The sequence below is a fragment of the Sphingobacterium griseoflavum genome (assembly GCF_014653155.1).
GTDB classification, from domain to species: Bacteria; Bacteroidota; Bacteroidia; order Sphingobacteriales; family Sphingobacteriaceae; genus Sphingobacterium; species Sphingobacterium griseoflavum.
In genome coordinates this window covers 57,672-115,342 of the sequence record NZ_BNAF01000010.1, presented here as the reverse complement: position 1 = coordinate 115,342, position 57,671 = coordinate 57,672, and the positions used below count along the sequence as shown (strand labels likewise).

Genomic DNA, 57,671 nt, shown 5'->3' with positions numbered 1-57,671 from the left:
GAAAATACAAAATTAATAGAAGATATTTGGCCGACATTTTGCGGTGGATAACAAAAATGAAATTATGAAATGGCAAGGAGGCCGTAGAAGCGGAAATATAGAAGACAGGCGCGGCATGAGCGGCGGGAAGAAGTTTGCGTTCGGCGGAATTGGTGCTGTTGTGATTGTGATCATTAGCTTGTTTATGGGCGGTGATCCCACACAGATTCTTGAACAACTGCAGCAACAATCCGAGGTTAGCACATCGAATGAGCCTTACGAATCTTCCGAAGTAGAGGACAAGTTAATTAACTTCGCAGATGTTGTGCTTGCCAGTACGGAGGACGTGTGGGGGAATGTATTCCAAGCAGATTTGCGGCGCGACTATCCCAAACTTAGACTTGCGGTTTATAATGGAGCTGTCGAAACCGCAGGTTGTGGTGTTGGAAAGTCCAGCTTTGGCCCTTTTTATTGCCCCGCAGATCAACGAATCTATCTGGATCTTTCCTTCAACGAAGAGCTGCAACAGAAATATGGTGCCAAAGGAGAATTTGCACTGGCTTATGTGATTGCACATGAAGTGGGACATCATATTCAGCATGTGTTAGGGCTGCTCGACAAAACAAATGCCATGCGTGCGAAGTTAGACGAGCGTGCCTACAATAAAATTTCCGTCATGACGGAACTACAGGCTGACTTTTATGCTGGCGTGTGGGCTCATTATGCAGGTCAATATAGTGACGTAGAGCTCAACTACGATGATATCTTATCCGGCATGCAAGCCGCCGCGGCAGTCGGTGACGATCATTTGCAAGAACAGGCCTACGGTCGATCAAATCCAGAATCCTTCACACACGGCACGTCAGAACAACGGGCATATTGGTTCAAAAAAGGTTATGATACAGGTGATATCAATGCCGGAAATACGTTTGCAGATCCTAGTCTCCAATAAGAGAAACCGGGGGTGTCGAAATATCTTCCTCCATATCGCTACGCAGCTCTTGAAGGCGCTGCAGCAACCTATCAATCAAAAATCCTGATGCTAGGAACATCAGGATTTTTATCAAACTAATTAATAAATTATTATGAAATTACGAACTGCTATTCAAACGAAAAAGGATCGGTTTTAGTATGTGGTTACTAACGTCTTACTATAACGCAGGTGGTTAAATACCAGCGATATTAATCTTTGATATTCGTTTTCCATAGCATGTTTGCCATTTTTTTTCTTATAGGCTTGTCTATAAAACGCATTACGATATAGCCAAATGCTATCAATAGTAAAAAACCTACCGCGATGACGTAACTAACGGTGCCTTGATAAAAAGAAGGGCTTTGTAGGTACGCTCCAAAAGCCCAAATAACGCAATAGTGCGTCATGTACAAGGGGTAAGATAGATTTCCTAAAAAGCGGCATATCTTTTCTAAAGGATTGCTCAGCGATGCCCCGGCACCTAAAGCAATCAGAAAAGGGAAATACAGGATGACAACGATAGATTCGAAGAGCCAGTTAAACGTGTAAAAGGGCATGAAAAGTGCCGCTAGTAACAAGATCGTAAGTCCCACAAATCCTAAATTGTTTTTTATAATACAACGATTTCGGTAAAGTAAAAGACCTGCACAGAACGAATAGCCTAGTCTAATTCCACCTACTTCCCAGTTATCCTTACTCCATCCTCCCGAGAGGTTTCCGTAGCTATGGCTTAGGTAAAAGAGATAGATTGCAAAAGATACGGTGAGTATGAGAAGGATATTTTTCTTTATTTTGAAAAGGAATAGTGCATAGGCGACGTTGGCAATATATTCCCAAAAAAGTGTCCATGCAGGTGCGTTTAGACTAAAGAGGTTGAAGGCACGTTCCGGCAATACCGGATAGGGGATCAATAAAATGGATGAGGCAAAGAGCGTCAGAAGCTGAAGAAAGCTGTAATCTTCCCCTTTGGAAAATGGTGTAACAAGAAGTCCTACCAATCCTAATATGGAGCCTATCAGCACCAACGGGTGTAGGCGTATCAAACGCCCAATAAAGAATTTTTTTAATCCAATGTGCTTTATACGGTCATCGTAAGCATAGGCAATTACAAATCCGGATAGACAAAAAAAGAAGTCTACGGCGAGAAAGCCGTGTCCTACAAAGTTTTCCTTAAAATCGGTAATCAGCCACTCCATGAAGTGGAAGAGAACGATGACCATGGCGGCAATGCCACGCAAGCCATCCAGTATAAGGAAATGTTGCTTTTGTATTGTTAACGTTTCTGCTGACAAGCTTATCTAAATTTTAGTTCAATAAATCGAACACAAGATAAGACTTTACGCAGGAGATGCTTACTCGAATGTAAGGTTTATGCGTTTAAAACCTAATCCCTCTAACAATGGGCGAAAAACGTGCATAGCATTGTTCTTTGTCTGTAGCAATATGTCTGATTTGGCTACCTCTTTTTCTACCTGTCGTTCCGCGCTTTTAAAGGCTTCATCAACTAATGCTGCTTCCCGGAAGAAAGCCATCTTCGTATCGTAGACCCTTGAGCCTGAATGATCTATTTTTATGTAGCATATCTCTGGCGACGGAAGCTGTAGAGAAACGGAGTCTCCTTGAACCGAAATTTTATCAGGGTTTAATTTGGTAAGATCAATGCAACCAACTGCGTCAGCTTTCACAATAAGTAGAACGCTAGCATCCGGTAAGAAAGTGCTGATCGTTTTATGTTCTACCACGTCGCTTAATTTATATTTTACGAGCTCTAATTTGCCCATTGCCTCAATACGGTCCACCAATAGTTGATGACTAGTTTCTGAACGGGGACTTCCATCGTATTTTACCAACAACATCCACGCGATTGTTCCAAGGAGACCAACAATTAAAATGACAAATAAGAGCTTTTTCATAACGATGTCTTCAAAATAAATTTCAGCGCTTCAATACGTTTAGCGATATTCGCAAATTCTCAAATAAATCCCGATCCGCGATTGCTCCGTACATACCTGCCACCATACAACAATTTAAATCAGGTTTTGTTGTCATAATTAAAGCATCATTCACAAACAAAATTTTGTTAAAAGCAAATTTCTGCTTGATGCTCAGGCCTGCTGGATCGATCTGTACCCTTGCTGTATACGCTATTTATAAGATCTACAGATCCGAATCCAGATCCTTTTGTTGGATCTTTTGACTGAAGAAACGTAAGGCGGCATCCTTCAATGAAGTGGTGTCTAGTTTCCCATTAACCGTAAATTCGTCCAGCGTCGTATCGCAAAGAATCGAAATATCGATATTGAATGTTACTACTGGCGTTTTGTCTTCCTGGCTGACGATGGTGTCATTGATGTTTAGTTCCTGTATCTGCATAGCAATTCTTTTTTTAAGAACAGGGCTTACATGGAGATCGTTCAAATTAAAGTAAAAAAGCTAAGGATAGCGCGAAAGCGTGCGGTGAATGCAATAGGGTACTTGTTTTCTTTCCTTTGTATTCACGGTTTCCGACGCCGACTGTTTGGAAGCAATCATTACACAGCGGGCTCCTGTTGGCTTAAGCAATGGAAGCTGCCTAAGCCCCAAATAATATCAACCGAATCGATGCCAATTACTTTGCGTGTAGGAAAGCACGATTGTATGATATCCAAAGCACGTTGGTCATTTACGTCGTTAAAAGTAGGCACGACGACAACCTCGTTTGCAATATAAAAATTGGCATAGGAGGCGGGTAGGCGCGTGTCATCATAGATAACTGGTGATGGCATTGGGAGTTCGGTGATCTGTAAAGGACGGCCATCAGGTAGCCTTAATGTGCGCAACGTACGAAGGTTTTCTTGTAAAATTTCGTAATTGTCGTCGGTTGGATCATCTTCAACGACAGTAAGTACAGTGTCGTCACTAACAAAACGCGTGATATCATCGATGTGGCCGTCCGTATCATCGCCCACGATTCCGTCACCCAACCACAGTACTTGCTCTTGGCCATAGAACTCTTTGAGATATGTTTCTATTTGTTCTTTTGTCAAATGTGGGTTCCTGTTTTCGTTTAGTAAGCAAGCCGTGGTTGTCAGCACGGTTCCTTTTCCGTTGAACTCAACAGAGCCACCCTCCATGACGATATTTGGGTTGAACAACTTCAAACCAAACTCTGTTGCTATACGTGTAGGTACAACATCATCCAAATCATATGGCGGATATTTATCGCCCCAAGCATTGTAGCCCCAGTCCACAACAGCTTTTTCTTTTCTTTCTTGATGTAACAAAAAAGCGGGACCATGATCTCTACACCAAGCGTCATTAGTCGGGTTAAAATAAAACTCAACATTTTCTAGTCTTGCTTCCGCTTCTTCCAAATAGGATAGCGCAGATACCTTCATAGCCTCATCCAAGATGTTGATACGCACCTTTTGCCCCGCGGCGACAGCCGCTATGAATTTCGCATAGGGCGCATAGATGCTTTCAATTTTTCCGGGCCACGAAGCTTCTTTGTGTGGCCAACTTAGCCACATGGCTTCTTGTGGTGCCCATTCGGCCGGAAAGGAAAAGCCCAGTTTTTTTGGAGACTCTTCGAAATAGGTGCTATCGAAAGACTTTTTTTCTGACATAGTATAAAAATAAAGACCATTTCAATAGGGGTAAAGCACCTTATTGAAATGGTCATAAGTTATCATTGTTATTAATCTTCGTCTATAAATCTTTTAGTGATAGGCGCATAGGTCTCTATGCGGCGATCACGCAGGAACGGCCAGTGTTTGCGAAAGTAATCTGCCTGATTCAGATCCAATTCTATAACCTCGGTTTCTTCTTTGTCGTGGGAAGCAAGATACAATAATTTACCTTGTCCATTGGCGACGAAGCTACCTCCCCAAAACTTCATCGCTCCGTCTTGCTCGAATCCTACACGGTTGACAGAAACTACCGGCACACCGTTAGCTACCGCATGTGAGCGTTGTATGGTTTGCCAAGCATTGTACTGATCTTTATTCGTTTCTTCATCTTGATCGGTCGCCCAACCAATTGCCGTAGGGTAAAATAATATTTCAGCGCCCATTAATGCCGTAATGCGAGATGCCTCAGGATACCACTGATCCCAACAAATCAACACACCGATTTTGCCAAATTTGGTTTGGAACACCTTGTAGCCAAGATCGCCTGGCGTGAAGTAAAACTTCTCATAGAATGCCGGATCATCTGGTATGTGCATCTTGCGGTACTTTCCTAAGTAGCTACCGTCAGCATCCAAGATAGCGGTAGTATTATGGTACAATCCTTCGGTACGTTTCTCAAAGAGCGACGCGATAATAACAACGCCCAACTCCTTGGCCACGTCCGACAGCGCATCGGTTGATGGGCCGGGAATAGATTCTGCTAAGGCGAAGTTGTCGTAATCTTCTACGTCGCAAAAATATAAGGAAGTAAAGAGTTCCTGCAAACATACAATTTGTGCTCCTTTTTCGGCGGCTTCTCTAACCTTAAAAATCGCCTTGTCAAGATTTTCTTGTTTGTTTGCTGTACAGCTCATTTGCACCAAACCTACTTTAACGTTTCTCATGCCTTTATCCTCGTTTGTATAATGCTTAAAGTGCAAAGATACTATTATCCGAAGTAAAAACCGAAGTGCTAGGTAGCGTGAACGTAAAATTTCATATAGGAAGTAAGTATGCCAAAATCGTATTCAACAAAAAAATCCTGAAACGGGGAGTTTCAGGATTTTTCAAACTAACCAATTATAAACTAACCTATGAAGTATTTTTTTCTCGTGTTTATAGTAAAAACGCTACCACTTCATGATTCGTATATCTAAAGGTCTCCTTTAACAAATTTTAACGAAAGATCAAGCATTCAACCATTTCTCTTTCACAAGTAGCTGCCCGAAGTGTCTTTGGCTATGTTCCGCTGCATGAAAAAGCAAGCCAATAAGTGTTGTCGGGATGCGCTTCCTGCCAAGATAGCGCGCTTCACCGAGCTCGCTTACCGGCGTTGTAGCCAATTCCTGCAGCGCTTGTTCCATGCGTTCGCTCAGATCCTTTAGCAGGCATTTCTTATCTATTCCTGTTCGTTGCTTGCCTTCTCGTTTCAGATCATCAAATTGCAAGTCAGTGAGTCTTTCATTTCGCGCATAGGTGAACATGCGATCGATGACGCCCGTAATATGCTGTATATGAAACGCAATACATGCCGCACCGGCAGGGCTTTCCCATAGTTGTTCTTCCTTTACATTTTGCAGGATGCCTTGGATGTCCTCTTCAACCTGTAATAAGGCATGTGCTACGGGCTGAAGCAAAATAGGGATGTTGGGCAAAGGACCTCGCATCCACACTTCAGGCTGTTTTTGTTTTTTCATGGCTCAACGCAGTTAAGTTGGAGCGTCAGCATCTCGTATCATGCTGCGAATATCTGTACTCTTGCCTGCATAAATTATTTGGCGCCCGGCGGGCAATATTCTTTCAGGAAACGCGTGTAGATCAACCCCAGATGCTTCGATGTTCCTTCACCCTCGCTGATGGAATGGCTTCTGTTCGGATAGGACATCATTTGAAACGGGATGTTATATTTTATTAGTTCATTGATATATACTTCGGCGTTTTGATAGTGTACGTTATCATCACCGGTACCGTGAACCAGTAAAAGGTTGCCCTTTACATTTTTTGCGTAGCTAATAGCCGAACCATTTAAGAAATCCTCTTCATTTTCTTGAGGAAGTCCCATGTATCGTTCTTGGTAAATATTATCGTAGAGCAATTGATTGGTAACAGGCGCTATGGAAATTCCTGTTTTATAGATCTCTGGATATTGTCCCAACAGGTTAAGGGTAGAGGCGCCGCCCCCCGACCATCCCCAAACGGCCACACGTGCCGTATCGATAAAGCCCCATTTAAACACCTCTCTGGCGCCCATGGCCTGATCGCGGATATTCAGGATGCCGATATTGCGGTATATCGACTTCCGCCATTCCCTGCCTTTCGGTGCTGGTGCACCACGGTTTTCCAAAGAAACGTAAACATAGCCATCCGCCGCCATGTCGCCCATGTAGAGCCGATTTTTACCTGTACCAAATGCATCCGTTACCGTCTGCGATGCTGGTTCACCATATACGTAGAATACAACTGGATATTTCTTTGTTGAATCAAAGTTCTTTGGCTTCACCACCCAGCCGTCAAGGGTTACGCCATCTGCCGTTGTTACTTGAAAGAATTCTGTCTTGGCATCTTGTGCAGAGGCTTTGGCGACCTGTTGTGCCGGTGCCAACTCTTTGTGGTCTGGAAGCGATACCACCGCATTCGCGGCGCGGTATCCGGTGTTGCTGCTGTTAAAGAGCGCTATCTTTCCGTTGGGAGAAATCGTATAGCTGTTGGTGCCCTGCAGGCCGCTCGGAGTAACGCGACTCGCTTTTCCTCCCTTTAAACTGATTTTATAGAGATACTTTTGTGTCGCATTATCTGGCGAAGCAGAAAAATAGATGGTCTGCGTTTTTGCATCAAACATCTCTATTTGTATGATATCGAATGGCTCTTTGGTCACGAGCCTTTCCTTGCCTTGCAAGTCGATGGTGTAAATTTGGCGCCAGCCACCTTTTTCGGAAACCCAGATAAATTCCTTTCCGCCGTTGAGCCAATCCCAGCCGGCAGGATCGCCATCATTCCATCGTGACTTAATATCGATCCATGCTTTATCTTGCTCGGTATGGATAACGTTACTTTGCCCAGTAGAGGCATTGCTAACGACGATTTTACTTTCATTCTGCTTCCTGTTCAGCGTTTGGAAGATCAATCCTTTACCGTCAGTTAGCCACTCCATACGTGGAATATAACCGTCTGTAGCGGATAGTAAATCATTAACTTTGATGCCATTGTCCTTCTTTATGTCATGTATCCATATACTTGTTGGGGAAGGGGGAAGACCTACTTTAGGATATTCTACGGGGATAGTGAAGGCATAAAGACTATCGGTATTATTGATCATCAGAAAGTTTTTTGTTTGCCGTGCATCCTGCTTCCAGAAAGCTATTTTGGTGCCATCCGGCGACCAACGAAATCCATCTTGCGTACCGAATTCCTCTTCATAGGCCCAGTCAAAGGTTCCATTGATGATGCGATCTGTACCGTCGGTCGTTATTTTGTTGATTTCCTTTGTTTTGATGTCTTCTACATAGATGTTGTGTTTAGACACATAGGCGACCTGAGTTCCGTCAGGAGAAAACTTCGCAAACATGAGCGAAGCGGAAGGAAGTCCTTTTCCGAGTTGAACTAAGGTTTTCTGCTGTTTATCAAACAACCAATAATCGCCGCGAGTATTTTCGCGCCATACCCGCTGTGTGTTGGCGAAAAGAAGTAGGCTGTTGCCAGTGGGCGATACTTGAAAACTCTGTACGTCCAGCGCCGTACTTGCGCCGTCAGGAATTAGCTCTTTGGACGTCAGAAAATTTACGCTTTTCTCCGGTTGTAAAGGATTGATAATACCTATGCCTTCTTTGGAAAAAGAGTAAAATCCTGTTCCATCGGCTGTCCATTGCATCTGCGCTACCGCCATATTGGCACTTGCCGCCAAGAGAAGTGCAAGTGCGATCTTTTTTACCAAGGTTTGTTTAGGAAACATAATCTAATCTTAATTTTTCAATATCATCTGCTGCTTTTACGAGTTCCGGACCTAACAAACGGTAGCCGCTCGTGGAGATCAAGAAGTTGTCTTCGATACGTATGCCGCCAAAATCACGGTATTCGTTTACCTTATCGTAGTTGATAAAGGATGCGTGCTTGCCTTCGGCTTGCCATCGATCGATCAACTCGGGGATGATATATACACCGGGCTCTACCGTAACAACAAAGCCTTCTTCCAGTTGCTTACCCAAGCGTAAGGATTTTAGACCAAATGTTTGCGTATCCTTTGGCTGTTCCGGCGTGTAGCCCACATATTGCTCGCCGAGATCTTCCATATCGTGCACATCGAGTCCCATCATATGGCCTAGGCCGCATTGGAAAAACAAGGTGTGGGCATGCTGGCGCACGGCCTCATCAGGATCTCCTTTCATCAGTCCGATATCGATAAGCCCGGCTACCAATGTGCGGCAAGCGCTAATGTGTACGTCCTTAAAAGCAATGCCGGGGCGCAATAGTTCGCGCGCATCGGTAAAGGATTGCAGAACGATATCGTAGATCTCGCGCTGTTTGCTACTGAATGTTCGTCCCACGGGGAATGTGCGGGTTAAATCACCGGCATAGCCCATAGCTGTTTCGGCGCCAGAATCATTGAGTAGCATGTCACCGTCTTTCAAGGTGTTCAGTTGATACGAGTTATGCAAGATTTCGCCATGTATGGTCACGATGGGTGGGTAGGCCAAAGGCGCACCTTGATCGGCCGCTAAATGGCGTATGGCATTGGCCACTTCAATTTCCTTCATACCCGGTTTTGCCATACGCATCGCCAGGAGATGCATATCCACGGAAATCCGCAATGCCTCCTCTATCTGCGCGATCTCCTGCGTTTCCTTGATCGATCGTTGTGCTACAACAGCTTTGATGAATGCTTCTGAAGGTTTTAATTGCGCAATATCAATCGTTAGCAAGTCGCCTAAGCGGATCTTATTAGCAGATTGGTAGGGCGGGAGATAATGAATGGACTGACCAGACAACGAAGCCTTGCTGATATAATCTTTCAACGCCGACAATGGTCGGCAGTCTGTAATCCCCGATTTATCGCACTTCTCGCGCAATGTTTCCTGTCGGCCCATCCAAACGATTTGATCGATATTCAACTCATCGCCAAAAACAACGATCCGCTGGTTGTCTAAATCGATCACGGCGGCGAGGTTAGGCACTTGGATGCCAAAATAATATAGAAAGGTGCTATCCTGCCGGAAAGGGTATGTATTGTGCTCAAAGTTTATCGGATTTTCGATATTTCCAAGGAACAACAACAGGCCTGTATCCACATGATCTTGTAATATATCTCTGCGATGTTGGTAAGTAAGCGATGAAAACATGTAAGTGTTGTTTAATGTAATTGCAATTTATTCTTTTCTATGGTAGAATCTGTCGTAAATCTGCTAAAAAGGAAAACAAAATCATTCTCGTATTTTGCCTACTTGTAATCATATTTTATGAAATAAGTGCTCGCTACGTGTCATGCACGCGGAGTTCTCAATTTTATGCGTTAATCTTCATAAGGATAGCACATGAGGTGAATAATTTGACAGGTATCTTAATAGAATACATAGACTAATTTTTAACTTTGTTTATCTAGACAAAGGGAATAGCATGTATATAATTTTTGATACGGAAACAACCGGTTTGCCCAAACGTTGGGACGCGCCTATTACGGATACGGACAATTGGCCGCGTTGTATTCAGATTGCTTGGCAATTGCATGACGAAATGGGGCGTTTGCTTGAACACCAAGATTACCTTATTCGGCCCGATGGCTTTAACATTCCCTATGACTCGGAAAAGATTCATGGTATTTCTACCGAGCTTGCCGAGAAAGATGGTGTGCCATTACTTGATGTATTGCACAAGTTCAACGAGGCACTGGCGAAAGCTAAGTTTGTCGTCGGACAAAATATTGGTTTCGATCTCAACATTATGGGCAGTGAGTTTTACCGCTATGGCGTAGAGTCTCCCATGTCAGCAATGTCTGTTTTAGACACCTGTACCGAAGTGACGGCCGAGCTCCTGCAGTTGCCCGGTGGTCGTGGTGGTCGTTATAAACTGCCTAATCTGACGGAACTGCATGGACATTTGTTCGGTGTTCCGTTTGCAGAAGCCCACAATGCTACCGCCGATGTAGAAGCAACGACGCGTTGTTTCTTTGAGTTGATCAGGCGGGAAATTTTCACGTCCGAAGAGCTGCAGGTAGATACAGGTTATTTTGTGGAGTTCAAGCAGCACAATCCCGATCTTATAGCGTCGGTAGGACTGCGCCATATCAACTTAAAAGCTGCTTCTGATGCTATCCGTAAGGAGCAGAAGAGCGATACGCCGCAAGTGGTTATTGATGAGAGTCTGCTTCAAGCCTTGCAAGATGCTGAGTTCGCTCATTTACATAACCACTCGCAATTTTCTGTATTACAGTCTACTATAGGTGTTGTTAATTTGGTTGATGCGGCGGTGAAAGCCAATATGCCAGCGGTTGCATTGACAGATCATGGCAATATGATGGGCGCTTTCCACTTTGTCAATAAAGCAGTCAACCACAATAAAGAGATTGCAGCAAAACATGCCGAAGCAATCGAGCGCGGAGAGGAACCTAGTGGCCGCATGATAAAGCCTATTGTCGGCTGCGAATTTTATGTGTGCGAAAATTACAGAGATAAATCCAGAAAGGATAATGGTTACCAGATTGTTTTTTTAGCTAAAAATAAAGCAGGTTACCACAATTTGGCAAAGATGGCATCCGCCGCATATACCGAGGGGTTTTATTATGTACCGCGCATCGATAAGTCTGTCATCGAACGTTACAGGGACAACCTAATTGTTCTGTCAGGCAATTTACATGGTGAGGTGCCCAGCAAGGTGCTGAATATTGGGGAAGCACAAGCGGAGGAGGCTTTACTATGGTGGAAGGAGCAATTTGGGGATGATTTCTACATGGAATTGATGCGTCATGGCCAAGAAGATGAAAATAGGGTTAACGAGACCTTGGTGGAGTTAGCGCGGAAACATGATGTGAAATTGTTGGCAACCAATAATACCTATTACTTGAATAAAGCCGATGCGCATGCACACGATATCTTGTTGTGTGTGAAGGATGGGGAAAAGCTTTCTACACCGAAAGGTCGTGGTCGCGGCTTTCGCTTCGGCCTACCTAACCAGGAATATTATTTCAAGTCGGCTGATGAAATGAAAAAGGCCTTTTCAGATATTCCTGAAGCGATAATCAATATCCAAGAGCTCTTAGACAAGGTGGAAGTTTATTCGCTGAACCGGGATGTTTTGCTTCCTAAGTTCGAAATTCCCGATCAATTTCAGCATGCAGAAGACGATGTCGATGGTGGAAAGCGCGGAGAAAATGCATATTTGCGCCACTTGACCTACAAAGGGGCAGAAAGTAGGTATGCGGAAATTGATGGTGTTGTAAGAGAGCGCTTGGATTTTGAATTGGCGACAATCGAACGGACTGGTTATCCGGGATATTTCCTCATCGTGCAGGATTTTATAGCGGAAGCGCGGAAAATGGGCGTTTCCGTTGGGCCGGGTCGTGGTTCGGCAGCGGGATCTGCGGTGGCGTATTGCCTCGGTATTACCAACTTGGATCCTATTCAGTACGATCTCCTTTTCGAGCGTTTCTTAAATCCAGACCGTGTTTCCATGCCCGATATCGATGTCGATTTTGATGACGAGGGACGTGGAAGGGTGATGCAGTATGTGATCGATAAGTATGGCGCCTCGCAGGTGGCACAGATCATTACCTACGGTACAATGGCGGCGAAATCATCCATAAAGGACACCGCTCGCGTGCTGGATTTGCCCTTGCAAGATGCAAATGAAATTGCTAAACTGATCCCGAACCTGAAGTTAAGCAAGATTTTCACCATGGATGATAAAGGGCTGAAGGAGGTGCTGCGATCGGAAGAAATTGAAGCCGTTAACAGGCTCAAGAATTTGGCGGATGGCGCTGGTCTGGAGGCCGAGACCATCAAACAGGCGCGTATTTTGGAGGGATCGATGCGGAATACAGGGGTGCACGCCTGTGGCGTTATTATTACCCCAGACGACATCACTAACTTTGTTCCAGTATCGTTGGCGAAGGATTCGGAGCTTTTTGTCACGCAATTTGACAACTCCGTCGTGGAAAGCGCTGGCTTGCTGAAGATGGACTTTTTGGGGCTTAAAACACTTACGCTCATCAAAGATACAGTAACCAACGTTAAGTTGCGCCATGGTGTAGCATTGGATCCGGATAAGTTTCCCATTGATGATGTGTTGACGTATGAGCTGTTCCAGCGGGGGGAGACGATTGGTGTGTTCCAGTATGAATCGCCCGGTATGCAAAAATATATGAAGGAGCTGAAGCCCACTGTTTTTGCAGATTTAATTGCGATGAATGCGCTCTATCGACCCGGACCGATGGAGTATATCCCGTCATTTGTTAAGCGTAAACATGGTATAGAGCCTATCACTTACGATTTGGAGGCCTGCGAAGAATATTTGCAGGAGACCTATGGGATTACAGTATACCAGGAGCAGGTGATGTTGCTGTCCCAGAAATTAGCTGGCTTTTCAAAGGGTGATGCGGATGTTTTACGGAAGGCAATGGGCAAGAAGCAGAAAGCGGTGCTCGATAAGATGAAGCCTAAATTCGTGAACCAAGCAGCAGAAAAAGGCCATGCCCCGAAAGTATTGGAAAAGATCTGGACCGACTGGGAAGCGTTCGCATCCTACGCGTTCAACAAATCACACTCTACCTGTTACGCTTGGATAGCTTACCAAACTGCTTATTTGAAGGCACATTATCCAGCCGAATACATGGCTGCCGTGCTTTCTAACAATATGAACGATATCAAGCAGGTGACCTTTTTTATGGAGGAATGTAGGCGCATGGGCTTGGCCGTTTTGGGACCTGATGTGAACGAATCTTATTATAAGTTCACGGTAAATGAACAAGGAGCTATTCGTTTTGGTATGGGGGCGGTGAAAGGTGTAGGTGCAGGAGCTGTCGATACCATTGTCGAAACCCGAGAAAAAGGCGGTCGATATAAATCGATTTTTGATCTCGCCAAAAGGATTGACTTGCGAGCAGCTAATAAGAAAGCTTTCGAAAGTTTGGCATATGCAGGTGGTTTTGATAGTTTTACGAATACACACCGTGCACAGTACTTCAGTACAGAGGGTGATCATGCTACCGGCTTGGAGAAGGCGATTAAATTCGGAAACCGAGTGAAAGACAATGAAAGCTCAGCGCAGGCTAGCCTCTTCGGCGGATCAGCAGCCACTGAACTTCCAGAACCCGTGTTGGCGCCATGTGCCCAATGGGGATTGATCGAAAAGCTTAAGTACGAAAAAGATGTGATTGGTATCTATCTGACAAGTCACCCCTTAGATAACTATAAATTTGAAATAAAGCACTTTTGTGCAAATAAGGTAAGTGACTTACAGCTAATTAATAAGGTTAAAGCAAGTGAAGTTGAAGATGAGGTTTTGATCGATTTTAATAGAATCAAAAACAAGGAGGTGATCCTGGGCGGTATTATCGCTGCAGCAAACCATCGTGTGGCAAAATCGGGCAAGCCATTTGGTTCATTCATCATCGAAGATTACAGCGACTCTTATGAAATCATGGTTTTCGGTGAAGACTATGTTAAATTTAAAGGATACTTGCAGGAAGGGTTCTTTGTCCAAATTAGAGGGTTGGTACAGGAACGCTTTAAACAAATAGGTAATTGGGGTTTTGAACTTAAGCATATACAATTGCTGTCCGACCTTCGCGATAAAATGGCCAAATCGTTTACAATACAATTACCCCTTCACCTGTTGGATGATAAATTGGTTCAAATGGTGCAAAATTTGGTTGAATGTACCAAAACGGAGCATACAGAGGCCAACTGCCAACTAAAGTTCAAAATTCTAGATATTCAAGATGAATTAGCCATCGAAATGCCCGCAAAGTCTACACGCATAAACTTGACGAATGAATTTTTGGATGGAATCGAAAAAATTGAAGGATTGCATTATAAATTAAATTGATAGCCCATAGAAATTTTATGAACAGATGATGACGGTTGTAATTATTGAAAATAGTTATATTTGTATAACGATTTCGAAAAAATAAAAAATATATATTATGGCATTAGAAATAACTGATAGCAATTTTGAAGAAGTGGTACTCAAATCTGATAAACCGGTTTTGATAGATTTTTGGGCAGAATGGTGCGGTCCATGTCGTATGGTAGGGCCAGTGGTTGATGAAATCGCTTCTGAATATGACGGAAAGGCCGTTATCGGCAAAGTCAACGTAGACCATAATCCCGAAATTTCGGTGAAATATGGCATTCGCAATATCCCTGCTTTGTTGTTTTTCAAAAATGGAGAAATTGTGGACAAGCAAATTGGCGCTGTGCCGAAATCTGTCTTGGTAGAGAAACTCACCAAACAACTTTAGGAAACAAAAAAGGCTAATCGATCGATTAGCCTTTTTTGTTTCACGGTACAAGCTACCGGTCTACTTTTGCAATGTTCCCACCGCTTCCTACCAAATAAATTATCTTTTTATTTTTTGTGATCCCTATACTATTGAAGCTTTCTTTTGAAACATTGCGCCAGTGCAGGCCTCCATCTTCAGAAATATCTGTTCCGGATGTTCCTGTTGTCAAGATGATGTTTTGGGTGATGTATCGAACGGCAGATTTAAAACCGTTGGGTGGAGAGAAGGGCGGGTTCCAGGTTTGTCCACCATCTGTGGTCAACATGATGGTTCGTAAAGTGGTGCTATCACGCATATAGTCACCTCCGACAGCAATACCGCGTTTATCATCCCAAAAATCGATGGAGAAGATTCCTTGACTGGGTTCGCCCTGCAACATGGGGCACACTAACTTATCCATGGTTAGGGCTTTTTCATTACGCTTGAAAATATTTGCCGTCGTGCCACCCGTGCCTATCCATACATTGTTGTTTAAATACTTGATGGATGTGCCGCTCGCGGCAAATGCGGCCTCGCCAGAGTCTGCTATCAAGAACATAAAATTTGATACGTCCTTCCAAGTCTTCCCGCGGTCTTTTGATTGCAACAATTGAAAGGTTCCATCGATGGGATCGCCCACAGCAAACCCTTCTTTACCTTGGAAATCCATGCCGTCAAAAAATATCGTTGGTCGGTCATCCTGAAAGACCTTGCTCCAACTTTTACCACCATCGGTGGTACGCAGTATAACGGCCGGGCTACCAGCCGCAAGAATGATAGCTTCTTTCTTGGAGAATGCCTGTATATCCCGAAAATCGAAACCCTCATATTCCTTTGGATTCACCCATAACCAGCTTGCTCCGGCATCCACGGATCTTCCAACCGTCCCGTTGGAACCACTTACCCAAACGCTCTGGTCGGGAGCGGTAGCGATACCTCTGAAGCTAACTCCTTCTTTTTGCATCAGCGGCAAGATGTGTTGTGCCTGCGCGATGGATAGGGTGAGGAAGAATCCGAACAGGAATATGGAGATGCTTTTGTAAATAAAACTATGTTTCATAGGTATGGCCGTGATTTTCGGTAAAGTTTTTTACATTTCTATTGATCATCTATTGATCATCCTTCACAATTTGATATTTTCCTTCTCGCCCAGGAGAACCCGAGTAAATCTGACCCTGAGGCACGCCCCGCAGGCCCGGCGCCGAAATAGCGATTTGCGAATAGATTTGATTTAAATCGGTATTTGGATTTATGCGACGACCTCCGGCAGATACATCAATGTGTAGATAATTGGCTGCTTTTTTATCTTCCGATTGTGGAGTAAGTCCCTCTACGCTGTAGCGAAAATTTACCTCGCCACCATCACCATTGTCGAAAGTTCGTGTGCCATTATTTGCATCACGACCACTGGCAACCACGTACAGCGAACCCAATTTCTGTAAATTAATAGCGATATCGAAGTTGGAGGCATTGTTTTCGGCGCCGATGCCACTCATAAAAACTCTTTTGCCAATTTCGGCATATTTGACGATCAGCTTGACATCCTTTTTTCCGTAAAACTGAAGCGAAGAACGATCCTTCATCACCAACGTATCGATGTAGATTATCGCTGAGGAATCTCTGTTGTTAAATGTTTTTTTCTCTTTTTTCTTCAAGACGAGCTTAGAGATATGCTGCTCTTCAACTTGGCCGAACGCTGAAAACGTCAACAAGACCAGCAAGAATGGTAATATTTTTTGTAGCTTCATGGCTTTTTACTTTTTTGACCCTTTTCTTTAGAGTAGCCTAGAGACGTAAAGTTTAATTTGCTAGGCACGTATATATTGCACGATCAATTTTGCAGCTTTCTCGGAAGCTCCCGCAGTGCCCAGTTTTTCATTCAATAGGGCATAATTTTCCAAAACACTCTCCCGGTGCGACTTGTTGTTGATGAGCTCATTAAGTTCGTCAGCAATATTGCGGGTATGACATTCGTCTTGAATAAGTTCGCGTACAGACAAAAAATTATTAATTAAGTTTACCAAGGATATGAAGCGGACCTTGATGACGAGGCGCGCTATCCATACCGTCAGTTTATTGGCTCGGTATACGACCACCTGCGGTATACCTAATATGCCAGTCTCCAATGTTGCGGTACCACTGGTAACCACGGCGGCATCAGCATGTTTAAGAAGATCATACGTTTGGTCAAACACGACCGATATCGGCAAATCGCCGATGTAGCGTTTGTAATAAGCCTCGTCGAAAGTCGGAGCACCTGCCACAACAAACTGGTGGGCTGGAAAAAGGTAAAAAAGGTCCACCATTTCTGGCATCAACATATCGATTTCCATTTTCCGGCTTCCGGGCAACAGCGCAATGACCGGTCGGTTGTTCAAGCCGTTTTCAGCCAAGAAATTAGGGTTGAATGGGTATGATTCGATGGCGTCAAGTAGTGGGTTGCCGATGTAATCTACCTGGTAATGAAATTTTTTATAAAAGTCGACCTCAAAGGGCAAGATGCAGAACATGTGGTCTACAACCTTTTTTATCTGATGTACGCGTCCTTGATTCCACGCCCATATCTTCGGTGAAATATAGTAGCATACGGTGATACCAAGTTTCTTGGCAAACGCCGCTATCTTCAGGTTAAAACCTGGGAAATCAATGAGTATGAGGGTGTCCGGGCGGTGTTGTTTCAGATCGTTTTTTACTATGCTTAAATTCTTTCTGATGGTACCCAGGTTTTTTATCACCTCGACAAAACCCATAAAAGACATGTCTGCGCAATGTATCAGCGGAACTTCGCCAGAAGCTTCTTGCATGCTGTTGCCACCGACAATACGAAAAGTTGCAGCGGAGTCTTCCGTTTTTAACGCTTTAATAAGATTGGACCCGTGTAAGTCACCCGAAGTTTCGCCTGCAATAAGGTAGTAATTCATACAGTAAATTCAAGATGTTAAAGATAAGCTATTATCATTAAATGATGTAAAAAAGCCGAAACTCCATAAAATCATCCAGATAAACCAACAGCAACAAGCGGAAAATCCATAAAAATCCTTCTTTTTGCTATCTAAGCAGCTTCTTGCTTTTTTCGTTAAATGCCTAGTTCCACCTGCAGCATTCCTCCCCATAAATTATCACCGGTTCTATTGCTCAGTATACCGTTCATAAAGGTATAGTTTCCGTTTACTTGTACTTTTAATCGGTGTGCTTTTACATACTTGGTGAGTCCTAATTCAATAACCTCGGTTTGGTCTTCAAAATCGCGGATTTGCTGGTGCGGGTGGACGTAGGTATACCGTGCTGCAACTTCGTAACCTTTATTCAGAAGATAGGACGTCTGTTGATTGATGCCCCAACCTTTGTTGGCGTATGTTTCTTGTTGTTCAGGGCCATCGATCTGATTGAGGCGATCGTCGATGATGTTAAAGGGGTTGTCGACATCTCTTCGCATGTATTCTGCTTGATAGGCGAATCCCTGATACTTAAAGATCGCATCGGCAAAAGCTGTTTTTAAGGTAAAAGGATTTTGTACATATCGTCCCAATTGCCCCCCTTCGCGAATGGTGCGATCGTTATAACTATAGCCGCCCCCGATGGATAATTTGGGCTTTTTTTCGCGCTCGATGTCACCTTCTGAATAGTCTCCATCATTCGTGAAATCCCCAAACGGCAAAAACTCAACACGTCCAGTATAGGCCAAACCCTCGTCAGTTCCGCTTGCGGCGCGTCCTTCACCGGTAGAAATTGCAGCTTTTGCATGGATGGGCATCGTGCCTAGTTTTTTGCTAAGGTTTAAGGACAATCCAAAGTCGCGGTCAAGCGTAAAGTAACTGTTTACCAAAGATCGATCGGCAAACTGTAGCTGGCCGGATGAATTCACCCGTTGTCTATTTCCCGGTAGTTTGTTTTGTCCGAAAGAGATGTAGAAATCATCGGAAAAATTGTAAAAGACTACCGCGTCCCGTACAATGTTAGCTACCCCTGTATCGTCAAAATCCTGATCTGATCGTGTGAAGGCGAGCTGTATGGAATAGGAAACCCTGCGCGTATAGATATAACCATCAATGCGCATGCGCAGGCGTCTGATACGCGCATCAAATGTGCCATTATCCACTCTGTCCAATTTATTGCTGAAACCAGCCCTATTTTGCATCCTAAATCGAAAATTGGTGTAGAAAAGCGAATCTTTGCTCATGTATTGAATGCCCTTAAAATTCAATATTGTGGCACGGTCATCCCGTTCTTGCGCGTGCGCAGCATGGTTCAGGATCAGCAATCCGAAACCTGCTAACAAATATGGCAGTCTGCTTCTCATATCCGGTAAATAGCGTAAATATTGATAGTCGTTCTGTATATAACGTATGTTTTGCTGCAAATATAATATTAATCGGATCAAAAGATGCTTCGCCAAAAAATTGTTGTCCTTTTTGCGGTTTGTAACGAAAATTAGCCTATATTTTTTTTAATTTTAGACCTGTGAAAAAAAGCCTGTAATCAATAATCACTAACTGGATGTCGGTTGGTTGGTGATTCTTTGTTGATTCCTGCCGCACTTTGGCCGCGAACCTTTTGCCCCTTGGGTTGATCACTGTCAAATACAACCCAAGCCGTGAACTCTTTGAGATGGACGAGATTAGAAGAAAAATTATTCATGTCGACATGGACGCGTTCTACGCGTCAGTGGAGCAACGCGATTTTCCAGCTTTGCGCGGAAAGGCTTTGGCTGTCGGTGGATCGCCGGACGGCAGGGGGGTAGTGGCTACAGCCAGTTATGAGGCGCGAAAATATGGCGTACGATCAGCCATGTCATCGCGTGTCGCGTTGCAATTGTGTCCAGATTTAATTTTTACAAAGCCTAGGTTCGACGTTTATAAAGACATTTCCACAAAAATTCGTGCTATTTTTTACCGGTATACGGATCTGATCGAACCTCTTTCATTGGATGAGGCGTATTTGGATGTAACGCAGGACAAACAAGGGATCGGTTCTGCCATAGAAATCGCTAAAGCCATTAAGTTGGCCATTCATGACGAGTTGGGACTAACAGCGTCCGCGGGAGTATCGACAAATAAGTTTATTGCGAAAATCGCGTCGGATTACAATAAGCCTGATGGCTTAACTTTTATCGGTCCTTCCAAGATCATCGCATTTTTGGAGCAGTTGCCGATCGAAAAATTTTTCGGTGTGGGCAAGGTAACAGCGCAAAAAATGAAAGGTTACGGTATTCATACAGGTATTGATCTGAAGAAACTTAGCGAGTACGAGTTGATGCGGAAGTTCGGTAAGTCTGGAAAGTTCTTTTTCCATATGGTTCGCGGAGAAGACAACCGGCCGGTAAAGCCCAACCGGATATCCAAATCCGTTGGTATAGAAGATACTTTCACAACGGACATTTTGGAAAGATCGGACATGCAGAGCGAATTTAAAGTGCTTTGTGAGAAATTGGAGAAACGGCTTGCAGGCAAATCCAAGGAGGGAAGAACCGTTACCATAAAAATTAAGTTTTCAGACTTTACGCAAATTACGCGTAGTAAAACTTCAACCTATTACTTAAGCACTGGGGAGGATATATTGGCGTTTGCCCTGGAGCTGTTTTCGAAGGTAGATACGGCAGAAAAGCGTGTACGTCTGCTAGGGGTAAGCTTATCCAACTTTTACGATGCCGATCTGCAGAAGTTGGTTGACCCACAACTGCGGTTGTTTTGATGGTTAAAAAAAAGGAGCTTAAAGCTCCTTTCTTAATCTTGCTACCGGGATGTTCATCGCTTCCCGATATTTGGCCACCGTTCTTCTAGCGATTGTATAACCTTTATCCTTCAATATGTCTGTCAATTTTTCATCGGCCAAAGGCTTTCGCTTGTCTTCATTGGCAATACATTCTTCTAAGATCTTTTTTACTTCCTTATTTGAGACCTCTTCGCCAGAATCTGTCTGTATGGCTTCAGAGAAGAACGATTTCAATAAGAATGTGCCAAACTCGGTTTGTACGTATTTAGAATTCGCAACACGAGATACCGTGGATATATCCATTTCGATGCGATCGGCGATGTCTTTCAATATCATGGGCTTGAGTAATCGCTCATCACCTGTCAAAAAATATTCATATTGGTACTCCATGATAGCATTCATGGTCTTCAATAAGGTCTGTTGCCGTTGTTTTATCGCATCGATAAACCATTTTGCCGAGTCCAGTTTTTGTTTGACAAATTGAACAGCCTCTTTCATTTTTTTATCATTTTTCTCGGCTTTTTCGTAATGTTCAAACATCTCTTGGTAAGATCGGGAGACGCGCAATTCTGGCGCATTTCTTCCATTAAGGGTGAGGTGTAGTACCCCATCATTATTGGTAATATGGAAGTCCGGGATAATGTGCAATTGCTTTCCAGCTGCCGACCCGGAGTCGCCTGGTTTTGGGTTTAGCTTTAAAATTTCATTGATGATATCTTTGAGTTCGCTAGAGCTCACGCCAAGCTGCTTCTCGATTTTATCGTAATGTTTTTTTGTGAATTCTTCCAAGAAATTTTGAACAACTTTGATGGCTTGCGCGATAATTGGATTGCTAGCGTCTTTCTTGCGCAGCTGTATCAGTAGGCATTCCTGCAAATCGCGTGCACCGATGCCTGCCGGTTCAAAATCCTGTATAATCCTTAGGATTGATTCAACTTCTGCTTCCGACACGTTTACGTTTTGCGAAAAGGCGAGGTCGTCGATTAGCGACAGGGTCGGCCGTCGTAGGTAACCATCATCATCCAAGCTGCCAATGATCTGTTGACCGACAAGATAATCCTGATTGGATAATGCCAATAAATCCAGCTGATTCTGTAAAGTCTCAAAAAATGAATCTTGAATGGCTATTGGTATTTCTTTGCGATCATCATCGTCGTCTCCGCCGTAGCTTCCCGAATAATCTTGATAATCATCCTCTTGTATATATTCATCTACACTAAATTCTTCTTCATATTCCGTACTTTCGCCCTCGTAACTTTCATCGGGATCCCGATCTGGATATTCCTCCACAGGATCAGTCATATTAGTCAAACTACCGTCTTCCAAAGCTGGATTTTCTTCCAGTTCTTCTTTAATTCTTGCGTCCAGCGATACTGTTGGAACCTGTAGTAATTTGATAAACTGTATTTGTTGAGGCGAAAGCTTTTGTAATAACTTTTGCTGTAGTGTTTGTTTTAACATTGCTGCTCAAATTTTCGAACGTAAAAATACGTAAAATATTTGTATTAAGGAATACAAAAGCGGAAGGCTGTGTTTTTGGGTATAATTTTTGTGTACGCGTCGAAAATCCTGCATCAGCACCGCATGCCACGGAATGTTAAAATTAGTTAATTTCAAATAAGGCTTCTCGTTTTTTTTTTGTGCATGCCTTTTTTTCGAAAAACAATTTTCATCTTTACCGTTATGTTTAGAAGGGTTAAAAACAAATTTCTGCGCTATTTCTTGATACTCATTTATAGCTTGATCATTCTTGTATGTGCTGTGCAGCTTAACTTCTTGTGGCTCTTCGGTTATTCACCTACCCAGCGCGATATCTTTATGCCTACCTTAAACGTTTCTTCGGAGCTGTACACCGCAGATTCTGTTTTGATCGGCCGGTATTTTCAAGAAGATCGTGACCCAGTCAGCTACGATAGTATTTCTGAAAATATTCTTCAAGCGCTCATCGCGACGGAAGATGTTCGTTTTTATAAGCATCGCGGAATAGATTTTATCGGTCTTTTCTCCAGCGCTTTTTCCACGTTAAAAGGCGATCCCAGGGGAGCCAGCACCATTACACAGCAGTTGGCAAAAAACCTTTATAGAACGCGTTACAATCAGTCTCAAGGTCTCCTCGGCAGGATACCGTTCGTTCGCATGGGCGTAACGAAGTTCAAAGAGTGGATGACGGCTTATAAATTGGAAGGCAAGTATGCCAAAAAGGAAATCGTCACGATGTACCTGAATACGGTATCCTTCAGCAATAACGCTTATGGCATCAAATCAGCGTCGGTGCGGTATTTCAACAAACATCCGAAGGATTTGAAGGCAGCGGAGGCTGCCGTGCTTATTGGTATGCTGAAGGGCACAACCTTATACAATCCCATACGAAATCCAAAAACATCCCGTGCGCGACGAAATGTCGTCTTAGGTCAGATGCAGAAGGAGGGATACATCAGCAAGGGTCAGTTTGAGGCATTTTCCAAAGAACCGTTAAATCTGAATCTAAACAGTCAGGAGGCTCGTAGCAACAACGATTCCTACTTACGATCTGCCGTAGAAAAGTGGCTCGAAAAATGGAGCGAGGAAAACGATATCGACATACATACCGCTGGTCTGAAGATTTATACGACCATCGATTCAAGAATGCAAAAGATAGCTGAAAATGTGGTGGCTTCGCAAATGAAGGAATTGCAGCGGCGGCTGGACAACACGTGGCGCAATGAACTCCCTTGGCGGGATAAAAGTGGTAATGTTTTGCCCAATTTTCTGGAAGACAGGGCGCGCAAGCTACCTATATACGCATCGCTGATGGAGAAATATAAAAATGAGGAAGTTGTGTTCGAAAAACTTCGCGAACCTAAGAAGATGCGCATCTTCACCTGGGACGGTGAGGACGAGGTAAATATGTCTACGATGGATTCGCTAAAACATTACATTACCATGCTCAATACAGGTCTCATGGCAATGGATCCTTACAATGGCGAGATCAAAGTTTGGGTCGGCGGGATTGACCACCGCTACTACAAGTTTGATCATGTAAACCAAGCAAAAAGACAAGCCGGCTCGACGTTTAAGCCATTTGTTTATTTAACAGCATTGGAAAGTGGAATGGCTCCTTGTGATACGTATGAAGATAAGCCGGTTCGCTTGGATTTCGTCAACAAAAAAGGGGAAAAGGAAGTTTGGGAACCAAAGAATGCCGATTGGAGTTTTTCTTACCGCAATATGTCGCTCCGTTGGGCAATGGCTCGGTCGCTCAACACCATTACGGCGCAAATCACGCGCGATGTTGGTTGGGATAAAATTGTAGAAACGGCCTATCGATGTGGCATTAAAAGCCCTTTGGAATCCGTGCCATCTGTCGGGTTGGGATCTAACGATGTGTCTGTATATGAAATGGTGAATGCTTACGCGACATTCATGAACGAAGGTAGGCGTGTAGATCCAATATTGGTATCCAAGATATATGATATCGATGGGAAATTGTTGGCCTCGTTCGAGACTAAGCAAAAGCAGGTGGTAGATGCCCAAGATGCTTGGTTAATGACTTATATGCTGCGTGGGACAATCGAAGAGCCTGGAGGTACGTCGCAAGCCTTGTGGGAATGGGATTTATTTCAAAAAAATAATCAGATCGGTGGGAAGACTGGCACCTCGTCGGACTATGTAGACGGTTGGTATATGGGGCTTACCAAAGATTTGGTAGCGGGGGTTTGGGTAGGCTGTGATGAGCAAAGTGTGCACTTCAAGAATTCACAAACAGGCGAAGGGTCAAAAACAGCTTTACCGATTTACGCGCTATTCATGGAGGAGTTATACAAACACCCCGAGCTCGGTGTGACGTTTGGCGAATATCCGGCGGCAAAAGTAGATATTACAAAAAAATATAATTGTCCAAGTCCACGTATTGTTATTCCGACGCCGTCGGATAGTACGGATGTGGAGGACGGGCTGGAGCCCATGTTCGAAGGGGAAGGCGAAGCAAGTTTGGAAGCCGTGGAAACCGAATTTTAGTTACATATGACCTACTTTTGATAAGAACTAATCATTAATTATGAATACGATCCGAGCATGGAGCCAATTTAGGCTGACGTACAGTGTTTTGGGGCTTTTTTTTATAGCGACGATGCTGCCGACCGTTACCAAGGCACAGTATTTTGGGCAGAATAAGATGCGCTACAAGAAACTGGACTTTGCGGTGAAAGAAACGCCGCACTTTGAGATGTATAGCTACTTGAAAAATGACAGCTTAGTGAAGTGGTTGTCAAAGGAAGCTGAAGTTTGGTATAACTTGCATCAACAGGTGTTTCAAGATACGTTTGTACGAAAGAATCCCATAATTATCTATAATAATCATCCCGAGTTCCAGCAAACCACCGCCATATCGGGCGAAATATCTGTAGGAACCGGCGGTGTGACGGAGGCTTTTAAGCAACGGGTGGTGATGCCGGTAATGCAAATCAATCAGCAGACACGTCATGTATTGGGACACGAGATGGTGCACGCTTTTCAATATCGGGTTTTGATGGAAGGGAAAGACACGACTCGCTTGGAAAGTGTCGCTAATATTCCGCTTTGGATGGTTGAAGGCATGGCCGAATATCTATCCATTGGAAAAAAGGATGCATTCACAGCCATGTGGATGCGCGATGCCTACGCACGAAAAGATATTCCTTCTTTAAAACAACTGACGGAACAATCATATGCTTATTTCCCTTACCGATACGGACAGGCTTTTTTGGCCTATGTTGGTGCCACCTATGGGGATACGGTTATCATGCCCATGTTTATGGAAACGGCAAAATACGGCTATGAAGTGGCAATGAAGCGGGTATTTGGATATGATGCCCAGACGATGTCTACCCTTTGGCGTAACAGTATGGAAACTACCTTTAAAAATTTAGATAAAGACACGGTTTCCAGGCCAATTGGCCAGCCGTTGATTACTGCACGAAACGGTGGCCGAATGAATGTCGCGCCCGCGATATCGCCGGACGGTCGCTATGTCGCCTTTATGTCGGAGAAAGATCTTTTTGGTATCGATCTTTTTTTGGCCGACGCCCACACTGGCGAGGTTATTAGAAAATTAGGAAGTCGAATGACGAATAAGGATATTGATGAGTTTAGCTATTTGGAGTCTGCGGGCGATTTTTCAGCAGATAGCAAGCGCTTTGCATTCAGCGTATTTAGCGGTGGTAAAAATAAGTTGATGGTGATTGATGTCAAAACCGGAAAAGTGTTGAACGTGCAAGCTATGGGGGATATTTTTGAGTTTACCAACATAAGCTTTTCGCCTGATGGTCATACGGTTGCGTTTTCGGGTTTAAAACAAGGGCAGAGTGACATCTACACCTATAACCTGGAAACGAAAGAGTTGCTGCAGTTAACGAATGATAAATATGCTGATTTTCAGCCGAGTTATTCTCCTGATGGCAAAACGATTGTCTTTAGTACCGACCGCGTCGCTTATGAGAGCGATACGCGGTCCGTGGATATTCCGATGGGTTTAGCCCTATTGGATATTGCAAGCAAAAATGTGCGTAATATCGCCGTGTTCCCAGGGGCCAACAACCTCAATCCACATTTTTCTGGTGATGGATCCTATGTCTATTTCTTGTCCAACGGCGATGGCTATCGTAATATGTTCCGTTATTCGCTCTCGACGTTGGCCGTAGAGCAGATGACGGACTATTTTACCGGCATCAGTGGAATTACCGAATACGCTCCGGCGATGAGCATTTCGAATGATGACAATATTGTGTATTCCTATTTTAAGGGGAATCAATACAATATATACAAAGCTAAAGCGGCGGATTTCGAAGCGAAGTCGATCGATGCTACGCGCGTGGATTTTTCTGCGGCGATGTTGCCGCCCGATGTCAATAGAGGTGTAAATGTCGTGAATACCAACTTGCAGAATTTTAATCTGTACGAACGCATCGGTGAATCACAGATCAACCCGGTACCGTACCGATCAAAGTTTAAGTTGGATTATTTGGCTAATACAGGGGTGGGGATGACCGTAGGGTCTCGTTATGGAGCTGGTATGGCCGGGGGTGTTTTTGGTAGCTTTTCAGATATTTTAGGCTACAATCAGATCTTTACAACACTCAATATCAACGGTGAGATTTATGATTTCGGCGGACAAGTTGCCTACGTAAACCAGAAAAGCCGGTGGAACTGGGGTGGGTCGATTTCCCACATACCTTATCGATACGGATTTCGGGGATTTGCGCGGGAAGATTTGGGGAATGGAGAAGAGGTTGTCGTAAACGACTATGTGATTCGCCAATTTGAAACACAGCTGGACGCATTTGTAGCATATCCTTTCAATCGGCATCATCGTTTTGAAATTGGCGGGGCGGTTGCTCGCTACGGATATCGCGCAGAAAAGTGGCGGCAAAGTTTCTTCTTTAACTATGGTGATCGGGAACGCTTATCAAACGAGGAGGCAGCAGCTTTAGGTTTTGGAAACTTGGACCCCTTGAGTGTACAGCAGGCTAGTGCATCTTTCGTGGGCGATAAGTCAACCTTTGGCATGGCAGCACCCCTAGATGGCTTTCGATATCGTATTGGCGCTGCACAATACATCGGCGATTTGGATTTCACTGCCTATACCGTTGATCTAAGGCGTTACCTACGGTTGAAACCTGTCACCATAGCAGCACGGGCTTATTCGTATATTCGTTCGGGTGCCGATGAGAATAGGCTCCGTGGAAATTATATCGGTTACCCTTTCTTTATACGTGGATTTGATGACCTTCGTCCAGAGAAAGTAGGTGACCTGACGTTCAACGATCTGATGGGTGCGCGTGTGCTGGTTGGTAATTTTGAAATCCGTCTTCCATTCACTGGGCCGGAAAAATTGGCTGCTGTAAAATCAGGCTTTCTGTTCTCTGATTTAAATCTGTTTTTTGATGCGGGATTAGCTTGGAATAAAGGAAACAAAATTGTCGGTAGCTTGGAAAAGAAACCTATGGTACAACAAACGGACATTGACAACCAGCCTGTATTTGACGAAGCCGGCGCGCCAATTATGGGATACGATAAGAATTACCGCATTCCTGTTTTCAGTGCTGGGGTTTCGATGCGTGTCAATCTTTTCGGTGCCATGATTATCGAACCCTATTATGCAGTGCCTTTCATTCGTTCAAGAACACAGTTTGGTACTTTTGGATTAAACTTTATGCCCGGCTGGTAGTCCAAATCATGGATAGTGAGGTTGATTATTGGGTTAAGGTTGTTAAGGTCGTTGTTTACCCTAGGCGTAAACAACGACTTTTTTGTCGACTGTTTTAAATGGCGTCGCGTTCAGCGTCAACCAATTTGGGTTTTTTAATCGAATCAATTTTTCCCGCTGCATACGCGTGAACTGCTGCAACTGCTTCCGTTGCGCTTCCGCTTGTTCCTTGTTGTCGAAGTGTGCCATGTACACCACATTGTTAAGCCTGGGGCTATGACTAAACAAGGGTGATGAAACGTTCCTGATTTCAGATAATCTAATGTTTATTTCGGTACAACAGCCTACCTCTAAATAGGTGCGATTACTGTCTGTAATAATGTATACGGTATGTTTTTCCATGCTATAAGGTGTGCTTGTCTACTAATAAATTTGGTGATACCAAACTTAATTACTAATTTTATTGGCACAATAATACTAATAAAATTAGTTTTTTAAAATTTTTTTTCGAAAATATGTCTAATATCGCCTCCAATCTAAAATTCTTAAGGAAGAGAAAGGGATTAACGCAGCAGCAGTTTGCAGATGTTATGGAGATCAAAAGAGCCTCTGTAGGTGCCTACGAGGAAGATCGCGCCGAACCTAAATATGAATTACTAAAAAAGATAGCCGAGTTCTATGACTTGACCATGGATGAGCTTGCACACGATGTTATTGATGAGAAGTGGCGTCCGACCCCGCGAAGCAATGCGTCGAACTTGCGCGTTTTAAGTGTGACGGTGGACAGCAACGAGCGGGAAAATATAGAATTGGTGCCCGTGAAGGCAAGTGCGGGATACCTGAATGGATACGGTGATCCAGAATATGTCGCCGAGCTGCCCAAATTTTCCCTCCCCATGTTTAATCAAGGCAGTTACCGGGCATTTGAAATAAAAGGTGATTCCATGCTGCCCTTGCCTTCCGGAAGCATTATCATTGCGGAGTATGTGGAAAATTGGCACGACGTAAAAGTCGGACAGACATATGTCGTTGTCTCGAAAGAGGATGGGGTAGTTTACAAACGAATCGGTCAGAAATTTAAAGAAGATCGAGGGCTTAAACTTGTTTCGGACAATAAAAATTATGATCCGTATTGGGTGCCAACCGCCGATGTCATTGAGGTTTGGAAAGCTAAAGCATTTATCAGTACGGCGCTACCCGAACCTAATCCGGAGCCTACCATGGAAACGCTCACCGCTATGATGGCGCAGATGCAGAAGACCATTAGTGCCGTTGTGGACAATAAATAACGATTTATTTGTCCGTTTGAAAGAATTTTTATATTTTTGTAAAATCTGAAAAGAGGGGGCATGGTATGCCCCCTTTTTTAATTCAATTATTGAAATATAGCGATGCAAATAGAAGATAGGGTACGTGAATTGGTTCATGAAAAGATTGGAGATCGAGAGGACCTCTTTATCGTTCGGATAAAGATGCATACCAACCGCGTTTTGGAGATCTTGTTAGATGGCGATCAGGGAATAGCGATTGAAGATTGTGCTAAGGTTAGTCGGCATGTAGGATTTCATTTGGAAGAGGAGCAGGCGCTTGATCATGCTTATCGATTGGAGGTGTCTTCACCAGGTATCGATACACCTTTGCTCCTGCAAAGGCAATACACGAAAAATGTAAACCGCGAGGTTCGTGTTAAGACGGTAGATGGTGCTAAGCGGGAGGGGAAGTTGTTGGCCGTGGAAGAACAACACATTGTCGTGGAGGAAAAAGTGAAAGAAAAAGGAAAAAAAGCCGAAATGGTATCGGTCGAAATTCCGTTTGAACATATAAAAGAAACCAAGGTGTTAATTTCATTTAAATAAGAATGAGCAGCAATATCAATTTGATAGACTCCTTTCAGGAGTTCAAGGACTTTAAGAATATTGACCGTCCAACGGTCATTACGGTTTTGGAAGAAGTTTTCCGTAGTATGATACGGAAGCGTTTCGGAACGGATGAGAACGTCGACGTAATCGTCAACCCAGATAATGGGGATTTGGAGATTTGGAGAACACGCGTAGTGATGGAAGACGGCTTTTCTGAAGATGATGATCTAGAGATCGAATTGGCGGAGGCGCATCAGCACGACCCAGACTTGGAAGTGGGGGATGATTTTATCGAACAGATTACCTTGGAAAGTTTCGGACGTCGCGCTATTTTGGCCGCTCGTCAGACATTGGTTTCCAAAATTTTGGAGCTGGAGAAAGACGAGGTATTCAAGAAATATAAAGATCGGGAAGGCGAGCTGGTAATCGGTGAGGTATATCAGATTTGGAAAAAAGAAATCTTGGTTTTGGATGAAGACGGCAACGAATTGATCCTACCGAAAACAGAACAGATTCCTGCCGATTATTTTAAGAAGGGTGATAGCATTCGGGCGGTTGTTTCGAAAGTTGACATGATGAACAGCAATCCGAAAATCATCATCTCTAGAACGGCTCCTGAGTTTTTGCAACGCTTGTTTGAATTGGAAGTTCCAGAAATTTTCGACGGTTTGATCATGATCAGAAAGATCGTTCGTGAACCCGGAGAGCGTGCGAAGGTTGCGGTAGAGTCTTACGATGATCGCATCGATCCTGTTGGTGCCTGTGTGGGGATGAAAGGTTCGCGCATACATGGTATCGTTCGTGAGCTTCGCAATGAGAATATTGACGTGATCAATTTCACGTCCAACCATTCCTTGTATATAACACGCGCATTGAGCCCTGCCCGTATATCATCGATCAAGATCGATGAAGAACGGAAAACGGCTGCTGTTTATTTAAAGCCGGACCAAGTTTCATTGGCCATTGGACGTGGGGGTCACAACATTAAATTGGCAGGTAAATTGAGTGGTTATGAGATCGACGTATATCGCGAAAACGACGAGGTGGAGGAAGATGTGGATATTGAAGAATTCGCAGATGAAATCGATAGCTGGATTATCGATGAATTGAAGCGGGTAGGATTAGATACGGCGAAATCGGTACTTTCACTGACGCAGGAAGAGTTGGTGAGGCGCACGGACTTAGAAGAAGATACGGTGGTGGAAATTGTCCGTATCCTTCAAGCTGAGTTTGAATAGGATGTAAAGTCCACTCTACACTGAAAAAACAATTGTGCTTAAATTGTTTTTTCAGTGTAAAAAAGCATATTTTTGTAGTACTAAAATTTAGAAGGTAAAAAAATAGATGACAGAAGGAAAAAGCGTAAACTTGCTAAAGGCAGCAAAAGAACTTAACATTGGGATAGGTACAGCTGTCGATTTCTTGGGAAAAAAGGGATTCGATGTGGAATCGAAACCTAGTACCAAGTTATCGCCGGATATGTATGCTGTTCTTCTCAAAGAATTTCAAGGAGACAAAATCGTAAAGGACGAAGCCAAACAGATTGTTATTGGTAAAATTCGTCGTGATGAGTCGACTGCTGGAACAGGTGGTGTTTATCCTTCAGAATCTAAAGAAAACGGAGAAGATGCTGCATCTGAATCGCCGGAGATTGTGATAAAGAATGTGCCGCAACAAGAAGTGGAGCACCCTGCCAAAGAGGAAAAGAACGACGAAAAGGCGAAGAAGGATGATAGCGGGCACCTGAAGGTTGTTGGCAAGATCGATCTTGATAGCCTGAACAGGGGGAAATCCAAAAAGGTTGAACCAAAACCGGAAACTACCCAAGAAGCCAAGCCGGTTGAAGAGGTTAAGGCAGAACCTGCGGAAAAAGAAATCAAGAAGCAGCAAGAGCAGCCTGTTGTAGAGATTCCGAAAACGGAGACGCCGAAAGCGGAGGTGGTAGCGGACAAAGTGGAGGAGCCCATGGTAGTGAAGCCTAAAGAGGAACCCAAAAAAGAAGTTAAATCCGAGCCTAAGGCCGACATGAATAAAGAATCTACAGAAAGTAAACCTCCGGTAAAAGAGGAAGCATCTCCTGCAGCAGCTACAGAAACGCCGCAAAATAGCGTGATTAGAGCTCGCTCGGAAACATTGGCCGGACCAAAGGTCGTGGGCAAGATCCAATTGCCTGTTGAACGTAAGCCGGTGGCTTCTTCGTCAAATGCTGCAAACAACGATAATAAGAGAAAGCGCAAGCGCTCTAATAAACATCCGAATGGCCCTATAAATCCAAATGCTGTAGAAGGGCAACGTTCTACAGATAATAGAAATAGTGGTACAGCCGGTGGTGGTAATCCTCATGGCAACAATAGACAAGGCGGAGGTGGTTTCAACCGCACCGGTGGGCAGCAGAATAACAGACAAGGTGGTGGTTTCAACCGCCCTGGCGGGCCAGGCAATCGACACGATAGCCGTGGTAAAGGTCGTCCTTCGGATACGCCAAAAGAGGAGCCTTCGGAAAAAGAAATTCAAGACCAGATCAAAGCAACTCTTGCTCGTTTGAGTGGTGCAGGTAAGTCTGGCAAATTTGCACAGCGTGCGAAACTGCGCAGACAAAAAAGGGATGATATAGCGCTATCTGCGGAAGAGGCGGCTATGGAAGAAGCAGCACAATCCAAAATTTTACGTGTAACGGAATTTGTTACGGCGAATGAACTGGCCAATTTAATGGACGTACAGGTCACACAGGTCATCTCTACCTGTATGAGCTTAGGTATGTTTGTGTCAATAAACCAGCGTTTGGATGCGGAAACATTAGCTATCGTAGCGGATGAATTTGGATACCAGCTGGAATTTATTAAGCCGGAGGATGAAGAAGTTACGGAATTGGAAGAACCAGATAATACAGATAGCCTAATCGACAGAGCACCTATTGTAACGGTCATGGGACACGTTGACCATGGTAAGACATCACTATTGGATTATATCCGTAAAGCCAATGTTACCAAAGGGGAAGCTGGGGGTATCACACAACACATCGGTGCGTATGCCGTGAAGTTGGAAGATGATCGGAAGATTACGTTTTTGGATACGCCAGGTCACGAAGCGTTTACAGCCATGCGTGCTCGTGGTGCCAAGGTTACGGACATCGTCATCATTGTTATTGCAGCAGATGATGCCGTGATGCCGCAAACAAGGGAGGCCATCAACCATGCGCAAGCTGCTGGTTCGCCTATCGTTTTTGCCTTTACAAAGGTAGACAAGCCGGGGGCAAACGCGGATAGGATTCGCGAGCAGCTATCGGCTATGAACATTCTTGTCGAAGACTGGGGCGGTAAATACCAGGCTCAGGAAATTTCGGCAAAAACAGGCGAAAATGTTGAGCTTTTACTGGAAAAAGTTTTGTTAGAGGCAGAGCTATTGGAGTTAAAGGCAGACCCTACGAAACGGGCGGTAGGATCCGTAATTGAGGCAGCCTTGGATAAAGGCCGTGGTATTGTTACGACGGTTTTGGTGCAAGGGGGGACCTTGCGTGTCGGCGATGCGATTTTGGCCGGGTCGCACTCCGGTAAGGTGAAAGCATTGACCAACGAGCGTGGAGAGCGAGTGAAAGAAGCTGGACCATCGACGCCGGTACAGATTTTAGGTATGTCGGGAGCACCTACAGCAGGAGATAAGCTGTATGTCTTGGAAAGTGAATCCGAAGCGCGGCAAGTTGCCAATAAGCGTCTGCAATTGCAGCGCGAGCAAGGCATGCGTGCAACAAAACATATCACGCTGGATGAAATTGGACGTCGTCTCGCCATTGGTAACTTTAAAGAGCTGAATGTGATTGTTAAAGGAGACGTGGACGGATCCATTGAGGCACTTTCTGACTCGTTGTTGAAGCTATCAACCAATGAAATACAGGTCAACATCATTCATAAGTCAGTAGGGGCTATTTCCGAATCTGACGTCTTACTCGCTTCGGCATCGGATGCCATTATCATCGGTTTCCAAGTTAGACCGACCCAAGGATCACGTAAATTAGCGGAACAAGAACAGATTGATATCCGATTGTATTCAATCATCTATGATGCAATCGATGAATTGAAATCAGCGATGGAGGGTATGCTCGCACCGAAATTTGAGGAAAAAATTGTGGCGGAGGTACAGATTCGCGAAACCTTCAAGATTTCCAAAGTGGGTACCATTGCAGGTTGTATGGTGTTGGAAGGAAAAATCAACAGAAACAACGATATTCGTGTGATTCGTGAGGGTGTGGTTATCCATACCGGTAAGCTGGCTTCGCTGAAACGTTTCAAAGATGATGTTAAAGAAGTAGCACAAGGATACGAGTGTGGTCTGAATATCGATCGTTTCAATGATATCCAAGTTGGTGATATTGTGGAAGCATATGAGCAAGTAGAAGTTAAACGTAAACTCTAAAGATCGTTACGAGCAAATAAATAATCCTGGCAGACTATCTGTCAGGATTTTTTTTGTTCGATAAAGCGATCTATTTGCCTATGCTGGAGAATTAGCGTATTTTTATAAGATGTACAAATTCGAGATTTCCCGCATTGTTCAACAACCGAATGAGAATGTAACCATCACGTTTAATGATCTTTCGGGCAGCTATCCCAACCCTAAACCGGGTCAGTTTTTAACGTTATCTTTTCATTTTGGAGACCGAGAGGTGCGTCGTTCTTACTCCTTCAGCAGCTCGGCCTACTACGATGAGCCCTTGGCAATAACGGTAAAACGGGTAGATAACGGAGAGATATCTCGACTCTTGCACCATCGATCTCGCGTAGGCGATATAATCGACGTGCTGGAACCGCAAGGTATATTTTATTACGAACCCGATGTAACGACAAGTCGAACCATTTTTTTATTCGCTGCAGGGGTAGGCGTTACGCCATTGTATGCCATTTTAAAAACAGCTTTGGTCGCTGAAGTCCATAGTAAAGTTGTGTTGATATATAGCAACGGATCTCCAGATCGAACACTTTTTTTCGATGAGTTGCACGCGTGGCAAAAGAAGTATCCTGAGCGATTGGAAATTGTTTGGATTTTTTCCAATGCAAAGAATTTACTGCACGCAAGGCTAAACCGTGAATACCTTTTACGGATTGTCGAAACGCACCTACCGATGAGTAGAGCAGCATTATTTTTCACCTGCGGCCCCGTTTTCTATATGGATCTCGTACGTTTTACCCTCTTGGGTTTGGGCATCCCTGATCAGCATATCAAGAAGGAGACCTTCCATTTCCCCGAAGAAGAGGAGGATGACGATGAGCGCGATGAAGAACCGGTCGATAAAACGGTATATGCTATCACGCTACGTTTTCAAGGGCAAACCTACGATCTCGCTATACCACACAACAAAACCATATTGGATATTGGGCTGGAGAATAAAATTAAACTTCCTTATTCGTGCAAATCGGGCATGTGTAGTACCTGTGTATCACAATGCGTAAGCGGCGGTGTGCGTATGGACTACAATGAAGTGCTGACCGATCGTGAGGTAGAAAATGGAAGGTGTTTGCTCTGTGTAGCTCATCCTATTGAACAAGGCACGGTCATTGAGGTGCTTTAAATATGAGAGCACTTGTAATTGGCGCAACGGGCGCTACTGGGAAAGAAGTCGTTAAACAACTTTTGGAAGATGAACGTTTTACGGAAATCATAGCTTTCGTGAGGCGTCCTCACTTTGCTGAACAGCACAAGTTAAAAGAGCATATTGTGCAATTCGATGCGCTTGAAGCCTCTTCGGATCATATCAAAGGTGACGTAGCATTCTCCTGTTTGGGGACTACCCTAAAGGATGCGGGCAGTAAAGAAGCGCAATGGCACGTAGATCACGATTATCAACTGCATTTCGCACAGCTGTGTCAAGCCGGAGGTGTCCGCCATTTTATTCTCCTTTCCGCGGTAGGAGCGAATCCACATTCCAATTTCTTCTACAATAAGATGAAAGGCGTTTTGGAAATGGAAGTCAAAGCATTACGGTTCGAGCAATTGAGCATCATACAACCTGGATTAATCTTGCGCCCCGATTCGGATAGAATAGGTGAGATTATCGCAGGCAAAGTGTTGGGTTTCTTTAATAGGCTAGGTCTTTTTAAGCAATTTGCAGGAACCAGCACGAAAAAGCTCGCTCGCATCCTGGTACAAGAATCGAAGGACAAGCGGTTGGGCGTCCGTGTGCTCCCCGTAAAGGAATACCAGAAAAGCTGAGAAAATGTGCTTAAGGCTACAGAAGTCAGTGCCGGGAAAATAAATAGGTTGTCGAAAACGCCTTTGTTCGTTCAATTATGGCGTTTTTGCTTTCAAATGCTTATCTTTAGGCGAATTTACACATGTAGCTTTGGCAAAACCAATTCTACAGAACGTCATCAAAAATAAATAGCATTTCAATAGTAAATTATGTCATCTAAAATTATTTACACGAAAACAGATGAAGCGCCATTATTGGCCACTTATTCGTTTTTACCAATTGTTCAGGCTTTCGCAAAAACGGCAGATATCGATGTGGAACTCCGAGACATTTCGTTAGCAGGTCGTATTTTGGCGAATTTCTCCGCATCTTTGCCCGAAGATCAAAAAACCTCGGACGCGTTAGCCGAACTTGGCCAACTAGCCACACAACCGGAAGCAAATATCATCAAGTTGCCCAACATATCCGCTTCTATTCCACAGTTGAAAGGTGCCATTGCAGAGCTGCAGAAAGCGGGATACGCCTTGCCGAACTACCCTGATAACCCAACAAATCCTGAGGAAGAGACAATAAAAGCTACCTATGCCAAGGTGTTGGGATCTGCGGTGAATCCGGTGTTGCGTGAAGGAAACTCCGATCGTCGCGCGCCAAAAGCGGTAAAAAATTACGCGAAAGCGAATCCACATAGTATGGGCGCATGGTCGGCCGATAGCCAAACAAAAGTGGTGTCCATGAGCGACGGCGACTTTTTTGCTACCGAGCAGTCTTTGACTGTTACGCAGGATAGCCAGTTCCAAATTGAATTTGTAGATGAAAATGGCGAGGTGAAAGTCTTAAAGGGACTTTCAAATTTGAAGAGCGGTGAAGTGATCGACAGTTCCGTATTGTCTTTAAGCAAATTGAAAGCATTTGTCGCCGATACGGTTGCGGCAGCAAAGTCTGCTGGCGTTTTGTTGTCGGCACATTTAAAAGCGACCATGATGAAGGTTTCTGATCCCATCATCTTCGGCGCTATTGTCGAGGTATATTTCAGCGACCTATTCGCGAAATATGGCGAGCTGTTTGCAAGCCTCGGGATAAACAGAAACAACGGATTGGGCGAGATATACAGCAAAATTGCAGGTCAACCACAAGAGCAAGAAATCAAGGCAGCTATTGCTGATGCTATCGCTAACGGTCCTGATCTGGCGATGGTAAACTCGGATAAAGGAATTACCAACCTGCATGTGCCTTCGGACGTCATTGTCGATGCTTCCATGCCGGCCATGATTCGGACATCCGGACAAATGTGGAACACAGCCGGTAAATTGCAGGATACGTTTGCGATTATTCCTGATCGTTCTTATGCAGGTGTCTATGCTGCCGTTATCGAAGATTGCAAAGCCCATGGTGCCTATGATCCTAAAACAATGGGGTCGGTACCCAATGTCGGACTAATGGCACAGAAGGCGGAGGAATACGGATCGCACGACAAAACTTTTCAGGCTAGTACAAAGGGAGAGATTCGTGTGGTAGATGCCAAAGGGCAAATACTTATGGCACATGCTGTAGAGGAAGGCGACATTTTCCGTATGTGTCAAACGAAAGATGCTCCAATACAAGATTGGGTTAAACTAGCAGTCAATCGTGCGCGTTTGTCTGATACGCCAGCCGTCTTTTGGTTGGATGAAGCGCGTGCTCACGATCGGGAGATTATAAAAAAAGTACATACTTACTTAGCCGATCACGATACCACAGGATTGGATATCCGCATTTTAGCGCCGGTAGAAGCGACTAAATTTTCGGTAGCGCGCATTCGTGAGGGACAGGATACGATTTCTGTAACCGGAAATGTGCTACGTGACTACCTAACGGATTTGTTCCCTATTTTAGAAGTCGGTACATCTGCTAAAATGCTTTCTATTGTCCCTCTGATGAATGGTGGTGGTTTATTCGAAACCGGTGCTGGAGGGTCTGCTCCTAAGCATGTGGAGCAATTCCAACAGGAAGGCTATTTGCGTTGGGATTCGCTAGGCGAATTTCTTGCCCTCGGAGCTTCTTTCGAACATCTGTCGCAAACGCAAGGCAATGCGAAAGCCCAAGTTTTGGCTAATGCGCTGGATGTTGCAACGGAGAAGTTCTTGGCAAACGATAAATCGCCCGCGCGCCGTGTAGGACAGCTTGACAATCGCGGATCGCATTTTTATTTAACACTGTACTGGGCAGAAGCATTAGCTGCACAAACGGAAGATCCGGCGTTGGCGGCTAAGTTTTCTCCCTTGGCGAAATCATTGCAAGAAAACGAAGGCCAAATCAATGAAGAGTTGATTGCGGCACAGGGCAAAGCCCAAGATATTGGTGGCTATTATTTTCCGAACGATGCGTTAGCGACAAAAGCTATGCGTCCTTCAGAGACATGGAATGCTGCGATCGACAGCCTGTAATGGGTGCCGACACCAAACAATAAACAAACGCCTGCTCCATAAAGCAGGCGTTTGTTGTTAATTGGCATTCCTAGTTTGTTCGTAGAACACCGGAAATATTCCCGGTGTAAAACGTGCGGCATGTTTAGAACTAGTACAAGTGTTTATCGGTATCCTTCAGGTCTTCGGACCGCGCAAGCATGCCACGTTTAGACACCGATGACAGAACTTTGGTTTGTGCCATATAATCTTTGTTCTCGGCATATATATAAAGCAGGGTGCCACCCTTAATGGTATTGATGATAGGTTTGGTCACCGCTCTTGGTAAAGCGGGACATCCGTAGCTTCTACCAAGGCGGCCCGTCGCTTTGATCATGGATTCGCTGCAATAGTCTGCACCGTGTACAACCACGGCACGTGCTTTAGCCTGATCGTTGATTCCTTTTTCCAACCCATTTAATACCAAAGAATATCCGTTGCCCCCTTGGTACGTGTTTTGGGTCTCGTAAAAGCCTAGCGAACTTTGGTAAGAGCCATGTTTATTAGAAAACGATTTCGCAAACTTCTCACCGGAATTTTTACCGTGCGAGACAATAGTGTGAAACAACACTTTTTCGTGTTTCATATCGAGCACAACCATCCTTTTGTCAGTAGATGGTAAAGTAAAATCAATAACTGTCAAGATATTATCCTTCTTAGGATGCAGCAATCGATACCCTTCAAGCGCTTGGCTAAACGCTTCGAATTTTAGTATAGCCGCCAAGTTCATCTTGTCATAGAGCAGCTCACTGGCTGATTTTTTCTCGGTTAATTTTTCTGTTATAGGCTTGGTTGAACCTGTCTTTAAATCTTCGGAAAGTGTGGTTGGTATATAACTCACAAACAATCCTGTCAACAATACAAAAAATAAATAACGCATACACACAAATCTTTAATCCAATACCAAAATTAGTAATAAATTATGAATCAAAGTGTTAAATTAGTGTAAAGATCATTCAATAACAATGACCAGGGCGTTAAATACCTTTGCCCAATCAAAAACGAATTTGGCATGGGAAGAGGCATTCCGTACGCACATGTGGGATCGTGGCGTTGTGCCCAATGACCAGCTGGACTCGATAATTGCGCCCTTTGGATTATTGACAGGCACGCCGTGTACGTACGCACCATTTGTAAAGCGGCTAGCATAGGGTGCATAGCCTTCAATGGATGTGCTGCCATCTTTGTAATAGTACATTTTGGTTTTCTTCTCCTGCACTACAAAAATACCTGTTGGTGTTTCTTGGGCGTAAGGCGGTTTGTGTTGGCCGGTGGTCGCTGGATTCATACTTTTAATAGCCCACTTGCAATCGCCTGTACGTTCCACCGTCAAGATATTTTGATTCGTTACATCCACAAAAACGACATGATGAAATGCAACGGAATCGCCGATCGTTTTGATATAACGTTTTGGTACTTGCCAAGCGCCTTCGAACGATACACCTTCCACTTGAACCATATCCAAGGTGTCGCTGCTCTTCAATTTCGCAAGGGTACCGTCTCGCCCATAAATACGAGGCCGATCTGTCTCACCCAACGCAAAAAGTGGAGCCGATTGGTAGCGCTCGGTTCCAAGCGAATCGGAGATGCGTGTATATTCATTTCGATGGAATGATTTAACGAGCGGCGCCTCTTGATTCTGATTTTTGCGATTTTGCAACACCACGTACGATGCTGGTGCCCGCTGGAAGTTCTCTACGAATGCTAGCTTTTCCTTTATTTTATCCAATTGGAAAATCCTAGTCGTATCTTTATAGGGGTAGCTTTCCGCTAACGTATGTTTGTCATAGGCTAGATCTTTATCGAGCTCGATATCATCCGCTGTCCTTGGCTTCTTCCTAGCTTCTTCTTCGGCTTTCTTTATCGTTTCCAACGAGTCCAATCGACGCTGTTCGGCCGGATCTGAGCTTTTGGGTTCTTTTTGTCGGTTACAGGAGGCGCCTGCCAAGCAGCAGGTCAGCAAAATAAGCTTAACGTATAATTTCATGCAGGATCACAATCTTTTGATGGCTAATTCTATCAAATATAATAAAACGAGCAAGTTTTTAAATAAATAAAATTTTGAACTATCTACCTTTTAATCGTTACATTCGTATATACACCTGTTATAAATGAAATGGTACCAATACCTGATTTTGATATGTATCCCATATTCTTTATATGGCCAGGGTATCTTTCGACTACAACAGAACAAACCTGTCACGTTAAAGTTTGAGCTGGTTAATAATGTTGTCCTTGTACCGCTAACTATCAACGGAATACATTTTTCATTTTTGTTGGATACGGGCGTAAAGGAAACGATTTTATTTGCGCAGGCGAATGATTCCTTATACCTCCATAATAAAAACAAAATGAAGTTTCACGGCATTGGTTTGGAGGAGGGGGTTGATGGTATTTTGTCGACTGGAAATGTTGTTCGTGTGGGTGATGTAGCGGTGGATTCCCTGCATTGGCTGTATGTGATCCAAGCATCAGAACTTGACATATCCTCGGATGTAGGAGTGGCAATAAATGGTATATTGGGATCTCGATTTTTCCAGAGCTTCCCTATACAGATGGACTATTTGCGGCAGCGTATGGTTATTTATCCTAAGCGCTATGCCTACACCGCGGCTGTCCGGAAATTCAGCAAGCTACCGCTACTGGTAGAAAATGATAGGCCTTATATCCATGCATCGATGGAGAGCAAGTCTAACACGGTAGCAGGAAAGATGTTGGTCGATATGGGCAATACCGATCCCATGATGCTGTTTTCCTTTCTTCTGCCTGATTTTGAGGTACGTGCTCCTTATGTCGAAGAATATATTGGTCGTGGTTTCAACGGCGAGATTCATGGCAAAAGAAATCGCATCCATCAGCTCCTGATTGGCGACTTCCAGATCAAGCATCCTATTGTGGCTTACCCTGATTCCAACGCGGTGTTTATGAGTAAATTGACAACGGACAGAATAGGATCGATAGGTAATCAGGTACTGCAACGGTTTCATCTTCTTTTGGATTATGAGCAAGGCTTTATTTATCTGAAGCGCAACAATAACTTCAAGAAACCTTTTGTGCTTAACATGGCGGGAATGGACGTCAAGCATGATGGCATGATCTGGGCCAAGGAATTGGTTAAAATCCGTGGTAGGATTAGAAGCGAACAGGGGTTGCACGCCGAACAGCAAGGTATAACGATCAATCTCGCCAACGATGATCTGCAATACAGGTTTGTCTTGCGTCCCAGCTATAAGGTTTCAGGCCTACGGAAGGATGCCCCTGCTTCACTTGCTGGTGTTCAGGTAAATGATCTGCTGTTGAGGATAAATGGTATGGCTGTCGGACAACTCACACTGGCCAAGATCATGGCAAAGTTACAGTCCAAACCGGATGAGATGATCCGATTGACTATCGAGCGTGACGGACAGGTAAAAGATATTCGCTTCCAGTTGGTCGATCCCATACCCTGGCAGCCGTAATGAGTAGAGAAGCAGGGCAGAGGCGACAGCTAACCTCGCGTCCTGCACTGCTTCTGATCTTGCGTTTCCTCAAGCGGACAGCCCTTAGCCTTGCTGATTTTTATTGATGAATACAAACTGTCCATCGAATACATCCACCTGAATGACGGCATCACGAGATACCTTTCCAGCCAATATTTCTTTCGAAAGTTCATTCAGTATCCGCTTTTGTATGACACGTTTTAGCGGACGTGCACCATACACGGGATCATAACCTAGCTGTCCTAGCCAATCTAACGCCTCCTCGCTGGCCGAGATAAAGATATCTTGCTCAGCAAGCTGTTGTTGAACACGTTTGAACTGCATTCTGACGATATCGCCTATTTCATGGCGACCGAGGGGCGTGAACATGATGACCTCATCAATACGGTTCAGAAATTCTGGACGTATCGACTTTTGTAAAATATCGAATACCTCGTCCTTTGTTCGTGCAACAACCTCGTCGCGGTTCTCTTCTGTAAGTTTCGTAAAGTTCTCTTGGATGACGTGCGATCCCGTATTGGATGTCATGATGATGATCGTATTCTTGAAATTAACGACCCGGCCCTTGTTGTCGGTCAAATGCCCGTCATCTAAGACTTGCAAAAGAATGTTGAAGACGTCGGGGTGTGCTTTTTCTATTTCGTCCAATAGCACCACAGAGTAGGGGCGTCTGCGTACGGCTTCGGTCAACTGTCCACCTTCATCATAACCTACATATCCGGGAGGAGCGCCTATAAGTCTAGATACGGCATGGCGCTCTTGGTACTCGGACATATCAATGCGTACCAACGCTTGCTCATCGTCAAAAAGGAATTCCGCCAATGCTTTTGCCAGCTCGGTTTTTCCGACCCCAGTCGTTCCTAGAAAGATAAAAGAGCCAATCGGACGTTTCGCGTCACTTAAGCCTGCCCGAGAACGACGAATGGCATCTGCAATGGCTTCGATAGCCTCCTCTTGTCCAGCTACGCGTTTATGAAGCTCTGTTTCAAGATTCAGCAGCTTATCCCGTTCAGACTGGATCATTTTATTAACCGGAATTCCCGTCCATCGGGACACCACATCTGCGATATCTTCGGCGGTAACTTCTTCCTTTAGCATACGGCTGTCTTGCTGCTTCTGTGCCAACTCCAATTTCAATTGCTCGGTATTATCTTGGGCTTCTTTTATTTTTCCATATCGTAATTCAGCCACTTTTCCATAGTCGCCCGCACGTTCCGCCTGGTCTGCTTCCAGTTTGAAGTCTTCAATGTTTTGTATTTCCTGATTGACGCGGTCGACCAATGTTTTTTCAGACTGCCACGCAGCCTTTAAAGAATCCCGTTCGGTGGATAGATTGGCAATGGTTTCGGAGAGTTCCTGCACCTTACGCTCGTCGTGTTCCCGTTTTATAGCCTCGCGTTCGATCTCCAGTTGCATGATTCTCCTGTTCAGCTCATCTACCGCCTCGGGAACGGAGTCCATTTCCAGGCGTAATTTCGAGGCTGCCTCGTCAATCAGGTCGATGGCTTTATCGGGTAAAAAGCGGTCGGTAATATAGCGTTGGGAAAGTTCAACCGCCGCAATAATGGATTCGTCCAGGATACGCACTTTATGATGCGTTTCGTAGCGTTCCTTTAAACCGCGCAGGATGGAGATGGCGTCTTGTGTGTCCGGTTCGTCGACCATCACCTTTTGAAAGCGCCGCTCCAACGCTTTATCTTTCTCGAAGTATTTTTGAAACTCGTTCAAGGTGGTGGCGCCAATAGCGCGGAGTTCGCCACGCGCTAGGGCAGGTTTCAGGATGTTCGCCGCATCCATGGCGCCTTCTCCGCCACCAGCACCTACAAGGGTATGAATCTCATCAATAAACAAGATAATTTCACCGTCGCTCTCCGCTACTTCTTTGACAACCGCTTTCAAACGTTCCTCAAATTCACCTTTGTATTTTGCCCCAGCGATAAGGGCACCCATGTCGAGCGAATAGACAACCTTGGATTTTAGGTTTTCTGGAGCATCTCCTTTGATGATCCGGTAAGCGATGCCTTCCGCAATAGCTGTTTTACCAACGCCGGGTTCACCCACTAAAATCGGATTGTTCTTTGTCCGACGCGATAGAATTTGCATTACGCGACGGATTTCCTCGTCGCGCCCAATAACAGGATCTAATTTACCTGATTCCGCATATTCGTTTAGATTACGTGCATACTTTTGAAGGGCATTATAGGTCGCCTCTGCATTTTGATCGGTAACGCGCGAGGAGCCGCGAAGCTCCTTGATAGCGGCTTTCAGATCTTTTTCGTTAACACCCTGGCCTTTTAACAACGTACTTGTTTGGTCGTTCGCTGACAACAATGCGAGCAACAGGTGTTCAATGGAAATAAATTCATCGTTGAAGTCCTTCAAGTAGCTCTGCGCTTTTTGCAAGACCGTCGAACTACCATTGCTGAGGTAAACGTTGGTGCCACTTACCTTTGGCAACGCCGCGATAAGCTTATCTACCTCGGAACTGATGTAACTGAGGTTTACGTTCAATTTTTTCAACAAGTGGCTTACGATGTTCTCGTCCACGGTCAATAAGGCCTTTAATATATGTGCAGGTTCGATAGCTTGTTGCTGATTTCCAACCGCTATTTCGGAAGCCTTTTGAATAGCTTCCTGTGCTTTCATGGTATAGTTGTTAAAATTCATATGTTCGTTTTCCCTTTTTTTATGATATACGTTTGCTTCTTACTGCTTAACAATTTATATGCCTTTTGGATTTGGGTTTTTTTTTCGGAAATTTTGACACTGCGATCTGGTATTTACCGACAAAATGACTGCATGGTGATTTTTTGTGCTTGATTACCATCTGTTTATTGATCCGGTTTAACAAAATACCTAGGAGTACTTGCAAGTTTTAAACAAAGTTCTCATATTTGCACTGGTAAGCTATGAAGCACCATGCCTCCTTAGCTCAGCTGGTAGAGCAACTGACTTGTAATCAGTAGGTCATTGGTTCGATCCCGATAGGAGGCTCAGCTATAAAAAGCGGTTTTTTTACACAAAAAGCCGCTTTTTTCTGTTTTAAACGAGGATAAGGAATGTCGTTATTATGGACTCCAGTTATAAAAACCTGTGTATATAGCAAACGGCGTAGAAGGTTTTTGGATGCTAGCAATTTTAAGTTAAAAATCAATTAACTAAGGATTTTACGGAATACAAATAAGCCATCTGATGATGCGCATGACCTCGTGTCATTTTTAATATGGCTATATTAAAGCAAGGGCTTCTGCAGTTCGGACAGCCTCCATGGAATTGTTGACATTTAACTTCTTCAAGATATTTTGTCTGTGTCTATGCACGGTATTGATACTTATATGAAGTTTCGCAGCGATTTCTTTGCTTATAACGCCCCTGCCAATTAAAAGCAATACTTCTTTCTCCCGCAATGTTAACAGATTTGTACAGTTGACATAGGTATCTACGTAAAATTGTTCGCCAGTTTTTGTATTGATGATTGCTCCCTCTATGGTTTGAGATGGAGGTGCCTTTTCCTGTAGATAATTGTAAAGGCAAACGCCTAGCCATAAACCGCCTACAGAACTGTTTTTCATGTAAAAACTTCTATGCATAATGTATTGGTAATCTTCGTTATCGTTCAGTGCCCTGATCCGGCACTTTGTAGCATAATTTAATCTTTCTGCCGGAGATAGTAACTTTAAAAAATTAAAGAACTCCAGTTCCAAAAGGTGTCGTTGAAAAAGATCATCCGGGTGAATACGATGGTAAATTTGGTCTTCCCAAATAGAATCGATTGTTGTAAATCCTGATGTGTGCATCTTAAAAAATGCACCAAAATTGCCAGCAAAAATGTAGCTCCTGTTACTTGCCAGATCGGATAGCACAGCAACAGCGTTATCTATTTTAACGTATGACTCCATAGCTTGCAGTGCCTCCTTTAACGCTTCCTCGCGTTGCTCGGGACTATCAAACGATTCGAACAAAAATTTGTTTTCTAATTTGGCAATAGGATCCATGACCGTGATCTTTATTTAGAGTTGTTGAAAAAGAATGTACTAAAATTAAAAATGGCTATAAGTAACTATTGCGAAAAACGACACGAATTACATTCTTTGCCAAGTTTTTTAAAAATTCAAATTTAAGAAAGATGAAGGTAATTCAGATAATTTCACTTTGCATGTGCCTGATAGCCGTAAAGGTAAATGCCCAAAAGCTAACCACTATGACGTGGCTCAATGAACCGGCCGAATGGGAAATCAAGGACAACCAGCTTACCATGCACGTTACCCCGCATTCTGACTATTGGAACAAAAGCCATTATGGATTTACGGTATACGACGGACCTTTTCTTTATACCGAAAGAAGTGGCGAATTTGAAGTCGTCGTAAAAATGAAAGGTGCTTATCAGACGCGCTTTGATCAGGTTTGCCTGATGCTGCGAATTGATGAAAATAATTATGTCAAAACAGGTGTAGAATATGTAGATGGCGTTCACAATATCAGTACCGTTCATACGATTGATAAGAGCTCCTGGAGCGTAATGGGTTTAAGAGAGAAGCCTCAGGATGTTTGGATGAAAGCGGTCCGTCGACTGGATGCATTGGAAATTTTTTATTCTGTTGATGGAAACAATTATACGATGACCAATACCGTATATTTTCCGGAATTCAAAACAGTACAAGTGGGGATGATGGCTGCAAGCCCGGATGGTGAAGGTTTCACAGCAACATTTTCGGATTTTAAAATTAAGCATCTTCCCGATCAAAGACGTTTGGAATGGTTAAAGAATAATCAATAGCATGTGAATCGATGTTGCTGCCAGAAGGGTTGCTATAGGGAATTGTCTTGAAGTGGGTTAAGCACGGTGCCGTACTGGAAATCAGTCGGCAGTGATGGATGTAAGTGATCGGACGAAATAATGAACTCGAGGCCGTTCTTGTCGCAATCTTTAAACGCTACCTCCATCTAACACGATACATATTTTTTGGCAGATTTCGGCGATAGATTTGTCAACTATCTGGGTTGGCGTACCTTTCAGCACCATTCGGTATTCATGCAGCAATTCTTTGTACAAGATGCAGAAAAACATTGTTCCAACTGGCTTTTCCTTTGTTTCGCTCCCGCCGGGCGCTGTTAAGCCAGTCACAGCGACAATGACGTCAGCGGGCATTTGCAGTTTCAGCGCCTTGCACATTTCCCTTGTTACCTCGGCAGACTCTGGGGTATAGCGGTCAACGATCTCTTTTGTAACACCAAGTACATCCTCCTTTACACAAGCATTGTAACATACGATGCTACCTCTTAAAATAGCACCCGAATACGGGGTTAAGGAAAACGCGTAAGCGAGTTTACCGGCCGTAGCACTTTCTGCAAAGGCGATGGTATTGCTTTTCTCCGCGAGTAAATTTCCGCAGCGGATCACTGCGTCCCCGTAGTTTATGGTTTCAGATTCCTTATTCATAGTCTCTTTCTGATTGATTATCAAGATCGGGCTGTACGGCCACGCAAAAAGATGGCGTCATTTCTGTACCCAAATGCGCTTTTTGAATACATTTCAACAATGGAACGAGGATTCTTAAAAATAGTTTTACTGGAGCATAAGTGGGGCGATACTTTCCACCCATACTTATTTTTTTGGGCTCAAGCGCCTATGCTTTTCAGTAGTTTGTAAACAATAGTTCGCCGTTAAAGCAATTTTGTACTAAAACCTTCCGAATTTATAGCGCACCGTACCGCCAACTTTTATTTCGCTCAGTTTTGCGGAGTTCGCGTCCGCGGTATCAACTCCCAAGGGGCAGGAGACTGGAGCGACATCGCCCGCCTATTGGTGCGCTGATGCCTTTGGACGCGACGCTATGCAAACCGTCGGTAGGAACGGCGCATAAAAAATCTTCCGGTGTATGAGAACCGGAAGATAAAATTGAAACATAGCATGATTAGCTATCGTTATTTTCACTATAAACGGCGTTGCGAAGAAATGGTTCATCATGCAAAAAAAATCCCTTGCTTTCCGACAGGGGATTGAATATTTGCTAATTTCTTAAGCTAAAAATGCTATATTGGGGCATATGGAGGATCAAGCGGCCGTATAGAAACGACACAAATCCATCCGCTACTAGTTAAAACTATGATTATTGGATTAGACATTGGCACATCATCTACAAAAGCTGTTGCTTTTGACCTTGCGGGCGAAGTATTGGCGCAATACAGTATACCGTATCCTATACTAAATCCTGCAGAAGGATACTACGAACAGGATCCAGAAACAATTTATTACGCATGCATCGAATCTCTTTCACATGTGATGATCGAATTGCAGGAGCTTGGGATTGCACAAAAGCCGGCATGTATTGCTGTAAGCAGTGCTATGCATGGCTTGATAGCAGTAGATGTCGAAGGACGGCCGCTTACAAATTGCATTATTTGGGCCGACAGAAGGAGCGAGGACATTGCGACGGAATTGCTAGCCAGTGAAGAAGGCCGCCTGCTGTACCAACAAACAGGTACGCCCATCCATCCCATGTCGTTGCTTTGCAAGACCATGTGGATGCGGCTGCATGAACAGGAACTATTTGGTAAAACGTATAAGTTTATCGGTATCAAGGAACTCCTTTTTTATCGGCTTTTTGGAGTCTTTGTGATTGATCATTCCGTCGCATCGGCCACTGGCCTTTTTGATATACGTCGGTTGGCCTGGTCAGGTCTTGCGCTGGGCTTAGCGGGCATCGCGACAGAACAACTTTCCACGCCGGTTCCGGTGGATTATGTTTTAAGATCGCCCAATCGGGATATCACAGCCTTAATGCGCATTCCGGAAGATACACCATTTGTCATCGCTGGTAGCGACGGATGCTTGGCTAATCTTGGGGTGGGCGCCGTGAAACCCGGGGTGGCTTCCGTCACCGTCGGCACCAGTGGGGCTATCCGCGTGGTCAGTCCACATCCAAACGGCGAACACAAGCAAAGGCTGTTCAGCTACCTTCTCAGGCCCAATGAATACATCATTGGAGGCGCCGTAAATAACGGGGGTGTTTTACGGAATTGGTTTCGTGATAACTTTTTGACGGAATTGACACAGATGGAAGCAGATAAGGACGCTACCGTATTGTTAAATGAAATAGTGGATTCGGTTGTCCCCGGTGCTGAGGGGTTGATTTTTTTGCCCTATCTCACGGGAGAACGCGCCCCTTATTGGAATGCCAATGCAAAAGGGGTTTATTTCGGGATACAGTTGCATCACAGCAGAGCACATTTCGCACGTGCCATGATGGAAGGGATGCTCTATGCCATTTACAGCGTCGGCATGGCCTTGGAGGAAAATACAGGCCCGATCCATACCATTTATGCAAGCGGTGGTCTTGCACGCTCTGCCATCTGGGTACAAATGTTGTCCGATATTTTCAACAAGCCTGTACTCGTCGCAAATACCGTTGAAAGTTCTGCCTGGGGCGCTGCATTGATTGGGATGGACGCCTTGGGTCTTACCCGGGACACCTCTACAGAAGAAACAGCTGCAGCGGATACGGCGAATCATATGGAGCATTATTATATGCCTAGTAAAGAAAACCACGCTGTCTATCGTGAGAATTTCAAGCAATTTGAACGCCTTTACCAAAAGTTGGAAGGTGAATTTTAATGACCGATACTAATCGTTATGCCTTTAATCATTGTCGTACTGGGGGTGGCCCTGCTGCTTGCCTTAGTTACTGTAGTTCGTTTGAATACCGTGTTTTCATTGCTGATAACATCTGTGGCGGTAGGATTTGCTATGGATATGTCGGCTGTAGATATCCTGAAGTCTGTTGAAACTGGAGTAAGCACCACGATGGGCCAGCTTGCACTTTTGCTCGCATTCGGAGCCGTCTTAGGAAAGTTGATGGCGGAGGGCGGAGCCGCCGAACAGATCACAAAAGTGCTGACGCAGCTATTCGGGAAAAGAAATTTACCTTGGGCGATGGTGCTCACTGGCTTTTTGGTCGGCATACCACTATTCTACAATGTTGGCTTTATTGTGTTAGTGCCTTTTGTTTTTATGATATGTGCTTCCAACAAACTGCCCTTATTGTATGTGGCCATTCCATTGCTAGCGGCGCTATCGGTTACCCATGGCTATTTGCCGCCGCATCCGGGAGCGACAGCGATCGCGCTCAGTTACCAAGCCGACATTGGCTTGACGATGGCCTATGGAGTAATTGTGGCCATTCCCGCCATAATTATTAGCGGCCCATTATTTGGTAGGACACTCAAGGGCATACCGACCAATCCGCCGCCCGAACTTTTTCCTTTGCAAAACCAGGAGGATCGAAAAAGGCTTCCGGGATTTGGGATAAGTTTGTTTACAGGCCTGTTTCCAATCATGTTGATCGCTTTGGGATCTTTTGCTTATTTGCTATTGCCCGAGGACTCTGTTTGGCTGGTCACGTGTCGGTTCTTGGGTGATCCTGCTGTGGCTTTAATGCTTGCCTCCCTGTTGGCGATGTACACCATGGGTATCCGCCAGGGAAAAAGTTTAAAGCAACAGTCGGAGAGTGTAGAGGAAGCGATCCGTGGAATAACGATGATCCTTTTTATTATCGCGGCATCAGGGGTCTTTAAACAGATCCTGGTGGACAGCGGCGTGGCAGTCTATATCGCTCAGCTGACACATGGCATGGCGCTGTCGCCCATTGTGCTGGCGTGGTCGATAGCAGGCATCATCCGCTTAGTGATCGGTTCGGCAAGCGTCGCAGGGCTCACGGCCGCAGGTATCATGCTGCCTATCGTAAACGAAAGCGACATCACGCCTGAGTTGATGGTACTGGCAACCGGCGCAGGTAGCCTTATGTTTTCACACGTGAACGATCCCGGCTTTTGGATGTTCAAATCTTATTTTGGTGTCAGTATGAAGGATACCTTTCGTTCTTGGACAGTTATGGAAACGCTCGTATCGGTTACCGGGTTGATCGGTGTACTAGCCCTCCATTGGCTAGGATTTTAAGAGAGCGTCTAGCTGGGCACTGCTTTGCACCAAATAAAGGAAAACGATAAAGGGCACGAACGAAACATCGGAGAAGCGCACCAACACCTTCACCTTAAACAGTCAATCGCATATCTTATGGTAGCCTCAAAGATTTTATTTTTATTCGCGCTGTTGTCGACCAGCTATGTTAGTCTGGCGCAACAAAAACAGCCCAATGTCATCATTATTCTCGTAGACGATATGGGATTTGGCGATGTAACCACCTTCGGCGGGGATTTTGTTCCTACCCCCAATATAGACCGCTTAGCAAAAAACGGGTTGTTGCTTAAGCAATACTACAGTGGCGCGCCGATTTGTTCCCCTTCGCGGGCAAGTTTGCTGACAGGTATGTATCCGGGACGGTGGAATTTCAGCACCTATCTTGATAACAGGGAACACAACAGAAATGCCGAGCAGGCCGATTACCTGGATCCGCGGGCTCCCTCGATAGCCCGTATTTTCCGATCCGCCGGCTACACGACTGGCCATTTCGGAAAATGGCATATGGGCGGCGGCCGGGACGTAACCCACGCACCCGGCTTTGCTTCATATGGTTACGATGCATATGCCAGTACCTATGAAAGTCCTGAGCCTGACCCGCTGCTTACCGCTACAAACTGGATATGGTCGGATAAGGGTAGCATCAAACGCTGGGATCGGACTAGATATTTCGTTGATAAGGCATTAGCATTTTTTAGGGAGAACACCGACAAACCGCGCTTCGTTAACCTTTGGCCCGATGATGTGCATACGCCCTGGGTGCCAAACTTGGGGGAAGGATATACCGGCAAGTTTCCTTTGGGTCGCGCATCGGAAGCCGCATTCAAACGGGTGTTACAAGAACTGGATACGCAAATTGGAAGACTGATCGATGGGTTGAAGGATATGGGCGAATATGAAAATACCATTATCGTATTCACCAGTGACAACGGACCATTGCCTAGCTTTAGAGGGAGTAGGACCGGTGGGTTGAGAGGCTCAAAACTATCCTTGTATGAAGGAGGGATACGCATGCCTTTTTTGATCAGTTGGCCCGGCCATATTCCGGCAGGAATAATAGATCGCAATTCTGAAGTACATGCCATAGATCTCTTGCCGTCGCTGGCCAGAATGGCCGCCGTTAAGCTACCTTCGGATTTCAAGGGCGATGGAATCGATCGAAGCCCTGTGTTCGCCGGAACGCCCTCGCCAAGACAGAAGAATATGTTTTGGGAGTATGGGCGAAATGATACGGCATTCAAATATCCGGCAAAACCTAATAAAAGCCCAAACCTCGCTATTCGCTCCGGCGCATGGAAGCTGCTGATGAATACCGATGGCTCGGATGTACAGCTTTATCATATCGTGGCGGATGAAAACGAAACGAATGAACAAAGTGCACAGCAGGTCGAACGAACCAAAGCGTTAAAAGCTGCCTTGGAGGATTGGTGGAATACGCTTCCAAAACTTAACAATTAACAGGACTATCGCGAACAAACGGGTAAATGATTACATGAAAGGCGATGGGACCATGCGCGACCACAAGAATCTTGGCACAACGATATAGCCCCATTCTAAGGAAGAGACCTTAGTTTAAATCCTTAAAAAAACCGCCAGTAACAGGAGTTCTTCAAGCGTAGGTTCGGACTACTTGGCAGACGACATACCGGGGGGCATAGGAATACGTGCGCCTGTAAAACCGGACTAGTTGTAAAATTAAAAGCGGACTAGGTTCATCCTGCCTAAAGATTGCATTTTTGCCGAAACTTTATTTTGTATGATAGTATTGAAAAGACATGTGCTAGTTTGTTTTCTTTTATGCTGTACACTTTGTCGTGTTGCAATCAGCCGTGCACAGCAGCCAGCGGATAGCACCGTTATCTCGGTTGGTGAAGTGTTGATTTTTGGAAATCGTTTGCAAATGCCATTTGCCGAGCAGAGCAGAAATATACAGCTCCTAGATAGGAAACAGATCGAGGCTTTGCCAGTGCGCTCGGTAAATGAGCTATTAAGCTATATTCCCGGAGTAGATTTGCGCCAGCGAGGACCCTTCGGTGCGCAAGCGGATGTGAGTGTAGACGGAGGAAGTTTTGAGCAAACATTGGTGTTGCTGAATGGCGTAAAAATGTTGGATGCACAAACGGGTCACAATATGTTAAACCTACCTGTCCAGCTTGATGCGATTGAGCGTATCGAGGTAATCCGGGGACCGGCGGCGCGTCTTTACGGAATAAATGCGTTGACTGGCGCAATCAATATCGTGACGCGCAAGCCCGTCAATTCGGAACTGTTGGGGCATGTTTATACGGGCACCGGGTTTAAACGGGATACGGCTAATAACGATGCACTATTTCACACCAGAGGTATACAGCTTGGCGGAACATGGATCAATGCCTTTGGGCGGCATTCCCTCTACGGAAGCCACGAGTCGGGAAACGGGTATCGGTACAATACCGCTTCGCGAAACAATAAATTGTTCTATGAAGCCGATATCCCTACGCGAGGGCAAGATGGCTTTTCGATCATGGGAGGATTTGTGGAAAGTGATTTTGGCGCAAATGGTTTTTACGCCGCCCCCGGTGATAAGGAATCGCAGGAGATCGTACAAACGTTGATGGGATCCGTAGGCTATCAAGCGCACATTTCGGAGCGTTTTCGAATATCACCCCGTGTTAGCTATCGCTACGGCTATGATGATTATCGTTATTTTCGCCACGATTTGAGCCGGGCGCGCAGCCAACACTATACGCATGCACTGAACAGTGAAGTGAATGCCGTGCTGAAAACCGATGTGGGTGATCTAGGCATGGGGATCGAGATGCGCAATGAACAAATTAGAAGCAGCAATATCGGTAATCACGCGCGCGATAATTATGGCATGTATGCCGAGTTTAAAACAGATCGGATTAATCGCTTGATGCTGAACTTGGGAGCCTATGTAAACTACAATAGCGACTATGGTTGGCAGGTATTTCCGGGCATCGATATTGGTTTTGCACTGACGAATAACTGGCAATTGACCGCGCACAGCGGAACGGGACAGCGTATTCCATCCTTTACAGATCTTTACTTAGACCAACGTCCTGGAAATATCGGAAATCCTACTGTTCGCCCTGAAGAAGCATGGTATATCGAGGGCGGCATTAAATATAACGATGGGCGTTTATTTGGACAAGCGCATTATTTCTATCGAGATATCAATAACTTCATTGATTGGGTAAGACCTGCTGCGGGAACCCCCTACCAACCGCTCAACTTTAACGGTAACAAAGTGCACGGTGCAACAGCACTCATCAACTATCAGCTGTCTAATCCGGAAGCATTTGTTTCTTGGTTTGCTGGCTTATCCTATACCCACCTTTGGCCTTCTGTTGCCACGCAGGAGGGAACGACCTCCAAATATGCCGTAGAAAGCTTGCGCCAACAAATTATTGGAAATATCCGCGCAGGTATCGGTAAGCTATCCGCATCGGCAGCGCTACGCTTTAACGAACGGATCAGCTACAAGAACTATTTCTTGGCCGACGCGCGCATGGCCTACCGCCTGAAACCAATGGAGCTTTATCTTGATGTGCAGAATATGTTTGATATCACGTATATTGAAGCCGCTGCGGTCCCGATGCCTGGTCGCTGGTTTAGCCTGGGTGCGCGTTTCAACATGCCGCTGGACAAATAAAGATAACCTTTCGCGCTAGTCGGCCCGTAGCAAGCCTAAGGGTAGCCCTTGCTACGCGCGCGATGGCGTGACCGTTTGGAGCGATCAGAAAATAAAGCCAATACCGGTTTCTACAATGTTTTTCACCGGATAAGGATCGAAAACAGATTTATTTATCCGGTATTGGTAATTTGCTTTCAAAACCATATGTTCCTTTGTATTAAAGTTAGCGCCCATCGTGAGGATCTTCATGTTAGCCTCTGTACGGGCTATATTTATGAGGTCTTGGTGTACTTGATCATGTGTGTTCAGACGCTCATATCGAGAAAAAACACTAAGCTTTAGCGCCTGGCTATCATAAAAAAAAGATTTTTTATGCACTTTAGGTGACGTTACTTTTCTCAAATAGGGTAAGATGTCGCAGCCCACTTCGAATAAATAACCATAGGTCCTGGCGCCGAGCACCTGTCCATGCTCGCCGTTTTCGTCTTTCGTCAGCTCGTATAGTTTGTCGGTATCGCCCAACTTGCCATAGCTACCTACAGTTATCAAGCGGAAGTTGTTCCAGTTATATTTGGCATACGCGGTGGTCAGCTTTATTTTACCTTTTATTTCACTAGCTCGATCGCCCATGTCTACTGTATTTCCCTGTCCAGAATTACCGTAATAGCCAGAGGCTGATAGTGTAAGGTTTTTTACGCCATGATAGTTGAGCTGTGGATTAATTGAGACGGATTGCGGCAGGTCGAAACGTATTTCCCGCCCTTGTCTTATCCAGCTTCCACTTAAATAATTTCGGCTGTTCAAGCCCTGCGAAAAACCTAATGCATAGCTCCAATCGGCAGAGAGATTGCCGTATAGCATCGTGCCAAATTCTATCCAGGTGGATGGGGTAATTAAACGTTCGACCTCCGAACGGTTGACCGAATAAAACATGACGGGCTCATCATTATTATTTACATAGCCGATGGTCAAAGGATAAAACCCTAAGCGTGCTTTAAGGTAGTCGCTAAACAAATAGTCGACAAAGGCCTCTATAACAAACTCTTGATGGCTTTCCTGATTTTTAAAATGTAGAAACTCTACTTGAAACTCTGAGTTCCAGATCAATTTGTCACTAAGCCGGTAGCCAAAGAATAGCGCCTGCCTATAAAGACCAGAATAATAAAGTTCTAGATCGCCCCCAGTACGGTTTACGTTTTGCTGTATAGGAACATAATTATATTCACCGAAGCCGCTGATGGACCATCGCTTGTCGGAAAAAAATATTTTCGAAGCCGCCAATGCTAACCCAGGTTGCTGCTGGAACTTAGGTTTGTCCATCGTTAAGCTGTCAGCCCCTGTTTGTAAGGTATCCGTTTTCGTTTGCGCACAGATCGCAACAAACTGTATTGTCAATATAATGGTGACTAAGAATTGTTTTTTCATGCGGCTGCCCTCCTGTATTTTTTCTTGTATCGAGCCGCAAAGGTAGGTTTTTATAAATAAATATTCGATAAAGTTGGTTTTTTAACCTTTACTAAATACGCCGGTCTGTGAGGAATACGTTTGTATAACGTAAGCGATACCATGGATCTCCGCGCAAGTGATAAGATCCATGGTGAGCGTATGGTTGATGCCTTATTGCTTTTCAAATATAAGCACATCTTCATCCAACTGGCCGTAATCCTCTCCAAGCTCGATGCGATCCGCCGTATAGCGTATGATTTCCCAGTCTTCATTCAGTGTGCGGAGTTCTACGGCACCTGAGAAAAATAAATTGAGATCAAGGTCTGCAGGCCTGTCGTCATCGGCTGTAACGGACCATGATCCAGTGTGGCTGCTTGTTCCCAGAGCAGCACGTAAGACATTGTTTTTATCAAACTGAAACATATAATCCCTGAATAGTGTGGTGCGGTCAACACCATCGTTTTTGTATTGACGAATCACCCAACGGCCATCTTCTAGGATTGTGCGGACACGTGCCGTTTCTTCATTTTGTATGTTATCATCATGGTCTTTATCGCAGCCTATCACAAAAAAGCTCATGAAAGCGATAAGAAACGGAAGTATAAATTGCTTTTTCATATCTCAAATATATTAAAATAGATAACCAACTGTTAGTTTGAAATTGGAATTGTAGGCGTTATCATCCCAGTTTGTTTTCTGTTTGTTGACACGCAGCACCCCTTGGTAATAGCCTGCACCAAGAAGCACATTGCCCAATCCGACCTGCACCCCGGCTGTTCCGCCAAAGTCAAAGCGTCTGGCGAAATCATCGAAATAGTCTTGCTGCTGTGCGATATCGATGTTTTGGATCTGCCCTGTAGCTTTGATCGTTCCCGAAAGGCCGTATCCGGCGTAGATACCAATGGATGGAAACAGTTTCATCCTGTCAGACAGTTGGATTTCGCGGAATACGCTAAGCGGTAGCTGTAGGTAGTTGGCCGTAGCTTTTAATTTGTAATCTTCATCAAAATTGCGATCTTGATCGCGTCCACCAAGTTGCGTAAAGTAAATCGCTGTTTCCAATCCCCATTTTTGATTGATATAGATTTGCGAGAATACGCCGGCATGAAACCCGAGCTTGTATTCCAATTGCGCATCTTCACTGGCTAGTAACGCATGCTTATACTCGCCAAGAGAAGAGAGGTTTGCGCCACCTTTGATACCGAAACGCACCTGTTGTGCTTGGACATAAAGCCCGCCAACCAACAAGGCCAACGTCAATACGATTTTTTTCATAGTTCTATTTTTTGTTTTACGAACATATAACCCTTGGTCGGATGAAGACCCTACTATTTTTTTTATTTTTTTTTGTTGGTAGGGTTTTGCGATCTTCGACGGTTATATCTTTATTTGATACACTAAAAACGTAAATTCAATAAGTGGATACATGTTCATTGGATGATACATCCATTTGCAAAAAGGAGATCTTTGCCGCTTTTTTTCATAAACAGGTGAAGGCCTTGCGCAATTTTCTATTTTATCGCTACGGCAATCAAGATCAGGCGAACGACATGGCCCAGGAAGCTTTTGTGGCACTGTGGCAAAACTGTCATCGGGTGCCATATAATGGCGCACAAGCTTATCTATATAAGGTAGCGAACAATAAAACGCTAAAGATAAAGGCGCATGAGAAGGTGGTGCTGACCTATCAGCAACGCAAGGGCTATA

General features: G+C 44.5%; 42 protein-coding genes and 1 tRNA gene (1 of these 43 only partly in view). 21 read left to right on the top strand and 22 right to left on the bottom strand.

All coding sequences use genetic code 11. The features are described 5' to 3' along the window. Positions 1-64 precede the first annotated feature (64 nt). A complete protein-coding gene (ypfJ, locus tag IE165_RS13785) occupies positions 65-931 on the top strand; it encodes a KPN_02809 family neutral zinc metallopeptidase (protein ID WP_189627222.1) in 867 nt (288 codons plus the stop codon). A gap of 230 nt (positions 932-1,161) precedes the next feature. Here ypfJ and IE165_RS13780 read toward each other — a convergent pair whose 3' ends face one another. The 8 genes from IE165_RS13780 to IE165_RS13745 all read right to left on the bottom strand — a co-directional run bounded on the left by IE165_RS13780 (position 1,162) and on the right by IE165_RS13745 (position 9,932). Further along, the gene (locus IE165_RS13780) at positions 1,162-2,244 is read right to left on the bottom strand and encodes an acyltransferase family protein (protein WP_229826564.1); all 1,083 of its coding nucleotides are present in this window, start codon (positions 2,242-2,244) and stop codon (positions 1,162-1,164) included. A 60-nt stretch (positions 2,245-2,304) separates the two neighbouring features. Beyond that, a complete protein-coding gene (locus tag IE165_RS13775; RefSeq protein ID WP_189627221.1) occupies positions 2,305-2,865 on the bottom strand; it encodes a DUF4230 domain-containing protein in 561 nt (186 codons plus the stop codon). 244 nt (positions 2,866-3,109) lie between these two features. Continuing rightward, entirely contained in the window at positions 3,110-3,325 is a 216-nt protein-coding gene (locus IE165_RS13770) for a hypothetical protein (protein ID WP_189627220.1), read from the bottom strand. Positions 3,326-3,483: 158 nt separating this feature from the next. After that, a complete protein-coding gene (locus IE165_RS13765) occupies positions 3,484-4,557 on the bottom strand; it encodes an agmatine deiminase family protein (RefSeq protein ID WP_189627219.1) in 1,074 nt (357 codons plus the stop codon). A gap of 71 nt (positions 4,558-4,628) precedes the next feature. Next, on the bottom strand, positions 4,629-5,504 hold the full coding sequence (locus IE165_RS13760; protein ID WP_189627218.1) for a carbon-nitrogen hydrolase: 876 nt from the start codon (positions 5,502-5,504) through the stop codon (positions 4,629-4,631). A gap of 282 nt (positions 5,505-5,786) precedes the next feature. Further along, positions 5,787-6,296, bottom strand: coding sequence for a DinB family protein (locus tag IE165_RS13755; protein ID WP_189627217.1), 510 nt, complete (start codon positions 6,294-6,296; stop codon positions 5,787-5,789). 74 nt (positions 6,297-6,370) lie between these two features. Continuing rightward, positions 6,371-8,482, bottom strand: coding sequence for a S9 family peptidase (locus tag IE165_RS13750; protein WP_373297923.1), 2,112 nt, complete (start codon positions 8,480-8,482; stop codon positions 6,371-6,373). 55 nt (positions 8,483-8,537) lie between these two features. Beyond that, entirely contained in the window at positions 8,538-9,932 is a 1,395-nt protein-coding gene (locus IE165_RS13745; protein WP_189627215.1) for an aminopeptidase P family protein, read from the bottom strand. Between the two features lie 274 nt (positions 9,933-10,206). Here IE165_RS13745 and dnaE point away from each other — a divergent pair, with 274 nt between their 5' ends. Continuing rightward, complete coding sequence (gene dnaE / locus IE165_RS13740; protein ID WP_189627214.1) at positions 10,207-14,631, top strand: DNA polymerase III subunit alpha; 4,425 nt, start codon at positions 10,207-10,209, stop codon at positions 14,629-14,631. A gap of 97 nt (positions 14,632-14,728) precedes the next feature. Continuing rightward, complete coding sequence (gene trxA, locus IE165_RS13735; RefSeq protein WP_189627213.1) at positions 14,729-15,046, top strand: thioredoxin; 318 nt, start codon at positions 14,729-14,731, stop codon at positions 15,044-15,046. A gap of 52 nt (positions 15,047-15,098) precedes the next feature. On the opposite strand, the gene IE165_RS13730 is transcribed toward trxA, so the two are convergent. The 4 genes from IE165_RS13730 to IE165_RS13715 form a co-directional block, all read right to left on the bottom strand. After that, on the bottom strand, positions 15,099-16,127 hold the full coding sequence (locus IE165_RS13730) for a WD40/YVTN/BNR-like repeat-containing protein (RefSeq protein WP_189627212.1): 1,029 nt from the start codon (positions 16,125-16,127) through the stop codon (positions 15,099-15,101). A gap of 49 nt (positions 16,128-16,176) precedes the next feature. Next, positions 16,177-16,815 (bottom strand): hypothetical protein, encoded by a 639-nt coding sequence (locus IE165_RS13725; protein WP_189627211.1) that lies wholly within the window; start codon positions 16,813-16,815, stop codon positions 16,177-16,179. A gap of 60 nt (positions 16,816-16,875) precedes the next feature. Beyond that, entirely contained in the window at positions 16,876-17,988 is a 1,113-nt protein-coding gene (gene lpxB, locus IE165_RS13720; RefSeq protein ID WP_189627210.1) for a lipid-A-disaccharide synthase, read from the bottom strand. Between the two features lie 155 nt (positions 17,989-18,143). Continuing rightward, entirely contained in the window at positions 18,144-19,367 is a 1,224-nt protein-coding gene (locus tag IE165_RS13715) for a porin (RefSeq protein ID WP_189627209.1), read from the bottom strand. Positions 19,368-19,675: 308 nt separating this feature from the next. On the opposite strand from IE165_RS13715, the gene dinB reads away from it, so the two are divergent. Then, the gene (dinB, locus tag IE165_RS13710; protein ID WP_189627208.1) at positions 19,676-20,758 is read left to right on the top strand and encodes a DNA polymerase IV; all 1,083 of its coding nucleotides are present in this window, start codon (positions 19,676-19,678) and stop codon (positions 20,756-20,758) included. A gap of 18 nt (positions 20,759-20,776) precedes the next feature. Here dinB and rpoN read toward each other — a convergent pair whose 3' ends face one another. After that, positions 20,777-22,240 carry an RNA polymerase factor sigma-54 gene (gene rpoN, locus IE165_RS13705; protein WP_189627207.1) on the bottom strand — a complete coding sequence of 488 codons (1,464 nt, stop codon included), beginning with the start codon at positions 22,238-22,240 and terminating at the stop codon, positions 20,777-20,779. 222 nt (positions 22,241-22,462) lie between these two features. Between rpoN and IE165_RS13700 the strand changes: the two genes are divergently transcribed. Further along, on the top strand, positions 22,463-24,775 hold the full coding sequence (locus IE165_RS13700; protein ID WP_189627206.1) for a penicillin-binding protein 1A: 2,313 nt from the start codon (positions 22,463-22,465) through the stop codon (positions 24,773-24,775). A gap of 40 nt (positions 24,776-24,815) precedes the next feature. Continuing rightward, positions 24,816-27,962 carry a peptidase MA family metallohydrolase gene (locus IE165_RS13695; protein WP_308434301.1) on the top strand — a complete coding sequence of 1,049 codons (3,147 nt, stop codon included), beginning with the start codon at positions 24,816-24,818 and terminating at the stop codon, positions 27,960-27,962. A gap of 60 nt (positions 27,963-28,022) precedes the next feature. Here the strand turns inward: IE165_RS13695 and IE165_RS13690 are convergent, their stop codons facing one another. Beyond that, the gene (locus IE165_RS13690; protein WP_189627205.1) at positions 28,023-28,190 is read right to left on the bottom strand and encodes a GIY-YIG nuclease family protein; all 168 of its coding nucleotides are present in this window, start codon (positions 28,188-28,190) and stop codon (positions 28,023-28,025) included. 266 nt (positions 28,191-28,456) lie between these two features. On the opposite strand from IE165_RS13690, the gene IE165_RS13685 reads away from it, so the two are divergent. From IE165_RS13685 to IE165_RS13655, 7 genes are all read left to right on the top strand, one after another. Next, entirely contained in the window at positions 28,457-29,230 is a 774-nt protein-coding gene (locus tag IE165_RS13685) for an XRE family transcriptional regulator (protein ID WP_189627204.1), read from the top strand. Positions 29,231-29,332: 102 nt separating this feature from the next. Further along, complete coding sequence (gene rimP, locus IE165_RS13680) at positions 29,333-29,797, top strand: ribosome assembly cofactor RimP (protein ID WP_189627203.1); 465 nt, start codon at positions 29,333-29,335, stop codon at positions 29,795-29,797. 2 nt (positions 29,798-29,799) lie between these two features. Beyond that, positions 29,800-31,038 (top strand): transcription termination factor NusA, encoded by a 1,239-nt coding sequence (gene nusA, locus IE165_RS13675; RefSeq protein WP_189627202.1) that lies wholly within the window; start codon positions 29,800-29,802, stop codon positions 31,036-31,038. Positions 31,039-31,144: 106 nt separating this feature from the next. Continuing rightward, positions 31,145-34,210, top strand: coding sequence for a translation initiation factor IF-2 (infB, locus tag IE165_RS13670; RefSeq protein WP_189627201.1), 3,066 nt, complete (start codon positions 31,145-31,147; stop codon positions 34,208-34,210). 109 nt (positions 34,211-34,319) lie between these two features. Continuing rightward, positions 34,320-35,363, top strand: a complete 1,044-nt coding sequence (locus IE165_RS13665; RefSeq protein ID WP_189627200.1) for a ferredoxin--NADP reductase — start codon at positions 34,320-34,322, stop codon at positions 35,361-35,363. A gap of 2 nt (positions 35,364-35,365) precedes the next feature. Next, positions 35,366-36,004 carry an NAD(P)H-binding protein gene (locus tag IE165_RS13660; protein WP_189627199.1) on the top strand — a complete coding sequence of 213 codons (639 nt, stop codon included), beginning with the start codon at positions 35,366-35,368 and terminating at the stop codon, positions 36,002-36,004. 189 nt (positions 36,005-36,193) lie between these two features. Further along, complete coding sequence (locus IE165_RS13655) at positions 36,194-38,407, top strand: NADP-dependent isocitrate dehydrogenase (RefSeq protein WP_189627198.1); 2,214 nt, start codon at positions 36,194-36,196, stop codon at positions 38,405-38,407. A 130-nt stretch (positions 38,408-38,537) separates the two neighbouring features. Here the strand turns inward: IE165_RS13655 and IE165_RS13650 are convergent, their stop codons facing one another. Beyond that, complete coding sequence (locus tag IE165_RS13650; RefSeq protein WP_229826563.1) at positions 38,538-39,305, bottom strand: murein L,D-transpeptidase catalytic domain family protein; 768 nt, start codon at positions 39,303-39,305, stop codon at positions 38,538-38,540. Positions 39,306-39,377: 72 nt separating this feature from the next. Further along, the gene (locus tag IE165_RS13645) at positions 39,378-40,412 is read right to left on the bottom strand and encodes a L,D-transpeptidase (RefSeq protein ID WP_189627197.1); all 1,035 of its coding nucleotides are present in this window, start codon (positions 40,410-40,412) and stop codon (positions 39,378-39,380) included. A 124-nt stretch (positions 40,413-40,536) separates the two neighbouring features. Between IE165_RS13645 and IE165_RS13640 the strand changes: the two genes are divergently transcribed. Then, on the top strand, positions 40,537-41,883 hold the full coding sequence (locus IE165_RS13640) for a retropepsin-like aspartic protease (protein WP_189627196.1): 1,347 nt from the start codon (positions 40,537-40,539) through the stop codon (positions 41,881-41,883). An 84-nt stretch (positions 41,884-41,967) separates the two neighbouring features. Here the strand turns inward: IE165_RS13640 and clpB are convergent, their stop codons facing one another. Beyond that, complete coding sequence (gene clpB, locus IE165_RS13635; RefSeq protein WP_189627195.1) at positions 41,968-44,571, bottom strand: ATP-dependent chaperone ClpB; 2,604 nt, start codon at positions 44,569-44,571, stop codon at positions 41,968-41,970. Between the two features lie 254 nt (positions 44,572-44,825). Here clpB and IE165_RS13630 point away from each other — a divergent pair. Then, positions 44,826-44,898 (top strand) — tRNA-Thr (locus tag IE165_RS13630). Positions 44,899-45,131: 233 nt separating this feature from the next. On the opposite strand, the gene IE165_RS13625 is transcribed toward IE165_RS13630, so the two are convergent. Next, positions 45,132-45,899 (bottom strand): response regulator transcription factor, encoded by a 768-nt coding sequence (locus IE165_RS13625; RefSeq protein WP_189627194.1) that lies wholly within the window; start codon positions 45,897-45,899, stop codon positions 45,132-45,134. Positions 45,900-46,105: 206 nt separating this feature from the next. Between IE165_RS13625 and IE165_RS13620 the strand changes: the two genes are divergently transcribed. Then, entirely contained in the window at positions 46,106-46,681 is a 576-nt protein-coding gene (locus IE165_RS13620) for a DUF1349 domain-containing protein (protein ID WP_229826562.1), read from the top strand. A 150-nt stretch (positions 46,682-46,831) separates the two neighbouring features. On the opposite strand, the gene IE165_RS13615 is transcribed toward IE165_RS13620, so the two are convergent. After that, positions 46,832-47,344, bottom strand: a complete 513-nt coding sequence (locus IE165_RS13615; protein ID WP_189627192.1) for a CinA family protein — start codon at positions 47,342-47,344, stop codon at positions 46,832-46,834. A 666-nt stretch (positions 47,345-48,010) separates the two neighbouring features. On the opposite strand from IE165_RS13615, the gene IE165_RS13610 reads away from it, so the two are divergent. The 4 genes from IE165_RS13610 (at position 48,011) to IE165_RS13595 (ending at position 54,536) form a co-directional block, all read left to right on the top strand. Continuing rightward, positions 48,011-49,519 (top strand): gluconokinase, encoded by a 1,509-nt coding sequence (locus tag IE165_RS13610; RefSeq protein WP_189627191.1) that lies wholly within the window; start codon positions 48,011-48,013, stop codon positions 49,517-49,519. A gap of 18 nt (positions 49,520-49,537) precedes the next feature. Then, complete coding sequence (locus IE165_RS13605) at positions 49,538-50,860, top strand: gluconate:H+ symporter (protein ID WP_189627190.1); 1,323 nt, start codon at positions 49,538-49,540, stop codon at positions 50,858-50,860. 117 nt (positions 50,861-50,977) lie between these two features. Then, complete coding sequence (locus IE165_RS13600; protein WP_189627189.1) at positions 50,978-52,339, top strand: sulfatase family protein; 1,362 nt, start codon at positions 50,978-50,980, stop codon at positions 52,337-52,339. Between the two features lie 298 nt (positions 52,340-52,637). Further along, the gene (locus tag IE165_RS13595; protein WP_189627188.1) at positions 52,638-54,536 is read left to right on the top strand and encodes a TonB-dependent receptor plug domain-containing protein; all 1,899 of its coding nucleotides are present in this window, start codon (positions 52,638-52,640) and stop codon (positions 54,534-54,536) included. 84 nt (positions 54,537-54,620) lie between these two features. On the opposite strand, the gene IE165_RS13590 is transcribed toward IE165_RS13595, so the two are convergent. The 3 genes from IE165_RS13590 to IE165_RS13580 all read right to left on the bottom strand — a co-directional run bounded on the left by IE165_RS13590 (position 54,621) and on the right by IE165_RS13580 (position 57,239). After that, positions 54,621-55,943 (bottom strand): hypothetical protein, encoded by a 1,323-nt coding sequence (locus IE165_RS13590; RefSeq protein ID WP_229826561.1) that lies wholly within the window; start codon positions 55,941-55,943, stop codon positions 54,621-54,623. Positions 55,944-56,135: 192 nt separating this feature from the next. Beyond that, complete coding sequence (locus IE165_RS13585) at positions 56,136-56,582, bottom strand: hypothetical protein (protein WP_189627187.1); 447 nt, start codon at positions 56,580-56,582, stop codon at positions 56,136-56,138. A 12-nt stretch (positions 56,583-56,594) separates the two neighbouring features. Then, positions 56,595-57,239 carry a porin family protein gene (locus IE165_RS13580; protein WP_189627186.1) on the bottom strand — a complete coding sequence of 215 codons (645 nt, stop codon included), beginning with the start codon at positions 57,237-57,239 and terminating at the stop codon, positions 56,595-56,597. Positions 57,240-57,382: 143 nt separating this feature from the next. Here IE165_RS13580 and IE165_RS13575 point away from each other — a divergent pair, with 143 nt between their 5' ends. Then, positions 57,383-57,671, top strand: the 5' portion of a protein-coding gene (locus IE165_RS13575) for an RNA polymerase sigma factor (protein ID WP_189627185.1). It continues 239 nt past the right edge of the window; the window shows 289 of its 528 coding nt (coding positions 1-289); the start codon lies at positions 57,383-57,385; its stop codon lies off the right edge, out of view.

What these genes read in the sequence shown, in the direction of transcription:
- ypfJ (WP_189627222.1), top strand. Translation starts at nt 65, where the DNA reads ATGAAATGGCAAGGAGGCCGTAGAAGCGGAAATATAGAAGACAGGCGC.
- IE165_RS13775 (WP_189627221.1), bottom strand. Translation starts at nt 2,865, where the DNA reads ATGAAAAAGCTCTTATTTGTCATTTTAATTGTTGGTCTCCTTGGAACA.
- IE165_RS13770 (WP_189627220.1), bottom strand. Translation starts at nt 3,325, where the DNA reads ATGCAGATACAGGAACTAAACATCAATGACACCATCGTCAGCCAGGAA.
- IE165_RS13765 (WP_189627219.1), bottom strand. Translation starts at nt 4,557, where the DNA reads ATGTCAGAAAAAAAGTCTTTCGATAGCACCTATTTCGAAGAGTCTCCA.
- IE165_RS13760 (WP_189627218.1), bottom strand. Translation starts at nt 5,504, where the DNA reads ATGAGAAACGTTAAAGTAGGTTTGGTGCAAATGAGCTGTACAGCAAAC.
- IE165_RS13755 (WP_189627217.1), bottom strand. Translation starts at nt 6,296, where the DNA reads ATGAAAAAACAAAAACAGCCTGAAGTGTGGATGCGAGGTCCTTTGCCC.
- IE165_RS13750 (WP_373297923.1), bottom strand. Translation starts at nt 8,482, where the DNA reads ATGGCGGTAGCGCAGATGCAATGGACAGCCGATGGAACAGGATTTTAC.
- IE165_RS13745 (WP_189627215.1), bottom strand. Translation starts at nt 9,932, where the DNA reads ATGTTTTCATCGCTTACTTACCAACATCGCAGAGATATATTACAAGAT.
- dnaE (WP_189627214.1), top strand. Translation starts at nt 10,207, where the DNA reads ATGTATATAATTTTTGATACGGAAACAACCGGTTTGCCCAAACGTTGG.
- trxA (WP_189627213.1), top strand. Translation starts at nt 14,729, where the DNA reads ATGGCATTAGAAATAACTGATAGCAATTTTGAAGAAGTGGTACTCAAA.
- IE165_RS13730 (WP_189627212.1), bottom strand. Translation starts at nt 16,127, where the DNA reads ATGAAACATAGTTTTATTTACAAAAGCATCTCCATATTCCTGTTCGGA.
- IE165_RS13725 (WP_189627211.1), bottom strand. Translation starts at nt 16,815, where the DNA reads ATGAAGCTACAAAAAATATTACCATTCTTGCTGGTCTTGTTGACGTTT.
- lpxB (WP_189627210.1), bottom strand. Translation starts at nt 17,988, where the DNA reads ATGAATTACTACCTTATTGCAGGCGAAACTTCGGGTGACTTACACGGG.
- IE165_RS13715 (WP_189627209.1), bottom strand. Translation starts at nt 19,367, where the DNA reads ATGAGAAGCAGACTGCCATATTTGTTAGCAGGTTTCGGATTGCTGATC.
- dinB (WP_189627208.1), top strand. Translation starts at nt 19,676, where the DNA reads ATGGACGAGATTAGAAGAAAAATTATTCATGTCGACATGGACGCGTTC.
- rpoN (WP_189627207.1), bottom strand. Translation starts at nt 22,240, where the DNA reads ATGTTAAAACAAACACTACAGCAAAAGTTATTACAAAAGCTTTCGCCT.
- IE165_RS13700 (WP_189627206.1), top strand. Translation starts at nt 22,463, where the DNA reads ATGTTTAGAAGGGTTAAAAACAAATTTCTGCGCTATTTCTTGATACTC.
- IE165_RS13695 (WP_308434301.1), top strand. Translation starts at nt 24,816, where the DNA reads ATGAATACGATCCGAGCATGGAGCCAATTTAGGCTGACGTACAGTGTT.
- IE165_RS13690 (WP_189627205.1), bottom strand. Translation starts at nt 28,190, where the DNA reads ATGGCACACTTCGACAACAAGGAACAAGCGGAAGCGCAACGGAAGCAG.
- IE165_RS13685 (WP_189627204.1), top strand. Translation starts at nt 28,457, where the DNA reads ATGTCTAATATCGCCTCCAATCTAAAATTCTTAAGGAAGAGAAAGGGA.
- rimP (WP_189627203.1), top strand. Translation starts at nt 29,333, where the DNA reads ATGCAAATAGAAGATAGGGTACGTGAATTGGTTCATGAAAAGATTGGA.
- nusA (WP_189627202.1), top strand. Translation starts at nt 29,800, where the DNA reads ATGAGCAGCAATATCAATTTGATAGACTCCTTTCAGGAGTTCAAGGAC.
- infB (WP_189627201.1), top strand. Translation starts at nt 31,145, where the DNA reads ATGACAGAAGGAAAAAGCGTAAACTTGCTAAAGGCAGCAAAAGAACTT.
- IE165_RS13665 (WP_189627200.1), top strand. Translation starts at nt 34,320, where the DNA reads ATGTACAAATTCGAGATTTCCCGCATTGTTCAACAACCGAATGAGAAT.
- IE165_RS13660 (WP_189627199.1), top strand. Translation starts at nt 35,366, where the DNA reads ATGAGAGCACTTGTAATTGGCGCAACGGGCGCTACTGGGAAAGAAGTC.
- IE165_RS13655 (WP_189627198.1), top strand. Translation starts at nt 36,194, where the DNA reads ATGTCATCTAAAATTATTTACACGAAAACAGATGAAGCGCCATTATTG.
- IE165_RS13650 (WP_229826563.1), bottom strand. Translation starts at nt 39,305, where the DNA reads ATGCGTTATTTATTTTTTGTATTGTTGACAGGATTGTTTGTGAGTTAT.
- IE165_RS13645 (WP_189627197.1), bottom strand. Translation starts at nt 40,412, where the DNA reads ATGAAATTATACGTTAAGCTTATTTTGCTGACCTGCTGCTTGGCAGGC.
- IE165_RS13640 (WP_189627196.1), top strand. Translation starts at nt 40,537, where the DNA reads ATGAAATGGTACCAATACCTGATTTTGATATGTATCCCATATTCTTTA.
- clpB (WP_189627195.1), bottom strand. Translation starts at nt 44,571, where the DNA reads ATGAATTTTAACAACTATACCATGAAAGCACAGGAAGCTATTCAAAAG.
- IE165_RS13625 (WP_189627194.1), bottom strand. Translation starts at nt 45,899, where the DNA reads ATGGATCCTATTGCCAAATTAGAAAACAAATTTTTGTTCGAATCGTTT.
- IE165_RS13620 (WP_229826562.1), top strand. Translation starts at nt 46,106, where the DNA reads ATGACGTGGCTCAATGAACCGGCCGAATGGGAAATCAAGGACAACCAG.
- IE165_RS13615 (WP_189627192.1), bottom strand. Translation starts at nt 47,344, where the DNA reads ATGAATAAGGAATCTGAAACCATAAACTACGGGGACGCAGTGATCCGC.
- IE165_RS13610 (WP_189627191.1), top strand. Translation starts at nt 48,011, where the DNA reads ATGATTATTGGATTAGACATTGGCACATCATCTACAAAAGCTGTTGCT.
- IE165_RS13605 (WP_189627190.1), top strand. Translation starts at nt 49,538, where the DNA reads ATGCCTTTAATCATTGTCGTACTGGGGGTGGCCCTGCTGCTTGCCTTA.
- IE165_RS13600 (WP_189627189.1), top strand. Translation starts at nt 50,978, where the DNA reads ATGGTAGCCTCAAAGATTTTATTTTTATTCGCGCTGTTGTCGACCAGC.
- IE165_RS13595 (WP_189627188.1), top strand. Translation starts at nt 52,638, where the DNA reads ATGATAGTATTGAAAAGACATGTGCTAGTTTGTTTTCTTTTATGCTGT.
- IE165_RS13590 (WP_229826561.1), bottom strand. Translation starts at nt 55,943, where the DNA reads ATGAAAAAACAATTCTTAGTCACCATTATATTGACAATACAGTTTGTT.
- IE165_RS13585 (WP_189627187.1), bottom strand. Translation starts at nt 56,582, where the DNA reads ATGAAAAAGCAATTTATACTTCCGTTTCTTATCGCTTTCATGAGCTTT.
- IE165_RS13580 (WP_189627186.1), bottom strand. Translation starts at nt 57,239, where the DNA reads ATGAAAAAAATCGTATTGACGTTGGCCTTGTTGGTTGGCGGGCTTTAT.